Origin of the sequence: Saliphagus infecundisoli, from assembly GCF_020177375.1 — an archaeon.
Lineage (GTDB): Archaea > Halobacteriota > Halobacteria > Halobacteriales > Natrialbaceae > Saliphagus > Saliphagus infecundisoli.
Genome location: NZ_JAIWHV010000006.1, coordinates 1 through 54,598, shown reverse-complemented (window position 1 = coordinate 54,598; position 54,598 = coordinate 1). Strand labels below are relative to the sequence as shown.

General features: G+C 67.4%; 58 protein-coding genes and 3 tRNA genes (1 of these 61 cut by a window edge). 27 read left to right on the top strand and 34 right to left on the bottom strand.

What is annotated here, in order from left to right:
* The 3 genes from LCF40_RS10210 to LCF40_RS10205 form a co-directional block, all read left to right on the top strand.
* Positions 1–169 carry the end of an AAA family ATPase gene (locus LCF40_RS10210; protein WP_224828388.1) on the top strand. 890 nt of this gene lie to the left of the window's left edge, so 169 of the gene's 1,059 nt are visible here — the last part of the coding sequence; the start codon falls outside the window, past its left edge; the stop codon is at positions 167–169.
* Between the two features lie 177 nt (positions 170–346).
* Positions 347–481 (top strand): hypothetical protein, encoded by a 135-nt coding sequence (locus tag LCF40_RS23180; RefSeq protein WP_263623655.1) that lies wholly within the window; start codon positions 347–349, stop codon positions 479–481.
* A gap of 30 nt (positions 482–511) precedes the next feature.
* Positions 512–679 (top strand): hypothetical protein, encoded by a 168-nt coding sequence (locus LCF40_RS10205; protein WP_224828387.1) that lies wholly within the window; start codon positions 512–514, stop codon positions 677–679.
* Positions 680–794: 115 nt separating this feature from the next.
* On the opposite strand, the gene LCF40_RS10200 is transcribed toward LCF40_RS10205, so the two are convergent.
* From LCF40_RS10200 to LCF40_RS10185, 4 genes are all read right to left on the bottom strand, one after another.
* Positions 795–865 (bottom strand) — tRNA-Pro (locus LCF40_RS10200).
* 72 nt (positions 866–937) lie between these two features.
* Positions 938–1,840, bottom strand: coding sequence for an RNA-guided pseudouridylation complex pseudouridine synthase subunit Cbf5 (locus LCF40_RS10195; protein ID WP_224828386.1), 903 nt, complete (start codon positions 1,838–1,840; stop codon positions 938–940).
* Complete coding sequence (gene cmk, locus LCF40_RS10190) at positions 1,840–2,412, bottom strand: (d)CMP kinase (RefSeq protein ID WP_114576150.1); 573 nt, start codon at positions 2,410–2,412, stop codon at positions 1,840–1,842. The genes LCF40_RS10195 and cmk overlap by 1 nt, the downstream gene beginning before the upstream one ends.
* A gap of 48 nt (positions 2,413–2,460) precedes the next feature.
* Positions 2,461–3,411, bottom strand: a complete 951-nt coding sequence (locus tag LCF40_RS10185; protein WP_224828385.1) for a DUF106 domain-containing protein — start codon at positions 3,409–3,411, stop codon at positions 2,461–2,463.
* A 180-nt stretch (positions 3,412–3,591) separates the two neighbouring features.
* Here LCF40_RS10185 and LCF40_RS10180 point away from each other — a divergent pair, with 180 nt between their 5' ends.
* Positions 3,592–5,433: a DUF7289 family protein gene (locus LCF40_RS10180; protein WP_224828384.1), complete on the top strand. Its 1,842-nt coding sequence runs from the start codon at positions 3,592–3,594 to the stop codon at positions 5,431–5,433.
* Here the strand turns inward: LCF40_RS10180 and LCF40_RS10175 are convergent.
* Positions 5,430–6,065 carry an adenylate kinase gene (locus LCF40_RS10175; protein WP_224828383.1) on the bottom strand — a complete coding sequence of 212 codons (636 nt, stop codon included), beginning with the start codon at positions 6,063–6,065 and terminating at the stop codon, positions 5,430–5,432. The two genes, LCF40_RS10180 and LCF40_RS10175, sit on opposite strands and share 4 nt — an antisense overlap.
* 58 nt (positions 6,066–6,123) lie before the next feature.
* Between LCF40_RS10175 and LCF40_RS10170 the strand changes: the two genes are divergently transcribed.
* On the top strand, positions 6,124–6,510 hold the full coding sequence (locus tag LCF40_RS10170) for a DUF7975 family protein (protein ID WP_114576153.1): 387 nt from the start codon (positions 6,124–6,126) through the stop codon (positions 6,508–6,510).
* A gap of 1 nt (position 6,511) precedes the next feature.
* On the opposite strand, the gene LCF40_RS10165 is transcribed toward LCF40_RS10170, so the two are convergent.
* Positions 6,512–6,802: an amphi-Trp domain-containing protein gene (locus tag LCF40_RS10165; protein ID WP_224828382.1), complete on the bottom strand. Its 291-nt coding sequence runs from the start codon at positions 6,800–6,802 to the stop codon at positions 6,512–6,514.
* A gap of 274 nt (positions 6,803–7,076) precedes the next feature.
* On the opposite strand from LCF40_RS10165, the gene coxB reads away from it, so the two are divergent.
* Entirely contained in the window at positions 7,077–8,084 is a 1,008-nt protein-coding gene (gene coxB, locus LCF40_RS10160) for a cytochrome c oxidase subunit II (protein WP_224828381.1), read from the top strand.
* A complete protein-coding gene (locus LCF40_RS10155; protein WP_224828380.1) occupies positions 8,084–10,600 on the top strand; it encodes a cbb3-type cytochrome c oxidase subunit I in 2,517 nt (838 codons plus the stop codon). Before coxB ends, LCF40_RS10155 begins: the two co-directional genes overlap by 1 nt.
* A 147-nt stretch (positions 10,601–10,747) precedes the next feature.
* Here the strand turns inward: LCF40_RS10155 and LCF40_RS10150 are convergent, their stop codons facing one another.
* Positions 10,748–12,139 carry a carboxypeptidase-like regulatory domain-containing protein gene (locus tag LCF40_RS10150; protein WP_224828379.1) on the bottom strand — a complete coding sequence of 464 codons (1,392 nt, stop codon included), beginning with the start codon at positions 12,137–12,139 and terminating at the stop codon, positions 10,748–10,750.
* A gap of 358 nt (positions 12,140–12,497) precedes the next feature.
* Entirely contained in the window at positions 12,498–13,472 is a 975-nt protein-coding gene (locus LCF40_RS10145) for a transcriptional regulator (protein WP_224828378.1), read from the bottom strand.
* A 174-nt stretch (positions 13,473–13,646) separates the two neighbouring features.
* Between LCF40_RS10145 and LCF40_RS10140 the strand changes: the two genes are divergently transcribed.
* Positions 13,647–14,399, top strand: a complete 753-nt coding sequence (locus LCF40_RS10140; protein ID WP_224828377.1) for a glucose 1-dehydrogenase — start codon at positions 13,647–13,649, stop codon at positions 14,397–14,399.
* Between the two features lie 6 nt (positions 14,400–14,405).
* On the opposite strand, the gene LCF40_RS10135 is transcribed toward LCF40_RS10140, so the two are convergent.
* Entirely contained in the window at positions 14,406–15,467 is a 1,062-nt protein-coding gene (locus LCF40_RS10135) for a phosphotransacetylase family protein (protein WP_224828376.1), read from the bottom strand.
* A complete protein-coding gene (locus tag LCF40_RS10130; RefSeq protein ID WP_224828375.1) occupies positions 15,464–17,563 on the bottom strand; it encodes an acetate--CoA ligase family protein in 2,100 nt (699 codons plus the stop codon). The genes LCF40_RS10135 and LCF40_RS10130 overlap by 4 nt, the downstream gene beginning before the upstream one ends.
* Positions 17,564–17,648: 85 nt before the next feature.
* Between LCF40_RS10130 and LCF40_RS10125 the strand changes: the two genes are divergently transcribed.
* Together LCF40_RS10125 and LCF40_RS10120 are read left to right on the top strand one after the other, a co-directional pair.
* Complete coding sequence (locus LCF40_RS10125) at positions 17,649–18,902, top strand: tRNA(Ile)(2)-agmatinylcytidine synthase (protein WP_224828374.1); 1,254 nt, start codon at positions 17,649–17,651, stop codon at positions 18,900–18,902.
* Positions 18,903–18,945: 43 nt separating this feature from the next.
* Positions 18,946–19,944, top strand: coding sequence for a Gfo/Idh/MocA family protein (locus tag LCF40_RS10120; RefSeq protein WP_224828373.1), 999 nt, complete (start codon positions 18,946–18,948; stop codon positions 19,942–19,944).
* A 4-nt stretch (positions 19,945–19,948) separates the two neighbouring features.
* Here the strand turns inward: LCF40_RS10120 and LCF40_RS10115 are convergent, their stop codons facing one another.
* Entirely contained in the window at positions 19,949–20,152 is a 204-nt protein-coding gene (locus LCF40_RS10115) for a VNG_1110C family protein (protein WP_114576164.1), read from the bottom strand.
* A 138-nt stretch (positions 20,153–20,290) separates the two neighbouring features.
* Here LCF40_RS10115 and LCF40_RS10110 point away from each other — a divergent pair, with 138 nt between their 5' ends.
* The 4 genes from LCF40_RS10110 (at position 20,291) to LCF40_RS10095 (ending at position 24,910) form a co-directional block, all read left to right on the top strand.
* Complete coding sequence (locus tag LCF40_RS10110; protein ID WP_224828372.1) at positions 20,291–21,991, top strand: hypothetical protein; 1,701 nt, start codon at positions 20,291–20,293, stop codon at positions 21,989–21,991.
* 58 nt (positions 21,992–22,049) lie between these two features.
* The gene (locus tag LCF40_RS10105) at positions 22,050–23,159 is read left to right on the top strand and encodes an OBG GTPase family GTP-binding protein (protein ID WP_224828371.1); all 1,110 of its coding nucleotides are present in this window, start codon (positions 22,050–22,052) and stop codon (positions 23,157–23,159) included.
* On the top strand, positions 23,156–23,611 hold the full coding sequence (locus LCF40_RS10100) for a DUF8050 family protein (protein ID WP_224828370.1): 456 nt from the start codon (positions 23,156–23,158) through the stop codon (positions 23,609–23,611). The genes LCF40_RS10105 and LCF40_RS10100 overlap by 4 nt, the downstream gene beginning before the upstream one ends.
* Before the next feature lie 189 nt (positions 23,612–23,800).
* Entirely contained in the window at positions 23,801–24,910 is a 1,110-nt protein-coding gene (locus tag LCF40_RS10095; RefSeq protein WP_224828369.1) for a S1C family serine protease, read from the top strand.
* 25 nt (positions 24,911–24,935) lie between these two features.
* Here the strand turns inward: LCF40_RS10095 and LCF40_RS10090 are convergent, their stop codons facing one another.
* Both LCF40_RS10090 and LCF40_RS10085 read right to left on the bottom strand, forming a co-directional pair.
* A complete protein-coding gene (locus LCF40_RS10090) occupies positions 24,936–25,349 on the bottom strand; it encodes a DUF8036 family membrane protein (RefSeq protein ID WP_224828368.1) in 414 nt (137 codons plus the stop codon).
* Positions 25,339–25,638: an ArsR/SmtB family transcription factor gene (locus tag LCF40_RS10085; protein WP_114576169.1), complete on the bottom strand. Its 300-nt coding sequence runs from the start codon at positions 25,636–25,638 to the stop codon at positions 25,339–25,341. The genes LCF40_RS10090 and LCF40_RS10085 overlap by 11 nt, the downstream gene beginning before the upstream one ends.
* Before the next feature lie 170 nt (positions 25,639–25,808).
* Between LCF40_RS10085 and LCF40_RS10080 the strand changes: the two genes are divergently transcribed.
* Together LCF40_RS10080 and LCF40_RS10075 are read left to right on the top strand one after the other, a co-directional pair.
* On the top strand, positions 25,809–26,561 hold the full coding sequence (locus LCF40_RS10080; RefSeq protein WP_114576170.1) for a VOC family protein: 753 nt from the start codon (positions 25,809–25,811) through the stop codon (positions 26,559–26,561).
* A gap of 121 nt (positions 26,562–26,682) precedes the next feature.
* On the top strand, positions 26,683–27,552 hold the full coding sequence (locus LCF40_RS10075) for an aminotransferase class IV (RefSeq protein WP_114576171.1): 870 nt from the start codon (positions 26,683–26,685) through the stop codon (positions 27,550–27,552).
* On the opposite strand, the gene LCF40_RS10070 is transcribed toward LCF40_RS10075, so the two are convergent.
* The 3 genes from LCF40_RS10070 to LCF40_RS10060 are packed head-to-tail and all read right to left on the bottom strand — an operon-like array spanning position 27,546 to position 29,373.
* The gene (locus LCF40_RS10070; RefSeq protein ID WP_198667830.1) at positions 27,546–27,713 is read right to left on the bottom strand and encodes a hypothetical protein; all 168 of its coding nucleotides are present in this window, start codon (positions 27,711–27,713) and stop codon (positions 27,546–27,548) included. The two genes, LCF40_RS10075 and LCF40_RS10070, sit on opposite strands and share 7 nt — an antisense overlap.
* A complete protein-coding gene (locus LCF40_RS10065) occupies positions 27,710–28,783 on the bottom strand; it encodes a saccharopine dehydrogenase family protein (RefSeq protein WP_224828367.1) in 1,074 nt (357 codons plus the stop codon). The genes LCF40_RS10070 and LCF40_RS10065 overlap by 4 nt, the downstream gene beginning before the upstream one ends.
* Positions 28,784–28,839: 56 nt before the next feature.
* Positions 28,840–29,373 (bottom strand): helix-turn-helix domain-containing protein, encoded by a 534-nt coding sequence (locus LCF40_RS10060; protein WP_114576172.1) that lies wholly within the window; start codon positions 29,371–29,373, stop codon positions 28,840–28,842.
* A gap of 102 nt (positions 29,374–29,475) precedes the next feature.
* Here LCF40_RS10060 and LCF40_RS10055 point away from each other — a divergent pair.
* Positions 29,476–29,560, top strand: a tRNA-Leu gene (locus tag LCF40_RS10055).
* 133 nt (positions 29,561–29,693) lie between these two features.
* Here the strand turns inward: LCF40_RS10055 and LCF40_RS10050 are convergent.
* Both LCF40_RS10050 and LCF40_RS10045 read right to left on the bottom strand, forming a co-directional pair.
* Positions 29,694–30,872: an MFS transporter gene (locus tag LCF40_RS10050; RefSeq protein ID WP_224828366.1), complete on the bottom strand. Its 1,179-nt coding sequence runs from the start codon at positions 30,870–30,872 to the stop codon at positions 29,694–29,696.
* Positions 30,873–30,919: 47 nt separating this feature from the next.
* Positions 30,920–31,675 carry a glycerophosphodiester phosphodiesterase gene (locus LCF40_RS10045; protein WP_224828365.1) on the bottom strand — a complete coding sequence of 252 codons (756 nt, stop codon included), beginning with the start codon at positions 31,673–31,675 and terminating at the stop codon, positions 30,920–30,922.
* Between the two features lie 103 nt (positions 31,676–31,778).
* Between LCF40_RS10045 and LCF40_RS10040 the strand changes: the two genes are divergently transcribed.
* Both LCF40_RS10040 and LCF40_RS23410 read left to right on the top strand, forming a co-directional pair.
* Positions 31,779–32,339: a DUF420 domain-containing protein gene (locus LCF40_RS10040; RefSeq protein WP_224828364.1), complete on the top strand. Its 561-nt coding sequence runs from the start codon at positions 31,779–31,781 to the stop codon at positions 32,337–32,339.
* A 209-nt stretch (positions 32,340–32,548) separates the two neighbouring features.
* Entirely contained in the window at positions 32,549–34,123 is a 1,575-nt protein-coding gene (locus LCF40_RS23410; RefSeq protein WP_114576325.1) for an oligosaccharide flippase family protein, read from the top strand.
* 75 nt (positions 34,124–34,198) lie between these two features.
* Here LCF40_RS23410 and LCF40_RS10030 read toward each other — a convergent pair whose 3' ends face one another.
* From LCF40_RS10030 to LCF40_RS10015, 4 genes are all read right to left on the bottom strand, one after another.
* A complete protein-coding gene (locus LCF40_RS10030; protein WP_114576176.1) occupies positions 34,199–34,465 on the bottom strand; it encodes a hypothetical protein in 267 nt (88 codons plus the stop codon).
* A 75-nt stretch (positions 34,466–34,540) separates the two neighbouring features.
* A complete protein-coding gene (gene purF, locus LCF40_RS10025; RefSeq protein WP_224828475.1) occupies positions 34,541–36,010 on the bottom strand; it encodes an amidophosphoribosyltransferase in 1,470 nt (489 codons plus the stop codon).
* A gap of 167 nt (positions 36,011–36,177) precedes the next feature.
* On the bottom strand, positions 36,178–36,831 hold the full coding sequence (locus tag LCF40_RS10020) for a bifunctional 4-hydroxy-2-oxoglutarate aldolase/2-dehydro-3-deoxy-phosphogluconate aldolase (protein WP_224828363.1): 654 nt from the start codon (positions 36,829–36,831) through the stop codon (positions 36,178–36,180).
* A 108-nt stretch (positions 36,832–36,939) separates the two neighbouring features.
* A complete protein-coding gene (locus tag LCF40_RS10015; protein WP_224828362.1) occupies positions 36,940–37,275 on the bottom strand; it encodes a DUF7853 family protein in 336 nt (111 codons plus the stop codon).
* A 144-nt stretch (positions 37,276–37,419) separates the two neighbouring features.
* Between LCF40_RS10015 and LCF40_RS10010 the strand changes: the two genes are divergently transcribed.
* Complete coding sequence (locus LCF40_RS10010) at positions 37,420–38,826, top strand: signal recognition particle protein Srp54 (protein WP_224828361.1); 1,407 nt, start codon at positions 37,420–37,422, stop codon at positions 38,824–38,826.
* On the opposite strand, the gene LCF40_RS10005 is transcribed toward LCF40_RS10010, so the two are convergent.
* Together LCF40_RS10005 and LCF40_RS10000 are read right to left on the bottom strand one after the other, a co-directional pair.
* Positions 38,827–39,249, bottom strand: a complete 423-nt coding sequence (locus LCF40_RS10005; RefSeq protein ID WP_224828360.1) for an RNA-binding domain-containing protein — start codon at positions 39,247–39,249, stop codon at positions 38,827–38,829.
* Positions 39,246–39,827: an AAA family ATPase gene (locus LCF40_RS10000; protein ID WP_224828359.1), complete on the bottom strand. Its 582-nt coding sequence runs from the start codon at positions 39,825–39,827 to the stop codon at positions 39,246–39,248. The genes LCF40_RS10005 and LCF40_RS10000 overlap by 4 nt, the downstream gene beginning before the upstream one ends.
* 93 nt (positions 39,828–39,920) lie before the next feature.
* Between LCF40_RS10000 and LCF40_RS09995 the strand changes: the two genes are divergently transcribed.
* Positions 39,921–40,024, top strand: a tRNA-Arg gene (locus tag LCF40_RS09995).
* Between the two features lie 684 nt (positions 40,025–40,708).
* Here LCF40_RS09995 and LCF40_RS09990 read toward each other — a convergent pair.
* Entirely contained in the window at positions 40,709–41,047 is a 339-nt protein-coding gene (locus tag LCF40_RS09990) for a cupin domain-containing protein (RefSeq protein ID WP_114576182.1), read from the bottom strand.
* Between the two features lie 225 nt (positions 41,048–41,272).
* Entirely contained in the window at positions 41,273–43,150 is a 1,878-nt protein-coding gene (locus LCF40_RS09985) for a S9 family peptidase (RefSeq protein WP_224828358.1), read from the bottom strand.
* Positions 43,151–43,237: 87 nt separating this feature from the next.
* Between LCF40_RS09985 and LCF40_RS09980 the strand changes: the two genes are divergently transcribed.
* Together LCF40_RS09980 and LCF40_RS09975 are read left to right on the top strand one after the other, a co-directional pair.
* Positions 43,238–43,759 (top strand): DUF5817 domain-containing protein, encoded by a 522-nt coding sequence (locus LCF40_RS09980; RefSeq protein WP_224828474.1) that lies wholly within the window; start codon positions 43,238–43,240, stop codon positions 43,757–43,759.
* Between the two features lie 5 nt (positions 43,760–43,764).
* A complete protein-coding gene (locus LCF40_RS09975) occupies positions 43,765–44,133 on the top strand; it encodes a hypothetical protein (protein ID WP_224828357.1) in 369 nt (122 codons plus the stop codon).
* A 2-nt stretch (positions 44,134–44,135) separates the two neighbouring features.
* On the opposite strand, the gene hmgA is transcribed toward LCF40_RS09975, so the two are convergent.
* Positions 44,136–45,371 (bottom strand): hydroxymethylglutaryl-CoA reductase (NADPH), encoded by a 1,236-nt coding sequence (hmgA, locus tag LCF40_RS09970; protein ID WP_224828356.1) that lies wholly within the window; start codon positions 45,369–45,371, stop codon positions 44,136–44,138.
* A gap of 60 nt (positions 45,372–45,431) precedes the next feature.
* Positions 45,432–45,986 carry a GMP synthase subunit A gene (locus LCF40_RS09965; protein ID WP_224828355.1) on the bottom strand — a complete coding sequence of 185 codons (555 nt, stop codon included), beginning with the start codon at positions 45,984–45,986 and terminating at the stop codon, positions 45,432–45,434.
* Between the two features lie 112 nt (positions 45,987–46,098).
* On the opposite strand from LCF40_RS09965, the gene LCF40_RS09960 reads away from it, so the two are divergent.
* The gene (locus LCF40_RS09960) at positions 46,099–46,236 is read left to right on the top strand and encodes a hypothetical protein (protein WP_224828354.1); all 138 of its coding nucleotides are present in this window, start codon (positions 46,099–46,101) and stop codon (positions 46,234–46,236) included.
* A 2-nt stretch (positions 46,237–46,238) separates the two neighbouring features.
* Here LCF40_RS09960 and LCF40_RS09955 read toward each other — a convergent pair whose 3' ends face one another.
* Both LCF40_RS09955 and pan1 read right to left on the bottom strand, forming a co-directional pair.
* Positions 46,239–46,637 carry a hypothetical protein gene (locus tag LCF40_RS09955; RefSeq protein WP_114576187.1) on the bottom strand — a complete coding sequence of 133 codons (399 nt, stop codon included), beginning with the start codon at positions 46,635–46,637 and terminating at the stop codon, positions 46,239–46,241.
* A 117-nt stretch (positions 46,638–46,754) separates the two neighbouring features.
* A complete protein-coding gene (gene pan1, locus LCF40_RS09950) occupies positions 46,755–47,969 on the bottom strand; it encodes a proteasome-activating nucleotidase Pan1 (RefSeq protein ID WP_114576188.1) in 1,215 nt (404 codons plus the stop codon).
* Between the two features lie 122 nt (positions 47,970–48,091).
* Here pan1 and LCF40_RS09945 point away from each other — a divergent pair, with 122 nt between their 5' ends.
* Genes LCF40_RS09945 through rad50 form a run of 3 tightly spaced genes read left to right on the top strand, consistent with a single transcriptional unit; the run spans position 48,092 to position 52,353 of the window.
* Positions 48,092–48,355: a MarR family transcriptional regulator gene (locus LCF40_RS09945; RefSeq protein WP_224828353.1), complete on the top strand. Its 264-nt coding sequence runs from the start codon at positions 48,092–48,094 to the stop codon at positions 48,353–48,355.
* A 57-nt stretch (positions 48,356–48,412) separates the two neighbouring features.
* Positions 48,413–49,660 carry a DNA double-strand break repair protein Mre11 gene (mre11, locus tag LCF40_RS09940; protein WP_224828352.1) on the top strand — a complete coding sequence of 416 codons (1,248 nt, stop codon included), beginning with the start codon at positions 48,413–48,415 and terminating at the stop codon, positions 49,658–49,660.
* Positions 49,657–52,353 carry a DNA double-strand break repair ATPase Rad50 gene (rad50, locus tag LCF40_RS09935; protein ID WP_224828351.1) on the top strand — a complete coding sequence of 899 codons (2,697 nt, stop codon included), beginning with the start codon at positions 49,657–49,659 and terminating at the stop codon, positions 52,351–52,353. Before mre11 ends, rad50 begins: the two co-directional genes overlap by 4 nt.
* Before the next feature lie 384 nt (positions 52,354–52,737).
* Here rad50 and LCF40_RS09930 read toward each other — a convergent pair whose 3' ends face one another.
* From LCF40_RS09930 to LCF40_RS09915, 4 genes are all read right to left on the bottom strand, one after another.
* Positions 52,738–53,175, bottom strand: a complete 438-nt coding sequence (locus tag LCF40_RS09930) for a DUF7346 family protein (protein WP_224828350.1) — start codon at positions 53,173–53,175, stop codon at positions 52,738–52,740.
* Positions 53,172–53,576 carry a DUF7322 domain-containing protein gene (locus tag LCF40_RS09925; protein ID WP_224828349.1) on the bottom strand — a complete coding sequence of 135 codons (405 nt, stop codon included), beginning with the start codon at positions 53,574–53,576 and terminating at the stop codon, positions 53,172–53,174. Before LCF40_RS09925 ends, LCF40_RS09930 begins: the two co-directional genes overlap by 4 nt.
* A gap of 39 nt (positions 53,577–53,615) precedes the next feature.
* On the bottom strand, positions 53,616–53,789 hold the full coding sequence (locus LCF40_RS09920) for a DUF7331 family protein (protein ID WP_224828348.1): 174 nt from the start codon (positions 53,787–53,789) through the stop codon (positions 53,616–53,618).
* Between the two features lie 206 nt (positions 53,790–53,995).
* Positions 53,996–54,598, bottom strand: a 603-nt coding sequence (locus LCF40_RS09915; protein ID WP_224828347.1) for a hypothetical protein, incomplete at its 5' end; no start/stop codon positions are given.

The following is a 54,598-nucleotide window of genomic DNA, read 5'->3' as shown; positions in this document are numbered from 1 at the left end:
CAGCGAGGTCATCGACGAGGTGCTGTCGGTCGCGCGCAAGCAGTACCAGGGCGAGAAACTCGCCAGGTTACACCGGCTGGCGGCTGACGTCGAGTTCGAGATGGGCGAAGGGGCGAGCGATCGGATCCACGTTTCGCATCTACTGGCGGAGTTGGGTCGAGAGGCCTGATACGGATTGCTGTAACGATTTACCGGTGAAATCCCAGAACGGTCATGGTTTCACCGGTACTGATTCACAGAAGTCCGTATGAGGGTCGAACGGCGATAACGAATGGGGTCGGGGTACTGGCCGCACTCGACTTTCACATCGCAAACCGTTATCGGATAGCACGAGAGATGGAGAGGTGTGACCGCCGACGTCGCGTATCCCTCCGTCGAACTCGTTTGTGGTCTCCACGACCAGATCGTTCGCGAAGGCGACGACACGGAACCAGGGATTCGGTCGGAAAACGTGACCGGGTCCGCCCTACATTACGTATAAAAAGGCGCGAACGCACATATCCAGTAGACAATGGCGTCCGGTACTGAACCCTCCACGGCCGACGACGAGGTTCGCCGTCTGTACGAGCGATACCAGTCAGCAGACACCGACGAGGAGCGCCACAAAATTCTCCTCGAGATGGGAGAACTTGACGGACGCCGCCACTCGGATATCTACGCCGCACTCGAGAGCGAGTAGCCCGTTGTCCGGTAGCTATGAATCCGGTCTCAGCACCCGAATAGGACCCGTTCTGTCGTTCTCACGACGGACATCAGAGAGACGCGCCTCGTGGGTTTGTTCGTCGCAAAATCAGTGGGACCGCCGAGAGTCGAACTCGGGTCCTACGGACCCCATCCGCAGAGGATACCACTACCCCACGGTCCCGTGTTTCCGACGACGGGCGTGTTCCGTTTAAGAGTGTCGTTTCACCGTCCTCGCCGTCCTCCGTTCACCGACTCAGACCAGCACGCGCTCGAGTTCCACCACGATCCCCGACTCCGCGTCCGGGTCACCGACCAGCCGCCCGAGACAGACCGCGGCGCCGTCGGGGGTGTAACAGGCGAGCAGGTCCTCGGGGCCGGCGTCATCCGCAGAAAGAACGCCGGGGGCGTACACCTGCGCGCCATTTGCGACCTCGCGGGCCGCGCTCTCGGCGATCGTTACCGACGGAAGCCCCTCCAACACTCGCTCGGCGGGGGAGACAACCTCCCGGAGCAGCTTCTCGTCGCCGTCCTCGACCCAGAACGCCAGCGCGTCGAGCAGGTCGTACGCCGAATGGAGCGTCCGGTCGTCGAACGGGTCGGTCGCCGTCCGCCGGAGGTCGCCCATGTGGGCGCCCGTCCCAAGCGCCAGCCCGAGGTCGTGACAGAGTTTGCGGATGTAGGTCCCGCTCTCGCACCGCGTCCGGAGCAGGATCTTTCGGTCGGCCGTCTCGAGCACCTCGAGGGTGTAGATCTCCCGGACCCGCAATCGTCGCGAGACGGCGCTCTTTCGGGGCGGCTTCTGGTAGATCGGGCCCTCGAACTCCGCGACGATCTCGGAGGCGTCCTCGGGGACCGGCCCGTGGCACTCGAGGACCGCGACGTACTCCTTGCCGCCCTCCAGAAAGGCGGGTGCGAGCCGGGTCGCGGTTCCAAACATGATCGGCAGACAGCCGGTGACCTTCGGGTCGAGGGTGCCGGCGTGGGCCGCCCGGTCGATCGGCTCCTCTCCTGTCTCGGCGAGTGCGTCGGCGACGCTGTCCCGGAGCCAGCCGCTGACCTGGTGGGAGGACGGTCCCGGTGGTTTGTCGAGGTTCACCACTCCGAACCGGAGGAGGGAGGCGGGCGAGCGCTCGGCGGGCGGGCCACGCAGGGCCATCAGATCTCGACGCCGGTGATCGGGTACTTCCCCTCGTCCTTTTCGGGGTGGTACTCCTCGACTGCGGTCACGAGCATGTCGAGGACGGCGTCGGGCTCCCACCGGCCGGTGTTCACCGAAAGGTCGTATATCTTCAGGTCGGTGATGTCGATTCCATAGTAGTCCTCGTACCGGCTGGCCTCGCTGGCCTCCCGTGCGCGGGTCTCCTCCGTCGCGGGCCCCGGCTCCTTGCCCTCGCGGTCGGCGATCCGCTCGCCCCGGACGCTCGCGGGCGCGTCGAGCCAGAACCGGAAGTCGGCGTGTTCGCCCGCCAGCCAGCCCGCCAGCCGCGACTCGAGGACGAGGTCGTCGCGGTCGCGGGCGATCCGACCCAGCCGACGATCCAGGTCGCGGTCGATCTCCTCGTTTTCCTCGGCGAGCTTGTTGAACTCGAGGGGGGTGTACCCCCGCTCGTCGGCGAGTTCGCGGAAGATGTCGCCCCCGCTTACGTGTTCGAGGTCGAAGGCGTCGGCGAGCAACCCCGCGGTGGTGCTCTTCCCGCTTCCAGGCGGGCCGGAGACGGTGAGTAACATACGTTCCCTCCACCGGGCTCGTTCAAAGGAATTGTGAAAGTCCCCGCGTCAGCTGGTCGCCGGCGACATGTCGATGTTGACGGCTTTCCGGAGCAACTGGGTGAAACCCATCGAACAGAGGAAGTACCAGACGATCCAGGCTTGCATCGGGCCAACGACGCCGTCGTTCCACTCGACGACGCCGGCGATCGGCATCACGACCTGGAGCTCGTCGCTGGCGATGTGGCCGTCGCGGATCATCCACCACATCCAGAGGAAAAGCGGGATCGTAAACAGCATGATCCAGACCATCGGACGGAACTGTTCTTTGAACATCCCGAGGTTCTCGGCCATCGCCTCCATCTGCTCCTCTTGGACGCGGTCCATCTCGTTGTCGAGTCGCTCGAGTTCGGACTCGCTGGCCCCGCGTTCCTCGGCGGCTTCCTTTCGCTCCTCGACGTCCTTTCGTTTCTCCTGCATCGCCTTCATCCGTTCTTGATATTTGCCCATCCGCTCGGGGTTCATCAGGTTCGCCTGCAGCAGCGTCGAGTAGAGCCCGGTCACCATCGCAACCGTGAGGATCACCGCGTAAAATGGGAGCGCGGCGTTGAGCGGCCCGAGCGCGACGTCGATCGTTCCCCCGATGAGGTTCCGGATGGAGTCGAACCAGTAGCCGGTCATCAACAATACGGCGCTCAGCCCGGCCAGTTTGTCCCACTGGGACCACGAGGAGGCGTCGTCGTCGATCTCGGGAGTGTCGGCGTCGACCCCCTCCTCGTCGTCGTCCAGGGCGCGATCGAACGCCTCCCGGTCGGCGATCTCGAACCCGTCACGGCCGTCGACTAAGATCCCCGTCTCGATGATTCGACCCCACTGGCCGCTAGTGAGGTCGTCCCGGACGTCGGCCCACTCGACCTCGCCGCCGTTGCGGTCGGCCTCCCGGCGGATCGACTCGAGTGCCTCGGCCATCGCGGCGTCCTCGCGGACGAGGGAGTCTACCTTCTCCGCGGTACGCGTCATCTACTCGAAGCTAGGTCACGTCCAGTATACAAGTGTTTATCTTCGGGCGCCGGCGACGGGACGCCGGTTCGTGGCCCCAGTCCGATCCCGTCGGCCGCCAGTGCGGGACGCCGTCCACGTACCAACCGAATAGTATATCACGGTGTCGGATATATCTAGCAGCAATATGGAGAGAAGACGGTGCGCCGGGCGATCGGAGTGAGCGAGGAACGCGGCCAGTCGGAGGTCCTCGGGTTCGTCCTGCTGTTCGGAATCGTCGCGATCGGCAGCGTCGCGATCCTGCTCGCTTCGGGCGCGACAACCGACGGGATCGAGAGCCAGGCCGAGATCGATCGCGTCGAGAGCGCGTTCGTCGAACTCAGCACGGACATCGCGACTGCCGCCGCGACGAGCGACGCCGGAGGCACGACGGAACTCGACATCGACGCGAGCGAGGGAACGATCCGCAAGGTCGACGGCGGGAACATGACCGTCTCCATCGAAGGGAAAGGAGAAGTCGCAAACGAGAGCCTCGGTGCGATCGAGTACACCAACGACGACGGCTCGGTCGTCGCCTACGAGGGCGGCGGCGTCTGGCGGGGAACGGGCGACCGATCGATGCCCGTCTCGGGACCGCCGATTACGTACACCGACGGGACGCTGACGCTTCCGATCTTCAACGTGAGCGGCGGCTCGGCCTCAGGAAGCGGGGTCGCGGTCTCGGGGGTCAACACCACCTCGAACCACTCCGGACTCACTGGCGGTGTCGACGAGAGCCAGAACATCAAGATCTCCGTCACGACAGCCTATCACAACGGCTGGGCGGAATACTTCCGATCGATGGGGAACACGAGCGTCGAGACCAGCGGTACCGGCGAGTACCGGACCATCGAGGTGATCGTCGGCATCTCCGAGCTTCCCCAGGAGATCGAGGACGTAAACCTCAATTCCGATCGTGCGAGCGTCCTGTCGGCGACCGGGGGGTCGATCTCGACGAGTACGGCGGGAAACAGCTACACGAGCGGCGACGTCGTCTCGCCGGGGGACGTCGACGTCGGACACACGATCTACGGCGACGTCGTCTCGGGCGGGGACGTGAGCGTCAGCCACTCCGGCGAGGTCACTGGCCGAATCATCGCGGCCGGGAGCGTCGACATCGCGGGCGACGACGACGCCGGGAGCGTCCTCGCGGGCGGGGACGTCACCGTCGGCGGCCACGTCGACGGCGGCGTCGTCTCCTACGGCGACATCGAGATCCGGTGGGACAAATCGTACGCCGGTGACCTCGTCGCGGCCGGATCGATCACCGACAACGGCTACTGCGTCGGCGACTGCGAGGTGAGAGAGGGCGTCCCGCCCGGCGAGATCGGCCCCCATCCGAACGACGAACTCGACGACCTCCCCGAACACGAGCCGATCGACCGCGCCTATGACCAGATCCTCGATCAGGGAGAGGGCGACGAAGTCGGCACCCTGAGCGACGATCACCTCGAGGCTGGCCAGTACTTCGCCGGGGAAATCTCTATCGGCGGGAACAGCGACCTCGAACTCGACGTCAGCGACGGCGACATCGACATCCTGGTCCGTCCGGGCGGGGGCGTATCCATGACGGGGAACGGGGACATCACGGTGACCGGCACCAGTGGAAACGACCACGTCGTCCGGGTGATCACGAGCGGTACGGTGTCGATGTCCGGCGGCGCCGTGACGAACTCGGGAGGGGAGGCGAACCGATTCCAGATCTTCGGCACGACCGGGAGTAGTTTCAGGTTCAGCGGCGGCGGGGCCTACTACGGCTCGATCTACGCGCCCCACGACGAGGTGTCGGCCGACACCGACTTCGACGCGAGCGGGTCGCTCGACTTCTACGGAACCTTCGTCATCGGCGGACTCGACGCCAGCGGGACCGTAACCTTCCACGGCGACAGCAGCGCCGGGCCCACCTCACCGACGGGCAACTGGGACGGCCACATGGATAACATCGCGACCGACGAGCTGACGGTCTACGTCCACGTCCGCACCCACGAGATCGTTCTCGACTAGACGGCACTCTCGACGCGCTCGCGGATCTCCGTCCAGACCTCCTCGGGCGCGCGGTCGCCGTCGATCCGTTCCAGGGAACCCTTCTCGTCGTAGTACTCGACGACCGGTGCCGTGTTCTCCTCGTAGACCCGGAGGCGCTCGACGACGGTCTCCTCGGTGTCGTCGTCGCGCTGGACCAGTCGCTCTTTGACCTCCTCGTCCTCGGCGGGGTCGTACTCGACGTGGTAGACCTCGTCGGTTTCGGGGTCGATCCGCCGGCCGGTCAGGCGGTGGACGAGTTCGTCCTCGCTCACGTCGAGTTTGAGGACGACGTCGAGGTCGGTCATCCCCTCTAGGGCCTCTGCCTGGGCGATGTTGCGCGGGTAGCCGTCGAGGACGAAGCCGTCGGCGTCGGCGAGGGCTTCCTCGACGATTGCGGTGACGACTTCGTCGGGGACGAGTTCGCCCGCGGCCATGATCTCGCCGGGGGTGTCGTACTCGTCGTGGACGTCGCTGATGTCCATTCCCTTGTTCGCCCGGAGCGCGTCGCCGGTCGTGATGTGGGCGATGTCGAAGTGCTCTACGAGGCGGCCGCTTTGTGTCCCCTTGCCCGCTCCCGGGGGCCCGAGGATGAGTATTCGTGGCTGTGCCATACCCGAGCGTTGCGCCCCGTCGCATAAAGGCTTAAAGAAAGGCGATCGAACGGCCGATATGACTCGATTCGACGCCGCCGAGCCCGAGAAACGCCGTGCCCTCTACGCCGACGCGATCGCCGCCCATCGCGCCCGCGCGAGCGCGTTCGTCACGATCGAAGCCGCGGTCGACCCCGACGAGGGGGCAATCCCCTGGCTCCAGTTCGCGGAGGGGATCGTAAACGTCGACTGCACGGAAGCGGAACTCGAGTCCCTAAAGGCGCTCCTCGAGGACTACCCCGCCTTTTCGATCGACGAACTCGCGCGTCCCGAGGAGGCCGAAGGGGTCAACGTCCGGATCGCGGCGCGGGCCGACGACGACCGGGTCGCGGCGGCGCTCGACGCGATCTTCCGGTCGGTGTACGAACTCGACGAAGGGTTCACCGCCTGGGTCGTCGAGGTCTAAGCTACTCGATGGAGAGTCCGCCCTCGTCGCCTTCCTTGCCGTCCTCACGCTCGTCCCACTCGAGCTCGAACTCGACGCTCAACTCGCCTGGGCCGCCCTTACTCGAGGTCTCGCGTTCGGCTTTGACCTCGAAGGTGGGGGTCGCGGGCGGGGAGAGGCTGACGCTCTCGCCGCCGCCTTCCATGGCGAGCTCATCGCCGGCCTCGAGGCGGTCGGCGACGGTCCGGAGGTAGTCGGCGATCTCGGTGCGGCCCATCGGGCGCTCGAACTCGAAGAGGACGTCTTCGGGCATACGCCCCCTACGCGTCGCGGGTATAAGAGTCGTCGTGGTGGGAGGTCGGGTCCGGCGGCGGGGCGGCGGTCGGGCGACGGCTCCAGAACGATACACAAAAGGTCGGTCGGACAAAGGTCCGTTTAGAGACCTGGATGCCGGAGAACAACGCGCGGTCGATGCGGACGGAAGCGCCGGCGGCGAGCGGACCGTCCGTTCGGTTCGACGAGGGCTTCCACAATAGCCAAGTGGACCCAGCACTCAGCGACTACTATAAAAGTAGCCGGCAAACGAGGTGACCACGATCCTTCCCCAACTTACCACTCCGTTACAGCAGACGCGTGTCGACGTCTTCAACGAGATCTTCGTCCTCTTTCTCGGACTCGGGACGCTCGTCGGCATCGTCGTCGTCAGCTATACGCTGTACAACGCCTACAAGTACCGCGACGACGGCAACCACGGCGAGGACGAGGACCTCCCGGTCGTCGGCGAACTGCCGACCGGGGGGAAGGGAGGGCGGAAGCTCTTCCTCTCGTTCGGGCTGAGCGCCGTCATCGTGCTCGGGCTCGTCTTCTGGTCGTACCAGATGCTCCTCTACGTCGAGGCCGGTCCGGGCGACGAGGCCCAGGAGGAGGCGCTCAACGTCGACGTCGAGGGACAGGCGTTCTCCTGGACCTTCCAGTACGAAAACGGCGTCGAGTCCAACGGCGAGCTCGTCGTCCCCGCCGACAGGGAGATCCAGCTGAACGTGACGTCGATCGACGTCTGGCACGCCTTCGGCATACCGGATCAACGCGCGAAAGCCGACGCGATCCCCGGCGAGTACTCCGAGACCTGGTTCATCGCCGACGCGCCCGAGAACGGAGAGAACGTGACCCACGAGGACGCCATCGAGTGCTTCGAGCTCTGTGGTGCCGGCCACTCCAACATGAAAGCCGACCTCACCGTGATGGAAGAGGAGGCTTTCCAGGAGTGGATGGCAGAACAGGAAGCCCAGGCGAACAGCGGCGGAAACGAAAGCGGTGGGGGCAACGAGAGCGCCACGGGCACCCAAACGGGCCCCGAGGGCAACGAAAGCAGTGCGAACGGTACCGACGCTGCGAGCAACGAGAGCGGAGCGAACGAGAGCTCCGCGGCCGGCGCCGGGGGCAACGCGACCGACGCGGCCAACGAAACGAACGCCGGCAACGAAAGCGACACGAACGGTACCGACGCCAGTGGCGACGACGGAAACAATGACACTGAGGACAACGAAACCGACGGCAACGCCGACGACGAATCCGGCCAGGAGGGTGAGAGCTGATGTCTGAGCACTTCCCGCCGCGGACGTCGATCAAACGCTGGCTGGTGACGACCAACCACAAGGACGTCGGGATCCTCTATCTCGTGACCGCGTTTTTCTTCCTGATCTTCGGGGGCGTCCTCGCCTTGCTCTTCCGGGTCCAGCTCTGGAGCCCGGGCGGGACTCTCCTCTCGAACAGCGGCTTCAACCAGGCGGTCTCCATCCACGGGCTGGTGATGGTGTTCTGGTTCCTCTCGCCGGTCGCGACGGGCTTTGCGAACTACCTCGTCCCGCTCCAGATCGGCGCGAAGGACCTCGCGTTCCCCCGGCTGAACGCGCTCAGCTACTGGTTCTACCTCTTCTCGGGGGTCCTGCTCGCGATCTCCTTCTTCCAGGGCGGGTCCTTCGAGGGCGGCTGGACGATGTACGCCCCGCTCAACGTCCCGATGTACACGCCCGCCGTTCAGGCGACCACGGGCGGAACCGCAGCGATCGTCGCGTTACTCCTGTTCGTCACCTCGATCACGGTCGGGACGGTCAACTTCCTGACGACGATGCACCGCTCCCGTGCGGAGGGGCTTGGCCTCTGGAACGTCCCGCTTTTCAGCTGGTCGTGGCTGCTTACGGTCTGGATGATGCTGTTTGCGTTCGCGGCCCTCCTCGCGGCCTTGCTCTTGCTCGTAAGCGACAAGATCCTGCTGACCCAGTACTTCGTGACCGACCAGGGCTCGAGCCTGTTGTGGGCACACCTGTTCTGGTTCTTCGGCCATCCGGAGGTGTACATCGTCTTCTTCCCCGCGCTGGGGATCATGTTCGAGACGTTCCAGACCTTTACGGGTCGGCGGATCGTCGGCCGGAAGTGGGTCATCATCGCGATGGTCCTGGTGGCGGTGCAGTCCTTCCTGGTCTGGATGCACCACATGTTCCTGACGACGATCAACCTGGAGATCAAGACCCTCTTCATGGCGACGACGATCGGGATCTCGCTGCCGTTCGACCTGATGGTCTTCTCGCTGATCTACACGATGGTCAAGGGCCGCGTCCGCTTTACCACCCCGTTCCTCTTCAGCCTGGGTGCGCTCGTCCTCTTCATCCTCGGGGGCATTACGGGCGTGTTCCTCGGCGCGGTCGTCCTCGACTACGAGTTCCGGGGCACCTACTGGGTCGTCGCGCACTTCCACTACGTCATGGTCTCGGGGGTGACCGCGCTGGTCGGCGGGGTCTACTACTGGTGGCCGAAGATGACCGGGAAGATGTACGACGAGCTGCTGGGCAAGGTCAACTTCGCGGTCTACTTCGTCGGCTTCAACCTGCTTTACTTCCCGATGTTCCTCGCCTGGGAGACCCCACGCCGGGTGTTCCACTACGCCGACGGCATGCAGATCTACCACCAGATGGCGACCGTCGGCGCGTTCGTCCTGGGGAGTTCGTTCCTCATCATGTTCTACACCCTCGGGAAGAGCCTCGTCTCCGGTCCCGACGCCCCCGATAACCCCTGGGAGTTCTCCCGGACCGCCGAGTGGGCGATCCCCTCGCCGCCACCCCTCGAGAACTGGCCCGGACGCCCCTCCTATGCGAGCGGGCGCCTCGAGTTCGTCGACGACACGCCGGCGACCGACGGCGGTGCGACCACCGACGGCGGCGCGATGGCGACCGCCGACGCCGGGGCCGCCCTCGAGCGCGACCACGGCCACGACCACGCGACCGCCGAGGAACACGTCGATCACGCGAGCATCTGGCCCTTCGGCATCGGGCTGGGGCTGTTCATCACCCTGCTTGGCGCCTCGGGCATGACGGGAACGGTCGCGGCGCTGGTCGAATCGCTCGACCCCGAGTACTTCGAGAGCGCGGGGCTCACGGCCAACGTGAGCTACCTCTACTCGGGGATCACCGTCGTCGGGGTCGCCACGCTCGGCTACACGCTCTTCGAGTTCGGCCGCGAGCGCTTTACCGCGCCGACGATGGCGATCGCCGAACGGTGGCCGTTCGAGAACGTCGCCAACACGAAACTCGGCGTCTGGTTCTTCCTGGCGTCGGACGTCGTGGTCTTCGGCGCGTTCATCGGTGCGTACGTCTTCATGCGGATCTACGCGGGCTGGGGTAGCTGGGACCCCGTGCCGCCGTTCACCCAGCTCGGCCTGTTGAACACGTACATCCTGCTCACGTCGAGTTTCACGGTCATCCTCGCGCTCGTGATGGCCGAACGGAAGAACAAGACGGGGCTGCTCGCCACCCTCGGGACCACCGTCCTGCTGGGACTGACGTTCATGGGCGTGAAGGCCTACGAGTGGAGCTACGAGTTCAGCCACGGGATCTTCTGGTTCACCGACCTCCACTACTCGATGTATTTCGTCACGACCGGCCTCCACGGGCTCCACGTGCTGCTTGGCCTCTTCGTCGCCGTCTTCATGATCTATCGCGTGATCTCGATCGACGCCTATCTCGAGGACTCCCGGCCCGTGGAGTTCTTCGGGCTCTACTGGCACTTCGTCGACATCGTCTGGGTCTTCCTCTTCCCGCTTTTCTACCTGATGTAGCGGGTCGGCGGTCGGCCCGTTTTCCGTCCTCAATCCCGACCAGTGGGCAACTCGAGAACGAATCGTCGAGTCCGCGAGCGTGGCGCTCGACTTCCGTCCGAACGATACCGAGCCGGCTCGAAGGAGGCTCCGGGAGCGATTCCGGCGTTACTCGCGGGGCTCGAGTTCGACGGTGAGCGCGTCGTTGCCCGCGACGTCGAGCCGACCGGGGTCGGCGGGCCAGTAGCCCTCGGAGCCGATGGCGGGCTCCCACTCGCCACACCAGCCCTGGATTTCGGCGATCCCGTTGCCGTCGGCCTCGCCGGCCGCCAGGCCCATGTCGTCGATGTTCTCGGCGCGGACGTCGGCCTGGACCCGCGCGCCCTCGATCGGGCTCCCGGTTTCGCCGTCGACGACCTCGACGGTCAACACGCAGTCGTCGGGTTCGGTGACGGCCTCGAAGGAGGTCTGGACCGGATCGTCACCGACGGCGACGGTGTACTCGGTCTCGACGAGCGTCAGGTCGATGTCGTCGGCCACCAACACGTTGTACTCGCCGGCCTCGACCTCGAGGAGGGCCGCCCCGTCGCTTCCGGTTTCGGCGTCGGCGGTGACGCTGTCGGGTCCGCTGGTCCGGACGAGACGCACCGCCGCGCCCTCGATGGCACCCCCCGTGTCGGGGTGGATGGCCGTGATCGCCACCGGGATCCGTTCGGGACCGGACTCGAGTTCGACGGCGACGTCGGCGGGGCCGTCGTGGGTGTGTCGGACGATCTCGCCGGTGTAGTCGGGGTGGTCGGCCTGGATCCGGTAGTCGTTGTGGTAGACGACGTCGGGATGGCGGCCGTTGCTGTTGGTCTCGCCGCGGAACTGGAGGGGGATGTCGGCCTCGTGGGGCGTCCCGCGGCCGATCACCTCCGCGCCCTCGATGGGCGATCCGCTTTCGTCGACGACGGCGACGGTGATCCGCGAGGCGCCCGGGACTCCGCCCTCGATGGGTTCGAGGGAAACCGTCGGTCCGCCGTCGCCGTCGTGGCCGTACTCGACGGTCTCGGGATGGTACTCCTCGTGGTCGACGGTGATCGCGTAGGCGTTCTCGTAGACGGTGTCCCGGTAGACTCCCTCGCTATCGGTCTCGCCGGAGAACTCGAGGGGGATCCCGGCGTCGTGGGGTCGGCCTTCGGCGTCGACGCTCGCGCCGGCGATCGGTTCGCCGGCCGAATCGACGACCCGAACGGAGAGTTCGGCGACGGCGACCGGCGAGGCGAGTTCGACCGTCACCTCGCCGTCGTCGTCGTGAGTGTACTCGACCGTCGCCGCCTCGTACTCGCCGTGGTCGACCTCGATCGTGTACGTACTCGTGTCCGCTTCCTCCTCGACGTAGGTCCCGTCGGCGTCGGTCTCGCCGCCGAACTCGACGCCGTCGCCCTCGCCTCGGACGATCGCGCCCTCGATCGGCTCGCCGGCCGGCCCGACGACCCGGACGGTAAGCGCCGCGATCGCCTCGCTGTCGGTGCTCTCGCTCTCGTCGGTCGTGATCTCGTTGTCCGTGTCGTTCATATCGATGGCCTCCCGATGGGTCCTCTCGCCGTCCGCTCGGATCGCCTGACTGTCCTCGCCATCGTGGTCATTGGCTATATCGCCATCGGTCTCGGCTGGGACCTGGACGGGCGCGGCCCGCTCGACCGATGGCGTCGTATCTCGGGTGTCTCGCGCGATCCTGGAACGGCTTGGCTCCCGTACCCTGTCCCCTGGCCCAACGGTTATTAGTAGTATCGACGCACGATCCGTATCGGTTCCGGACGACCGTTGCCGATCCGGGCTGCCGCGTCGCCGGGTGGGGCGCGTTCCCCGTTTTCTTCGGGCGGGCTCCGGGGCGGACGGGAGAGACGTAGTTCGGCCGGGTTCGACGTGGCCCTCAGGCCGCTTCCTCCCGGTCGGCACGCTCGCGGATGACCTCGCGGAGGTGTTCTGCATCCCGGATCTCCGCGAGTTCCTCGCGTTCGACGAGCGCGGTGCCGTCGACGGACTCCCGATTTGCCTTCTCGACGAAGTAGACCGACCGGGTGTCGGCGACCCGGCCGATCGAACTCATGATGCGGGCGCGTTTCTCGGCGGCCTCCGTGAACGCGGAGTGGCCCGTGAGAACGACGTCCTCGCCGTCGTCTCGCTCCCCGTCCTCGCTGACGGCCTTGAACGGAGAGCGGAGCGTGGGGTGGACCCGAAACCCCGCCCGGGTGAGGACGGTGACGACCTCGGCGTCGTCGGGATCGGCGTCGGGGTCCTCTGGAGTGGGGTCGCTGTCGTGGACGTCCTCGGCGCCCTCTAGAACGTCTACGGGGCTCGTCAGGGGCGCCTCGAACAGCTCTTCTAAGGCCATCGCGATCTCGACGGAGGCGTTCATCCCGTCCTCGTACTTCGAGACGGTTCGCCGGGAGACTCCCAACTCGCTCGCGAGCTGGCCGAGACTCCACTCGCGGTCGGCGCGCTCGTCGGCGAGCAGGTCGCCGTCGATGTTGACGTAGAGACCGCCGGGTGCGGCGTAGATCAGCGGCGGGACGCCCTCGACGAAGAAGTTGTAGGCGGTGTCGGGGCTGAACGCGGGGACGCCGTGGCGGAAGTAGACGACGTCGGGTTTGAGTTCCTCGTCGCGGCTCCGTAGGCCGACCAGAAGCGGCGTCGCCCGCAGATAGGAGCCGAGCCGGCGCATCTCGTGGCCCGTCTCCTCGGTGAAGGCGTCGACGTTGCCGAGGATCTTCACGAGGACGAGACTGTCCCCGCGTCTGGCAGCAACGTCGAAGCTCTTCGGGCGGATCGCACACCGTTCGCTGACGGCAAACCCCGCGTCCTCGAGCATCGCGGTGACGTTTCCGACCAGTGCTCCCCGGGACATGGAAGGACGTAAGCGACTCTCGATACATGAGTGTTTCCCCGACCCGTCCCGGTCGCAGTCGGTCGATTTCCGGGTACGGGAGCCGGAGCGTTTATATAGAAGGGGAGCTCCGGACCGGCTGCAACAGGGCCATGGGTTGATGTACCGTCTCGTGGTCGTAGTCCTCGGTTCGATATGAACGGGATCAGTGACGGCGTCGCGGTCGTGACGGGCGCAGCGGGCGGGATCGGACGGGCGGCCGCCGAACGGTTCGCCGAGGAGGGCGCGCGGGTCGTCGCCGCCGACGTCGACGGCGACGGGATCGAAGAGACGATCGACGAAATCGAGTCGGCGGGCGGGGAGGCGACCGCCGTCGAGACCGACGTCACCGACGAGGGAAGCGTAGCGGCGCTGATCGAGGCGGCCGAGGAGAGCTACGGCGTTCCCGACATGGCGTTCAACAACGCGGGGATCGAGGGCGACCACGCGCCCCTCGCCGAGCAGTCGATCGAGGACTGGGACCGAACGATCGCGGTCAACCAGACCGGCGTCTGGCTCTGTCTCAAGGAGGAGCTGGCGGCGATGGCCGACGACGGTGGCGGTCGGATCGTCAACACGGCGTCGATCGCCGGGCTGGCCGCCGCGGGTCCCGGTCCCTACGTCGCGAGCAAACACGGCGTGATCGGGCTGACCCGGGTCGCGGCCGCCCAGTACGGTCCCGAGGGCGTCCGGGTCAACGCGGTCTGTCCGGGCGTCATCAACACCGAGATGGTCGCCCGCTCGGCCGAGGAGATGGGCGAGCAGATGCAGGCGTTCATCGACGCCAAACCGCTCGGCCGGATGGGCCAGCCCGAGGAGGTCGCGAGCGCGGTCGTCTGGCTCTGCTCGGATGACGCCTCCTTCGTTACCGGCCACCCGCTCGTGATCGACGGCGGCTACATGGCGTAGGCCGCATCAGTCCCGAAGGAGGGCGTCGGTGTCGGCGTGGTCGGCGAGCAACCGGCCCATGGTTTCGACCGTGCGTTCGTCGCGGGTCCGGCCGCTCCGGACGACGTCCTCGGCCCGCTCGACGGTCGAGCGGGTGTCGGCGCCGACGACGAGAATCGGGACGCCCGCCTCCTCGGCGGCGCCGACCACGGCCCCGGAGGGACGGATCCCCCCCGAGAGCACGAGTGCGCGGACCCCTGGAGCCTCCAAGGCGACGGTCTGGAGGTCCGCGCGGTCGCCGCCGGTGATCAGGGCGCCGTCGCGGCTCCGCCGGAGGTAGGAGAGGGCCCCCTCGGCGCTCATCGCGCCGACGAGGAAGCGCTCGACGTAGGCGTCGGTCGGGGCGTCCCGGGTGACGATCTCGGCACCCAACTCGTCGGCGAGGTCGGCGACGGTGACACCCGCGAGGTCGCGCTCTCTGGGGAGTACGCCAAGGACGGGAACGTCTCGGCCCTCGAGAAAGCCCGCGGCCGCCTCGACCTCGTCGACGGCGGCGTCCGGGACGGCGTTGAACACGGCCCCGCGAAACCGGTCGCCAAAGCGTTCGGCCGCGCCGAGCACGCCGTCTACGTCGCGGGCGGAGTCGTAGCGGCCGACGAGGACGACCTCCGCGTCCAGCAGGTCGGCGACCGCCGGTTCGGAGAGATCGACGATCGAGCCGGTGTCGATCCGATCGGCCCCTTCGACGATCAGCAGGTCCCGGCCGTCGGCGAGGTCGTCGAAACACTCCCGGACGGTCGCCCGGAGTTCCTGGGGGTCCTCCCGGCCGCGGATCGCCTCGGAGACGAACGTTGGCGAGTAGACGATCGGCTCGAGTCGGTGCATCTCTGCGTCGAGGTCGAGGAGTTCGCGCGCGAGCATCGGGTCCTCGTCTCTGGTCTTTCCCACGTGGCTCTCGAGGCGGGTCCCCTTCGGTTTCATGTAGCCGACACTTTCGCCTCTCCCGGCGGCAATCTTCGCGAGCGCGAGCGCGATGGCGGTCTTTCCGGTGCTTTCCTCGGTGCCGGCGACGAGCAGGGTTCGGGTCATGGTTCGACGGTGAGTTGGAGGTCGATCGCGCACACCCCATCGGGCGTCGCGACCAGCGGGTTGATATCCAGTTCGACGATCTCGGGGAAGTCGGTCACGAACTGTGAGAGCCGGCCGATCGCCTCGACGATCCCCGCCTCGTCCACGGGCTCGCGCCCGCGGGCGCCACGGAGGAGCGGCGCGGCGTCGATCTCGCCGACCATCTCGCGGGCCTCGCGTTCGCTCACGGGGCCGACGCGGAAGGCGGTGTCCTCCAGGACCTCGACGAAGATCCCGCCCAGCCCGAACAGCAGGAGCGGGCCGAACTGGGGATCGCGGGTCATCCCGACGATCGTTTCAACGCCTTCCTCGGTGTCGACCAGCTCCTGGACCTGCACTCCGAGGACGGTCGCGTCGGACTGGTAGTTTCGCGCGCGGGCGACGAGGTCCTCGTAGGCGTCGGCGACCTCCCCGTCCGCGACGCCGACGCGGACCCCGCCGATGTCGCTCTTGTGGAGGATATCGGGGCTGACGATCTTCATGACGACGTCGCCCTCGACTCCCCTCGCGACCCGTTCGGCCTCCCCCGGCGACTCGACGACCGCGCCCTCGGGGGTGGGGATGCCGTAGGCGTCGAGGAGGTCCGTCGCCTCGACGCCGATCCGATTGTCGCCGCGTTCGGTGGCGCGATCCAGCACCTCGCGGGCGCGCTCGCGGTTGACGTCGAAACTCATGGGGTCGTCGTACTCTCGGCTCCCGATCTCTCGGTACTCATCGAGTGCGTCCAGCCCCTCGATCGCTCGGGCGGGATCGAAGTGGGCGGGGACCCCCGCCTCGGAGAGGGCCCCACTGGCGATCCGCGCGCTCTCCCCGCCCATCAGGCAGGCGACGATCGGCACCCCCGTCTCCTCGCGGATAGCGAGGATCGTCTCCGCGAGCGCGTCGAACGAGAGGACGGCGGTCGGCGCCGCGATCACCGTTGCCATCCCCACGTTCGGGTCGGCCGTCGCGGCCGCAAGCGCATCCCGAAAGCGCGAGACGTCGGCGTCGCCGATCACGTCGATCGGGTTGTGGACGCTCGCGGCGTCGGGCATGGCCTCCCGGAGTCGGCTCGTGGTCTCCTCACTGAACGAGGAAAGCGAGAGCCGGGAGTCCCCGACTGCGTCGGTCGCCATCACGCCCGGCCCGCCGGCGTTGGTGACGACCGCGACGCCGTCGCCCTCGGGGAGGGGTTGGCCCGCCAGCGTTTCGGCGGCGTCGAACAGTTCTTGAACCGTTTGTGCGCGCAGGACGCCGGCCTGTTCGAGGCCCGCCTCGTAGGCCCGGTCGCTGCCCGCGATCGCCCCCGTATGGGAGGAGGCAGCCCGCGCGCCGGCGTCCGTTCGACCGGATTTGACGAGGACGATCGGCGTCTCGCACGCACGGGCGGCCTCGATGAACCCCCGGCCGTCGTCGATCCCCTCGAGGTAGCCGACGATGACGTCTGTCTCCGGGTCCTCGTCGAACTCCCGGACGAAGTCCACCTCGTCCAGAACGGCCTTGTTGCCCAGCGAGACGACGTTTCGAAAGCCAAGCCCCCGGTCGCGGGCCCAGTCGACCACGCTCGTGACGAACGCCCCCGACTGGCTCAGAAAGGAGATCGAGCCCTCGAGGGGCGCGTCGGGACCGAACGTGGCGTTGAAACCGGTGCCGGTTCCGATCACGCCCAGGCTATTGGGCCCGACGAGGTCGAGCTCGTACTCCGCGGCGATCTCGCGGAGGTCGCGCTCGCGGGCGACGCCCTCGCTGCCGGTCTCGCCGAAGCCCGCCGTGATGACGACGACGCTCCCGATCCCGACCTCGCCGGCCGTCCGGACGGCCTCGACCGCGGCGTCGGGCGGGACGGCGACCACCGCGACGTCGGGGTCGCCCGCCTCGGCGAGGGAATCGACGCAGTCGACGCCGAGCACCGACTCCCGCGAGGGGTTGACGCCGACGACCTCGCCGCCGAACGGAGCGAGGTTCTCGACGATCGCACGGCCGACCGACCCCTCGCGGTCGGTCGCGCCGACGACGGCGACCCGCCGGGGAGCGAAGAGATCGGTCAGCGATCCCGCCGACTCCGTCGGTACGCCCATACGCCATCCATCGGAGCGAGCGTAATAAGCGTGGCCGCGGCCCGCGCCCGAAACGCGTTACTGCCCGCGGTTCCAACTGGATCCGATGACCGTCGTCGCCGTCGACGACACCGACTCTCGCGAGGAGGGGATGTGTACGACCTACGTCGCCGCCCGGATCGCCAGCGCCCTGTCGGGCGTCGAGCGACTGCTCCTCGTCAGGTTGAACCCCGCCGTCGAACACAAGACCCGCGGGAACGCCGCCCTCGCCGTCCATGCCGACTGTGATCCCGGCGAGGCGTTTTCGGTCGCCCGCGAGACGGTCACCGACCTCGCCGCGGGGGACGGCACGGCAAACCCCGGTGTCGTCGTCGCCGATCACGCGCCCGAGGCGGTGCCCGACTCCGTGAGCGAGTTCGCTCGGGAGGCGGTCCGGGACCACCTCACGATCCCCGAGAGCGAGGCGCTGATCGAGCGGGCGGGCTATCGTGCTTGGGGAGCGGGCAACGGCCGGGGCCGGATCGGCGCGCTCGCGGCGGTCGGCGCCTGGTCGACGCTCTCGGAGTGGACCCTCGAGGAGATCTCCTACCGCGAACCGGAGCGGTGGGGCACGCCCCGCGAGGTCGATCACCAAAGCGTGTTCGCGGCCGCAAAGACGGGTTACCCGGCGGTGTGGGACACCGTCGACCGGATCGAGGGCGAGACGGTCTGTGTCCCCCACACGCCGGGACCGATTCTGTACGGCATCCGCGGCGACGACGCCGATGCGGTCAGGCGGATCGCGGCGAGGATCGAGAGCGAACCCGTTGCGGAGCGCCAACTGTTCGTCACGAACCAGGGGACCGACGTCCACCTCCGGGAGGGTGAGATCGGCGAGCTCCGGAACGGCCGGGCCTATCGCCTCTCCGGCGAGGTCGTTTCGGGTCCCGAAACCCGCGAGGGAGGCCACGTCTTTTTCGAGGTCGGTGACGGCGACCGTCGGCTGGAGTGTGTCGCCTTCGAGCCGACCAAACGCTTTCGCGAGCGGGTCCGGGGGCTGCGGGCCGGTGACTCCCTTACGGTCTGTGGGGAACTCTCGGGGGGCACCCTCAAACTCGAGAAGTTCGCCGTCCGCGACCTGCGGACGACCCGACTCGAGACCCCGACCTGTCCCGACTGCGGCCGGCGAATGGAGAGCGCCGGAGCCGACCAAGGCTATCGGTGTCGCGACTGTGCGAGGACGGCAGAGGGGAAGGTCGAACGGGCAGTAGAACGCGAGCTCGAGGAGGGTTGGTACGAGGTGCCCCCCTGTGCCCGCCGCCATATCGCGAAACCGCTGGTACGCGGCGGGTTCGACGCGCCCGTCCACCCCGAGCGCTGAGGCGGAACGAAACCGCTTACCCGCTCGCCGAGCGTGGGGGTGTATGGACGAGACGATCAGGACGGCGGTCGTCGGCACCGGCGGCTGGGGAACCCACGTCGCGACCCAGTTTCACGAGAATCCCGGAGCCGAGGTCGTCGCGCTGGCCGATGTCGCCGAGGCGAGCCGCGAGCGAGCGGGCGAGCAACTCGCGGTCGCGCCCGATCATCGCTACGAGAGCCACGAGGAGATGTTCGAAAGCGAGGACCTCGACGCGGTCCAGATCTCCTCGCCGCACACCCTCCACTACGACCACATCATGGACGCCCTCGACGCGGGCCTCCACGTCTTCTGTGAGAAGCCCTTTACCCCCGGCGTCGATCGCGCCCGCGAGATCACCGAGCGCGTCGAAGGGAGTGAGGAGGTGTTCATGGTCGGCTACCAGCGCCACCTCTGTACCGCCTACGTCGAACTCCGGGAGGCGATCGCGGCCGGCGAGATCGAACCGAAGTTCGTCACCGCCGAGATCGCCCAGGACTGGATCCAGAACGTCGCGGGCACCTGGCGAGTGAATCCGGATCTCTCGGGTGGCGGCCAGCTGTACGACAGCGGGAGCCACGTCTTAGATGCCATCGTCTGGATGCTCGACGCCCGGCCGACGAGCGTCTCCGCCGAGATGAGTTACTACGACGAGGCCGAACGGATCGACCTCCAGGCCGCGCTCTCGGCCGAGTTCGAGGACGGCACCGTCGCCTCGATCGGCGTCTCGGGGGACTCCCCGGACGTCTTGGAGCGGATCGCGATCCGGGGCGACGGCGGCCGGGGCATCATCGAAGGCGAGGGCTGGGACGACCGCCAACTGATCCGAACCGGCGCCGAGGGCGAAAGCAAGACGATCGAGGGCGTGCTCTCGACCGCGGAGAAAGTCGGGGCGTTCCTCGAGTCGGTCCGCGAGGGGACCGAGCCGCCCGCGACCGCGCGGACGGCGCTGTACGCGACGATGCTCACCGAGGCTGCCTACGAGTCGGCCCGGGCGGGCGAGCGCGTCGAGATCAAGTATTGAGGAGCTAAGGCAAGGCGACGCCGTTCCGCGCGAGGAACTCGCCGGCACGTTTGATCTCGACGGGGCTGCCGATGATCCGGTAGTGGTCCTCGCCCTCCTCGAACACCGTCACCGTACACGCGTCGTCGAGGCCCGCCTCGAGCCCTGCCAGCGCCTCCCGGGGAAGAACGATCTGGGTGCTGTCGCGCAGCGACGACGGGTCCGGCATCGTCCGGCCCGTGCGTATCCCGGATGATATGTGTGTCGAAGTCATGTCACACGGCCGGTTTCGACCTCGACTCCGTTCGCCCGCCGAAACGACAACGGTGCGAAAGGTTTAGGGTCGGCGGGGAGACAGGGACGGACGATGAACGGAGTCTCGCGTGCCGCCTCGGTCGTCGCCCGCACGGAGTTTCGCCGGACCGTCCGTGTCGTCGCCGGCGACCGGACGAAGCTGCTGGTGCTCGGGGCCGTCGCTCTGTTCATGCTCGGTCCCGTGAGCGTGTTCGGGGTGCTCGGGCTCTCGGCGGCGGGCGAGGCCGTCGCCGCGGGGGGCGTCGGCGACCTCGGGTTTGCGACGCCGACGGAGATCGTCACCGGCGGCGCTGCCGTGCTCTGGGTCGGGGTCGCGGTCATGGCCACGATCCGGACGACGACCGCGGTCGCAGATGTCGAAAAGCCCGCGTGTCTGCTGATCTCGACGCCACTCAGGAACGCCGTCGTCGGCCTCGTCGGCGCCGAGATCGCCCTCTTCGGCGCCTGGATCGCCGTCCCGACGCTCCTGCTCTCGGGGGCCTTTGCCTACGGCGCGGGGACCGCCCTGCCGGTGCCCGCCGCGGTCGCCGTCGTCGCCGTGCTCCTCGTGACGGCCGTCCCGGTCGGCTTCGTCGTCGGCGTCTGGATCCGCCACCTGCTGACGGTCTACGAACCGGTCGCGCGCTTCCGGACCGTCATCGGCGTCCTCGCCTTTGCCGTCTACATGGGTCTGATCGCGACGGGCTGGTTCAACAGGATCACCTCCGTGGTGTTCTCGGTGCTGGGGGACAGCCCGCTTGGCTGGCCCGGCCACCTCCTGCTCGTCGGCGTTCCGACCATCGACCCCTCGCCGGTGGCCGCGGTCGGCGCTCTCGTCGGCACCGTCCTGTTCGTCCCGGTCGCCCTCGCCGCCGGCGTCGCCTCCGCGCGGGTCCACTGGTACGCGGACCCCGCCCGGACCGAGGGCGGAGGCAGCGGGGACGAGACCGCCACGTCCCGCGAGCCCGTCGAGCGCGCGCCCGGTCGGCTCGAAAGCGCCCTCGTCCCCACCGTCGGGCGGCCGGCCTGGACAGTCGCGGCGACCGCTCTTCGCCGGACCAAGCGGGCGCCGGTCCGGTTGCTGTACGTCGCCTACCCGCTGTTCGGCGTGTTCCCGCTCGCGCAGACGGTGTACTCGACGGGGACGTTTCCGTCCTATCTCGCCGTCCTTCTCTCGTTGTACGTCGTCTGGGCCGCGGGCGCGTTCGCCACTCTGAACCCACTCGGCGACCTCGGACCCGCGCTGCCGGCCGCGATGACCTCGACGGTGTCGGGACGAGCCTCGACCCGGGGACTGATCCTCGCGGGCGCGGGCGTTACCGCCCCGATCGGCCTCCTCGTCGCCCTGGCGGCGGGAGTCGCGAGCCCGCTCCCGGTCGAGCGAACGCTCCTCCTGGTCGCCGGAACCGTCGTAGGGGCGGTCCTCTCGCCCGCGCTCGCGACCGGCGTCGGCACCGCCTTCCCCCGCTTTGGCAGCGTGAAGGTAACGAACAACCGGGAGGCGGTGATGCCGAGCAAGGCCGCTTTCCTTTGTTACAGCCTCGCGATCGCCCTCCCCGCGGCGGCCGCCGCGGTCATCGCCATCGACGCTGCCGCCCTCCTCGCCGATGTTCTGACGGCGCTTCTCGCCTTCCTCCCCGTGATCGGCGAGCCGACCGTCCCCGCGGGACTGATCACGGCCCTCGCCTGGCTCGTTCTCGTGGTCGGGCTGGTCGCGCCCCTCGCCGGCTACCGGTACGCCGTCGCCCGCTTCGACGGCTACCGGATCGAGTGAGGGAGTCGGGGTCGCGCATAGAAAGGGTTTTTCGGCACGACCGGCTGGCTAGGGACAAATGGGGCTCGAGGAGGAGATCGAGGAGATCGAAACCGAGATCGAGGACACCCCCTACAATAAGTCCACGGAGTCCCACATCGGCCGGCTAAAGGCGAAGCTCGCGGAGAAAAAGGAGAAGCTGGAGAACCAGTCCTCCGCGGGCGGCGGGACGGGCTACTCCGTCGAGAAGACCGGTGATGCGACGGTCGCCCTCGTTGGCTTTCCCAGCGTCGGGAAGTCCTCGCTGCTGAACTCGCTTACGAACGCCGAGAGCGAGACGGGCGACTACGAGTTCACGACCCTGGACGTCAACCCCGGCATGCTCGCCCACCGGGGCGCGAACATCCAGTTGCTCGACGTGCCGGGGCTGATCCAGGGCGCAGCAACTGGAAAGGGCGACGGGAAGCAGGTGCTCGCGGTCGTGCGCAACGCCGACCTCGTCCTGTTCGTGCTCTCGGTGTTCGAGATCGAACAGTATGATCGCCTTCAGGAGGAGCTGTATAACATCAACATCCGGGTCGATCGCGACCCCCCGCGGGTGACCGCACGCCGGAAGCACAAGGACGGCATCCGGGTGACCTCGAGCGCCGACCAGGATCTGGATGAAACGACGATCAAGGAGGTCGCCCGCGAGTACGGCTACGTCAACGCCGATCTCAACCTCGGCGAGAAGGTGGACATCGACCGGCTCGTCGACGGTCTGATGGAGAACCGCGAGTACATCCCCTCGATCACCTGCGTCAACAAGGTCGACCTGATCGATCCCGACTACAAGGAGACGGTGGACGACCAACTGCGCGAGCGCGGGCTCGACCCCGAGGAGGTCACGTTCATCAGCGCCGAAGCGGAGCGCGGTCTCGACACCCTCAAGGACCGGATCTGGGAGCACCTCGAGTTCATCCGGGTCTACATGGACAAGCCCGGTCGCGGGATCGACCGCGAGGAGCCCCTGATGCTCCGGGAGGGCGCGACCGTCGAGGACGCCATCGACAAGCTCGGCGGCGAGTTCGAGGAGCGCTTTCGGTTCGCGCGGGTTTCGGGGCCGAGCGCGACCCACGACGAACAGCAAGTGGGTGATCAGCACGTCCTGCAGGACGAGGACGTCCTGAAGCTGATCCTCCGGCGGTGACGCGCACAGGCGAGGGGAGCGCCGGTGCCGTCCGCGACCGAAAGGCGATATGGGCGTGGCGCCTCGCCGTCCTCGCGCCGCTCGTGGTGCCGCTGGTCGCCGTCCGGACGACCTCGGCGACGCTCGTCTTCCCCTGGGGGATGGTCGCGCTCGAGGGGTTCTACGTCACCACCCTCCCGGAGTACCTCTCGGCGACTGCGGGCCTCCCCCGGTACCTCCGGATGTGGCCGGTCGGAACCGCCTGTTACGTCCTCGGGGCGGTCTGGGCGGCCGGCGAGCGGCTCGGCGCCGACCCGCGGGTGGCCGCCGGCCTGTTCGCGCTCGCGGCGCTCGCCGCCGGCTGGATGGCCTGGGGGCTGGCCGCCGAACCGACACGGTCGGCGGTCCCGGTCGGCTCTGTCCTGCTGGGTGGGCTCGCGGGCTGGGCATACCTGAACGGGCGAGAGCGGTAGTTCCCGCGCAAGGTAGCCCCGCGGAGGAGCCCGCGCGCGAAGACGGGGAGGCGGCCGGCGAGCCGTTCGACGCGGGCGGGGGCACCGGATTCGTGACGAAATTGTGCCTCAGTTGTCCCCGAGTTGTCCCGGAGTTGTATCGGAGTTCGGCCAACGGTTTTCCGGTCTGCGGCGCTTCGATTAGATGCAATGACACCGAACCAACCGAGTCGCCGCGCCGTTCTCTCCGCTGCGGGCGTTACGCTCGCGTCGGCGCTCGCCGGCTGTAGCGCGGAGAACATCGGATCGGTGACCGCGAACGGAACCGACGGTGACTCCGAAAACGAAACCGACGAATCCGGCAACGACTCCGCTCCGTCGGCCGCCGGCTCGACGGGGGGATACGCGGCGGTCTACGACGACGTGATCGGGTCGGTCGTCCTCGTTCGGGTCGGGGGCGGCTCCGCGGGCAGTCAGGGCTCGGGCGGTGGCCAGGGATCGGGCTGGGTGTACCGCGACGGCTACGTCGTCACCAACGCACACGTCGTCACCGACGCGACGGACGTCCAGGTGCGCTTCGCCGAGGGCGAGTGGCGCGACGGGTCGGTCGTCGGGACCGACGCCTCGAGCGATCTCGCCGTGATCGAGGTCGACGAGAAACCCGACTACGCGGAGGCGCTTTCGCTGGTCGAGAGCCAGCCCGCAGTCGGGACGGAAGTCCTCGCGATCGGGAACCCCTATGGGCTCGAGGGCTCGGTCACCTCGGGACTCGTAAGCGGCGTCAACCGGTCTATTCCGGCGCCGAACGGCTACACGATCCCCGACGGGATCCAGACCGGCGCGCCGGTCAACCCCGGCAACTCCGGCGGGCCCCTCGTCACCACGGACGGTGAGGTCGTCGGCGTGATCAACTCCGGCGGCGGCGAGAACCTCGCGTTCGCCATCTCGGCGGCCCTCGTCGACCGGGTCGTCCCGGCGCTCGTCGAGGACGGGAGCTACGACCACCCGTACCTGGGAATCGGGTTCCGGACGGTGACCCCCGAGATCGCCTCCCAGGCCGGCCTCGACGGGCCACGCGGCGTAGCGGTCGCCCGAGTCGAACCGGACGGGCCGTCCGCGGATGCCCTCCGGCAGGGCGACGTCGTCGTCGGCGTCGCGGGCCGGACGATCGACGACGGCCAGGAGCTCTCGTCGTATCTCGCCCTCGAGGCGTCGCCCGAGGAGACCGTCGAGTTGGCGGTGCGTCGCGACGGCGAGCGACGGACGGTATCGGTTACTCTCGGGGTACGACCCGAGCGGCCGGCGACGGCCTCCCGGTAGCGAGCCCGGGTCGCTCCACTTGGGCTCACGTCTGGCTCTGGTAGAACAGGACGACGATTCCCACGCCGACGAACACGTGCGGGATGAACAGGAACGGCCCGAGGTCGACCCCCGGCGAGAAGCCGAAAAGCGCCGCGACGTAGGGGTTCGACGTCAGCGCGTAGAGCAGCAAGGCGACGCTCAACACGAGCATGCTCCGCGTGTATTTGTTCGGAAGGCCCCGGTACAGCGAGACGTACGACCGGATCAGGAGGACGAGGACGATCAGGTTGAACGTCGTGACGAACAGCTGGATCCGGACGAGCGCCACCAGCAACTCCGGGGGCCCGAACGGAAACGGCGGCGTCCGCCCGAGCGTGAGCGTGGCAGCGTATCCGGCGACCGCCGCGACGGCGGCCACGATACCCGTCTTTACGAGCGCGGAGCGTTCACGTGTCATTGGTGGTGGTCTCGATGTCGGCTTGGGCGGCTATCTCCTCTAGAACGTCGACGTTGCGTTGCATTCGATCGGTCAGGAAGTACATCCGACCGTAGTTGCCGCCCTGGGTGTCGACGACGTCGTTTTCCTCGAGCACTTCGAGATGGTGCTGGACGGTCTTGTAGTTCAGATCGAGTTCCTCCGAGAGCTGATTGGTGTTCATCGGCCGATCGCCGAGCGTTCGGACGATCCGGAGGCGGTTTTTCCCGCCGCGGGAACCGCCGATCAGCCACCAGAGCACCTGCCGCATCGAGTAATCAAGGTCGGAATGGACGGAAATAGGTTCTGATGGGCGAAACGGGGTCCGCGTACCCGGGCCCCGATCGCCCGTTGACCATCACTGCCGGCCACGGCACTGGTGGGTGTCCGGCGGTCGCCGCCTCCGCTACGCTTTTGGCTCGGGGTCGCACATGACCTTCCATGCACGCGACGCTCGACCACGTGATGATGCGCGTCGAGGACTTGGAGGAATCGCTCGACTTCTATCAAGAGAACTTCGGCTACGTCGAACACGGCCGCTGGGACGCCGACACGTTCACGAACGTCCACCTCGGCCCCAAGGACAAGCCCGACGACGGCGCGACCCTCGAGCTGACCTACAACCACGACGACCGAACGTACGAGATGGGCGACGGCTGGGGCCACATCGCGGTTCGGGTCGAGGACGTCGAGGACGCCTACTACGAGCTGATGGACAACGGCGTCGAGGACTACCGCCGGCCCGAGGACAACCCCGGCTACGCGTTCGTCAAAGACCCCGACGGCCACGAGATCGAGATCGTCGAACGCGACTACGGCGAGCGCTGGTCGCTGGACCACACGATGATCAGAGTCGAGGACGCGACCGAGGCGCTGGGCTACTGGACCCGGACCCTCGAGTACGAGGAGACCGGCCGCTGGGAGGCCGACTCCTTCGCGAACTACTTCATGGCTCCCGAGGATGCCTCCCGCGAGGAGATGGACCTCGAACTCACCTACAACTACGACGGGCGCAGCTACGACCTCGGGGACGCCTGGGGCCACGTCGCGGTCCGCGTCGACGACTTGGAGGAGGACTGGGAGACGCTGATGACCCGCGAGAGCGAGGACTACCGCGATCCCGAGTCGTGTGATTACAACTACGCCTTCACGAAGGACCAGGACGGCCACGAGATCGAAGTCATCGAGCGGTAAGGCGGTTTTTTGGTGCAGGTTTTTCAGCGAACGGTGGCGAGCGACGGCGAGCCGCCCGAGCGGAAACGGTGTCCCCGACCCGACGTCCAGTCCCTAAATACCCGCGAGCCGAAGCGACGGTATGGCCGAGCGACTCTATCACGTCGACGGCGAACTCCGGCCCCGAAGCGAGGCGACGGTCTCCGTCGAGGACCGGGGGTTTCGGTACGGCGACGGTGCGTTCGAGACGATGCGGGCCTACGGCGGCGCGGTCTTCGAGTGGGCGGCCCACGTCGACCGCCTCGAGGCCACCTGCGAGGCGATCGGGCTGGATCACGGCCTTTCCCGTGGGGACCTTCGAGAGCGGATCGACGAGACGCTCGCGGCGAACGACCTGCTCGACGCCTACGTCCGGCTCTCGATCACTCGCGGGGTCCAGCCAGGGAAGCTGACCCCCGGTCCCGCGGTCGATCCGACGGTCGTCGTCGTCGCCAAGCCGCTCCCGCGGGGCGGGCTCTCCGGGGAGGCGATCTGGGCCGATGACGGCCCCGCCGCCCTCGAGACGGTCCGAACTCGACGGGTTCCCGACGAGGCGATCCCGGCGGGCGCGAAGACCCACAACTACCTGAACGGGATCCTCGCCCGCCGGGAACTCCACGACGCCGACGAGGCCCTGGTTCGCGACGGTGAAGGGTACGTCGCCGAGGGCGCGACGAGCAACGTCTTCTTCGTCACCGGGGAGGGAGTACGGACGCCGACGACCGACGGTCCGGTGCTCCCGGGAATCACGCGGCGGGTGGTGATGGAACTCGCCGAGGAGGCCGAGATCCCGATCGAGGAGGGGTACTACGAGCCCGCGGCGATCCGGGAGGCCGAGGAGGTCTTCCTCACGAACACGACCTGGGAGGTTCGGCCGGTTCGGACCGTCGACGGCATCGACCGCGAGGTCGGCCCCGTCACCGAGTTGCTCGCCCGACTGTACGACGAGCGCGTCGAGACGGCTTGTTACTGACCGCCGCTGGCGTGCATCCGATAGCGGATCCCGAGGTAAACCATCACGAGGCCAAAGGCGAGCGCGAACAGGGGTTCGCCGTCGGCCAGCGCGAAGACGAACGCGACCGCGTTGAGCGCGACCCCGACGAGGTAGAACGCGCCGGCCCGGTCGACGTTCATGGCACCTCTCCGGGTGCCACGAGCAGTTCCCGATCGACGCCGGGGAACTCGAGGACCAGATCGGGACCCAGGGCGGTCGCCGGCGTCTGATAGCCTGGATCGACCTCGCCCGCGACGACCCGTTCGGCGATGGCCGTCGCGGCCTGTGCCGTAAATCCGTACGGTTCGGAGGTCTCGACGCGTCCCCGCGCCACGTCGTCGCCGTCGGTCGCCTCGGCCCAGACGACCGCCGAGCCGGTAGCACGTTCGCGCGCGCTCGGGCCCGAGATCGCAGCGTCGATCAGTCGGTCGCCGAGCCACCTGGCAGGCCGGCTGCCGACCAGTGGAGCGAGCCGCTCCATCCGACGCATGAGCCCGATTGCGGGCGAGGGAACGGCGGCGTAGGCCGTGACGTCCTCGGCGCCGGTCGAGCGGGGCGCCGAGACGACGTCGGCCCACGGCACGGTGACGGCGCTCCGGGTGCCGTAACCCCGCCCGAACTCGATCTCGCGGACGTCGTCGGCCGCCGGAACCCGCCGCAGCCGACCCTCCCGGCGGACGACCGCGCCCTCGCCCGCCATCCGGAGGATCGTTCTGGCGGTCCCAGCCGATATCGAGGCTCCGCCGGCGATCCCGATGGTAAGCTCCTCGACCGATCCCAACTGGTCGGCGAGGAAGGCCGCGAGACAGTCCGAGGGGACGATGTCGAAGCCGGCGCCCGGAAGGAGAGCGATCCCCGCCTCACGCGCGCGGTCGTCGTTCTCGATGAGGTCCTCGAACACCCGGAACTCGCCGGTGATGTCGAGGTAGTCGGTTCCGGCCTCGAGACAGGCCTCGACGAGCGGCCCGCAGGTATCGACGAACGGGCCGGCACAGTTGAGGACCGCGTCGAACCCCTCGAGGTACTCTACAATCCCTTCGGTCGGCCCGTCGAGCGAGAAGGCTCGACTCTCGAGACCGAGGGCGTCGGCCTGGTCCTCGAGGCGGTCGCGGTTTCGGCCCGCGAGCGTCGGCTCCCGTCCACGTCGGACGAGCCGGTGGGCGATCAGCCGGCCGGTGTAGCCGTAGGAGCCGTAGACGAGCAGGTCCATACGAGGTTCGGCGGCGCCGTCGCCGTCAACGTGTCGCTTCCGGCCGGTCCGCGGGATCACTCCGCGAGTTCGACCTCGAGGACCTCCTCTAGCTCCCGGACGAGGCCGCCGCCGACGCCGGCCTGGGTCGCCCGGCCCTGTTCGATCGCGAGCAGGTCGGATTCGGGGACCTCGAGCTCGTCGGCGAGTTCGCCGCGCTGGTAGCCCGCGTCCCGGCGGGCCTCGACGACGACCTCGCCGTAGTCCGAGACCAGGTACGGAAGCTGGTCGTCGTCGTAGTTGGTTCCCTCACGCTCCCAGTGTTCGGAGTCGCCGTCCCAGATCGGGTTCGCCTTCGCGGTGTTCCGGGCGGCGCGTTTGCGCCGCTCGGCCTCGCTGTCCTGACTGCCGCCGTGGCTCTGGCCGCCGCCCGCGCCGCCCGAGCCCGACCGCCTGCCCGAACCGCCCTCGCCGTGGGGCGCACAGTCGGGACAGACCTCGAGTTCGGCGCCGGCGACGGTCGCCGTCCGGAGCGAGCCGCTCTCGGCGCCACAGAGCTCGCAGCTGTCGCCACCGCCGCCCGACGAGGTGCCCGTCGAGTATTTCGCCATAGGGGACGTTGGGGGCTACCGCATTTGAATACACCGCTCGCGGGGGCCAAAGCGAAACCCATATCAAACAACTCCGTCTACTCGGGAATGCAGTCTTGCCGCGCGTGGGTAGCCAAGCCAGGCCAACGGCGCAGCGTTGAGGGCGCTGTCCCGTAGGGGTCCGCCGGTTCGAATCCGGTCCCACGCATTCTCTCGACGCGAGCAAATCCGCGAGCGTCGCGAATCGTACGACCGGATTCGAAGTAGAGAAGACGTGCACAGCGAAGCGACCACGTCTTCGCGTGGTTCGAATCCGGCCCTACTTTTCGTCCACCGCCGGCTCAGACCCACAGGAAGACGACGATCGCGGCGACGAGCAGTGCGATCAGCCCGAGGAACGCGGGGGTGTAGCCGACGACGCCGGCCGCGAAGCCGACGTAGGCGGGGCCGAGACTCCCGACGCCCGCGTAGATGGTCTTGAACGCGCCGAAATCCCCGCCCATGCTCTCGTCGGGAAAGCGGGTCATGAGGTGGGCCTGGATCACTGGCGGGAACGCCCAGATGCCGAGCCCGAACGAGAGGATTCCGAGGGCGATGACCGGGAGCGAGGGGCCGAGGACGAACCCGAGGAGACCGGCGATGCTCAGACAGAGCCCGCCGACGGCGACGGGGACGTGGGAGAGGCGGTCGCCGAGGTAGCCCGCCGTCGGCATCGTTATCACGGCGCCGAGAAAGAGGACGGCGAAGCCGGCGCTTGCGTACGCGGAGGGCAGGCCGCGTTCGGCCTGCAAGAAGAGCGGAAGGAAACCGATCACGGCCTGCATCGCGAAGATGCCACAGGTGTAGCCGACGACGAGCCACCGGACCTGGCGGTCGCCGAAGACGCGCCAGCCGGTTGCCAGGAGATCGAACCCGACGCGGGCGAGTTCGTAGGGTTCGTCGATCCGGCGATGGGCGAACGTCGCCGACGCCACCAGGAAGGCGACGAGCGGGGGGAACGCGAGGCGCCACCCCCCGATCGAGAGGACGGCGACGGCGCCGCCGGCGGCGACGATGGGCCCGACGAACCCCAGGGCGTCCTGGACCCCGAACGCCTGGCCGCGTCGGTCGACGAAGAGGTCGGCGAGCAGGCCACGCAGCGCGATCCAGTAGAGACCGGCGCCGAGGCCGGCCGTCGCGGCGCCCCCGAGGAGGGCGGGGTATGAGCCGGCGACCGAGAGGACCCCGAAACCGGCGGCGGCGACGAGAGCGGCGGCGACCAGGACGGTCTTGCGGGTGAGCTGGTCCGAGAGCCGTCCGCCGGGGTACATACACAGCGCGTACGCCGCCGAGAGCACGGAGATGGCGACTCCTGCCTCGAACGACGAAATCGCCAGGTCCTCGACGATCGCCGGAAGCAGCGGCGAGAGGACGTTCCGGCCGAGCTGGATCGCGAGGTAGCCCGTCGAGAGCCCGATCAGCAACCGTCCGGAGTATCCCCCGATCAGCCGCTCGCCACCCGACCGCTCGCCTGCGTGCACGAGTGGCGTTCCCGCCCCCGCTTGCATGTAGCTTCCGTTCGGCCCGATTACCGCCGGGACCGGCCCAGACAGCGCGCCGAGTCAGCGAAGACGCCGTCGACCCCGACGAGCGCGAGTGCGAGCATCTCGAGCCGGGAGTCGACCGTCCAGGCGTTGACCGCGAGCCCCCGCCGGTGGGCCCGCGGGACGATCGCCGACCGAAACGGGAGGTCGGCACGGGGGTGGACGGCGACGCAGTCGAAGCGATCGGCAACCGAACAGGTCCCCCGCGACGAGCGGGTGACGTACGCGAGTGCGACCTCATCGCCGCCGTCGGCGGCCCGGACCTCCTCGAGAACTTCGGGATCGAACGCGGAGAGCAGGACCCGCTCTCGGCCGGCGACGGCCGCGAGGGCGTCGGCCGCGAGCCCGCGTTCCTTGAGTTCGACGTTGAGGAGCACGTCGTCGGGAACGGCATCGAGGACGTCCTCGAGACGGGGGACCGTCGCCCCGTCGCCGACCTCGATCTCCCGGAGGGCGGTCCACTCCGTCTCGCCGACGGGGGTTGGGTCGCCGGTGAAGCGCTCGACGTCGGCGTCGTGGACGCAGACGAGTTCGCCGGAGGCGCACCGACGGACGTCAATCTCGACCCCGTCGGCGCGGTCGGCGGCCCCGCGAACCGCCGGGACGGTGTTCTCGGGGGCGTCGGCCGCGAACCCGCGGTGGGCGAACGTCGTCAGCGATCTCGCCCGGATTCCGGCGAGGACCGCGAGCCCGGCCGCGAGCACCCCGGCGACGAGAGCGTCGGTCGCCCGTTTCCTCATGTCGTCCGGCTTCCGTCCGGCGGGGCTTATACCGACCGGTACTCCGACGTCGGGGGGCAGGTCGAGAGAGCAATCCCTTTCTCCCGGGGCGCCAAGATCCGGTATGGCAGTCGTCCGATCCCGGGTCCCGCTCCTGACGGCGGTGTTGAGCGTCGCCTCGCTCGCGGTCGTCTTCGCTGCCGCCGGCGGACGGATCCCGCCGTCGGCGGTCCCGGGGGCACCGTCGTGGGTCCTCGAGGCGATCCCGCACGTCAACGCGGCGATCAGCCTGACGGCGATCGGGACGATCGCCGCGGGCTGGCGGGCGATCAGGGCCGGCCGGATCGACCGCCACCGGGCGGCGATGGTCGCCTCCTTTCTCCTGTTCGTGGCGTTTCTCGGGCTCTACCTCTACCGGCTGGTCGCGCTGGGGGGCCCCGCTTCCTTCCCGGGGCCGGCGGCCGTCGAGCGGTTCGTCTATCTCCCCGTGCTCGCCGTCCACATCCTGCTCGCCGTGGTCTGCATCCCGCTTCTGTACTACGTCCTTCTGCTGGCGGCGACTCGCCCGGCGGCGGAGCTTCCGGCGACCCGCCACGCCGCTGTCGGGCGGGTCGCGGCGACGCTCTGGCTCGTCTCCTTCGCTCTGGGGGTCGTCGTCTACACGATGTTGTATCACGTCTACTGATCCGAACTGCCGTACATCACTGACCTGTCCGACGGCCGAGCACGCTCCCTGCCCTCCGACCCTCTCGTGGGATCGCCGAACTATAATAGGTGGGCGACGTACCGATGATCGCTCTCGATGTACCGGACGTGCCGATCGCCCTCTCCGTTCGCTCCGTGCCCGCCTGAGGTCCCGGCGGGCGGTCCGTCTCCCGATTCGGGGTGGGCCCCGTGAAACGGAGCCTCACGAGCGGGATCCTCTCGGTCGCGAGCGGGCGGGCGATCACGACGGTGCTCGGGATCCTCTCCTCGCCGTTGCTCTACCGCTGGATGGACGAGGGCGAGTACGGCGCGTACGCGACGGTGCTGGCCGCCCACTCGCTTTTCATGATCCTCGTGAGTACGGCCATCTCCGACGGCGTCCGGAAGTTCGTCGCCGAGACCCGCGAGGAGTCCGGCTGGGAGCGGTCGGTCGTCGGCTTCTACGTCCGACTGGCGACGCTTCTGGCGATCCTCGGCGCGACGGTGCTGGCGCTGCTCACCTACGTCGGCGTCTTCGACGCGCTCTGGGGCCCCGAGTTCCGGACGTACCTCTACGTTGTCGTCGGGTTGGTGATCACCTCCCAGTACTGGGAACTCGCCCGGAAGTCGCTCATGGGGCTGGGCCTCGAGCGCTACTCCGAGCCGTTGAAGGTGCTCTACAACGTCGCGTTCGTGGTCGTCGCCGTCCCCCTGGTCTACTACGGCTACGGCGTCGTCGGCGCGCTCGCGGGCCAGATCATCGCGACCGGCGTGGCCGCCGTCCTCGGGCTCGGGCTCTTGCACTCGAGGCTGTCGCTGCGCGGGGTCTTCCGGTTCGGGAACGACGGCCTCCCCAGACGCGAGATGATGGCGTTCAACTCGCTGTCGATCGTGCTCGTCTTCCTGGTGATGTCGCTATACCACATCGACGTGATGATGCTTCAGGCGCTCGTCCCCGGGGGCCAGGTCGACCACTACAAGGCGGCGCTGGTGTTCGCCGAGTTCCTCTGGTTCGCGCCGGTGACCCTCCAGATGGTGTTCGTCCAGTCGACCTCGGAGCTGTGGTCCCAGGGGCGAGAGGCAGAGGTCTCCCGGATCGCGGCGCGGACGAGCCGGTACACCTTATTGCTGACCGCAGTGATGGCCGTCGGCATGGCGGCGCTGGCCGACGACGTCGTACCCGTCTACTGGGGCCCCGGCTCGGAGCCGGTGATCGCTCCGTTGCTCCTCTTGCTTCCCGGCGCGGTCGGGTTCGCGCTCGCGCGCCCGATCCTCGCGATCAGCCAGGGGAAAGGCGAACTCCGGTACCCGATCGCCGCGACCGGGGTCGCGGCGCTGTTGAACGCCGTGCTGAACGCCGTTCTCATCCCGCGCTACGGGATCCAGGGAGCGGCGGTCGCGACCTCGATCGGCTACGGCTCGATGGCCGTCCTCCACGTCTGGAGCGCCCGGCAGGTCGGCTTCGACCCTGCTGCCGACGCCCGGTACGTCCGCATCGCCGCCACCACCGTCGTCGCGGCGGTCCCCATCTTCTCGCTCGCCGACGCGATCTCGGCGTCGATCGCCGTCCCCCTCGTCGGCCCGGTCCCGGTCTCGGCGGCCGTCGTCCCGCCCGTCGGGCTCGCGATCTTCTTCGTCACCGCCATCGTCTTCCGGGCGCTCGAGCTGACCGAGATGCTCCGGATCCTCGCGGGGTTTCCCGACCCGATCGGATCGGCGGCACGCCCGCTGTGTCGTCGGGTCCGGGAGTTCGACGGCGAGGGCGGGCTGTCTCGGTACTTCTGACTCCAAAACTTCGGCTCACGGAGTAGCGAACCAAACCCGCGAAGCCGTAGATTCGAACCGCCTGCCCGGCGGTTGCTATATCGTCTCGAGGAGAGTGCCGGCGACGGCGAGTACGGCCCCGAGAAGCGCCAAGCGGACCACTCGTGCGTCCGGAGCTGATTCGGACGAGTCGCCAGTGGAGATCCGGTCGTAGATCACGCCCAGAACGATCCCGAAACCGCCGATCGCCATCAGTAGCGAGGCGAGGGATGTTTCCCCGCCGAGAATCTCCGAGAGCCCGTTTAGTCCCAAGAGGCCCCCGACGACGGATAGGGACACGTGATAGATTAACGCCCTGTCCATGGATGGCTGTTTCCACTTCGACTATTAAACGTTTTCACCGCCCGACAGGTTACTGGAGGTCGGACGCCGGGAGAGTCAGTCGTCGGCGCTCATCGCGGCCTCGATCGTCGGTCGGCTGACGGGCCGGTCGGTCTCCTCGCCGGCGATGTCGTATGGGTACTCGCCGGTGACACAGCCCATACAGAGGTCGGTCCGATCGGTCGCCAGGACGTCGGCGACGGCCTCGGTGGAGAGGTACGCGAGGCTGTCGGCGTCGATCTCCTCGCGGATCTCCTCGACCGTTTTGTCGGCGGCGATCAGCTCCTCGCGGGTCGCCATGTCGATCCCCATGTAGCAGGGGGCGACGATCGGGGGCGCGCCGATGCGCATGTGGACCTCCGCGGCGCCGCTGTCGCGAAGGAGGGAGACGAGCTGGTTCGAGGTCGTCCCGCGGACGATCGAGTCGTCGATGAGGGTGATCGATTTCCCCTCGACGGTGGACTTGATTGGGTTCAGTTTCAGGCGGACCGCGCGCTCGCGTTCGTCCTGGGTCGGCATGATGAACGTCCGGCCGACGTAGCGGTTTTTCATCAGCCCCTCGGCGAACTCGACGCCGTCGTCGTCCTCCGGGCGGTCGGCCCCGCCGGGAGTCGTCTCGCTTGCGGCGTCGGCGTAGCCCGACGCGAACGCCCGTCCCGAGTCGGGGACGGGCATCACGACGTCGCTCTCGACACCGCTTTCGGCCCACAGTTTGCGACCGAGGTTCCGCCGTACCTCGTAGACCAGGCTGTCGTCGATCACGGAGTCCGGGCGCGCGAAGTAGACGTGTTCGAAGAAGCAGTGGGCGGTGTCGTCGAGGTCGACGAGCTGGTAGGAGTCGAAGCCGGAACCGTCCTCGGCGAGGACGACGAGCTCGCCCGGGCGGACGTCACGGACCAGTTCCCCATCGAGGGTGTCGATTGCGGCGGACTCGGAGGCGAGGATGTAGCCGTCCTCCAGCTCGCCGATACAGAGCGGGCGATTCCCCTGGGGGTCTCGGACGCCCATGATCGTGTCGTCGTGGCTGATCGTGAGCGCGTACGAGCCGTGGATCCGGTCCATCGTCCGCTTGACCGCCCGGACGAGGTCGGCATCGAGCAGGTTCCGCGCGAGGTCGTGGGCGATGACCTCGGTGTCGCCGTCGCTGGTGAAGGCGTGGCCGATCCCCGCGAGTTCCTCGCGGACCTCCGCGGCGTTGACGAGGTTGCCGTTGTGGCTCAGGCCGAGCGAGCCGCTCTTGAACGACACCGAGAAGGGCTGGGCACAGCTCGAATCGACGCTGCCCGCGGTGGGGTAGCGGACGTGGCCGATCCCCGCCGACCCGTTCAAGTCCTCGAGGTCGCCCTCGGTGAAGGCGTCGCCGACCAGCCCCATCGAGACGTGGCTGTGTTGCTGGAAGCCGTCGTGGGTGACGATCCCCGCGGACTCCTGGCCGCGGTGCTGGAGCGCGTAGAGTCCGTAATAGAGGGGGCGCGACGCCGGTCGGCCGTCGAGGGAGATGCCGACGACGCCGCACTTCTCGGTCATCCCGGTCCGCTGGGGGATCTCGCCCCGCGGGTTGCTCATGGGACGGGAGTCGAACCGAGCGACCAAAAAGCTCCTTGTTCGTGCCTCGATCGCCCGACCCGGGCGGGGAAGTATGCACGAACCTGGATACTTCCGCGAAGGCCGCCCCGGTGGGTGGCCGTCGGACGCTACTCCGAACGGGCGTCGGCGACGGCCTCGACGAACCGGGCGGCGTGTTCGCGGACGCCGTCCATATCGCCCCGATCGATCGCGTCGTAGTCGATCATCGCCGATCCCGCGCCGACCGCGGTCGCGCCCGCCGCGAAGAACTCGTCGACGTTGTCGGGACTGACGCCGCCGGTGGCGACGATCGGCAACTGGCCGAGCGGGCCCTGGATCGCGCTGATGTAGCCGGGACCGAGATCCGAGGCGGGAAACACCTTCAGCATGTCTGCGCCTGCCTCGGCCGCCTCGACGGCCTCGGTCGGCGTCGCGACCCCCGGAATCGCGACCTTGCCGTAGCGGTTGCAGGCGGTGACCATCCCGCGATCGAAGTGCGGCGCCAGGATGTAGTCGGCGCCGGCCTCGATGACGTTTACCGCCATTGCTTCGTCGAGGACCGTCCCCGCGCCGACGACGGCGTCCGTCTCGGCGAGCGCCCGGTCGACGTCGGCGATCAGTTCGCTGGCGCGCGTCGCGTCGGCGGTCACTTCCAGCGCCTCAACGCCGCCCTCGTGGAGGGCACGGGCGACGGGGACGACGTCGTCCTCGCCGATCCCGCGCATGACGGCGACGACGCCCGCGTCGACGATCCGCTCGTAGGTTTCGAGTTTGTCGGCCATACCGGCGGATCGAGGGGCACCACAATAAGCGCTGTCACGTCCCGACTGCGGGCCGTCGCCTCTCTCAGTCTCGACCCCTCGAACGGTTGCGGTCGATGCCGTCCGCGATCAGGGACCCGCGTGACTGATCGAACCGCGAGGCGTCCCCTCCCCGTCGAGTCGGTCGAGAAGCCGCCTCGCGGTCGGCCTGTCCCGGTCGGGGGTGTCCCGTGCGTCGACGTACCGGTCGAGTTCGTCCCGGAGCCGTCGACACTCCTGGCGGGTGAACCAGTGGGTGCCGGCCTCGAGCTTGTCGAAGATTCGGTAGACGTCCATCGAGGGTGGATCGGTCTCGGGCGAGCGGGCCTCGAGTTCCATGCGGTCGAGCATCAGGTGGTGGAGGAGCCACTGTTCCTCGTGGGACAGCGACAGGGTCACCCCTCGGCGTTCGGTGGATGCGGTCATGGGAGGGCGTCTTCGAGAAGGGTCCCGACGCGCGAAGGAGACGTGCTTACGATAGCCGGGGGTTCGAGAGGGGGTGCGGGCGGTGCGGATCGGGGCGGGGGCGACGGACAAGGCTTTAACCGCCCGGCGACCTACCGGGAGCAAATGGTACTCGACGATCTCGGAAGCTCGCTCCGGGGCACGTTGGACAAACTCCGCGGGCAGTCGCGGATCTCCGAGGAGGACGTCGAGGAGGTCGTAAAGGAGATCCAGCGATCGCTGCTGTCGGCCGACGTCGACGTCTCGCTCGTGATGGAGCTGTCGGACAACATCGAGGAACGGGCCCTAGAGGAGGAGCCCCCGGCGGGCACCCCCGCGCGGGACTTCGTTCTCCGGATCGTCTACGAGGAGTTGGTCGATCTCATCGGCGAGTCGACAGATCTCCCCTTAGAGGGGCAGACGATCCTGCTCGCGGGCCTCCAGGGCTCGGGGAAGACGACGTCGGCCGCGAAGATGGCCTGGTGGTTCTCGACGAAGGGGCTCCGGCCGGCGGTGATCCAGACCGACACCTTCCGGCCGGGCGCCTACGAACAGGGCAAACAGATGGCCGAGCGCGCCGAGGTCGACTTCTACGGCGATCCCGACGCCGACGACCCCGTCGCGGTCGCCCGCGAGGGACTGGAGGCGACGAGCGAGGCTGACGTCCACATCGTCGACACCGCGGGTCGCCACGCCCTGGAGGACGACCTCATCGCCGAGATCGAGGAGATCGAGGGTGTCGTCGAGCCCGACACCTCCCTGCTCGTGCTCGACGCCGCGATCGGACAGGGAGCGAAAGACCAGGCCGCTCAGTTCGACGAGTCGATCGGGATCGACGGCGTCGTCATCACGAAACTCGACGGGACCGCGAAAGGTGGGGGCGCGCTCGCCGCGGTCGATCAGACCGACTCCTCGATTGCCTTCCTGGGGACTGGGGAGGAGGTCGAGGACGTCGAGCGCTTCGAGCCCGAGGGCTTCATCTCTCGGTTGTTGGGGATGGGCGATCTGGGCCAGCTCGCCGAACGCGTCGAGCGCGCGATGGCCGAGACGGGCATCGAGGAGGAAGACGACTGGGACCCCGAGGACCTCCTCTCGGGGCAGTTCACGCTGAACGACATGCAAAAACAGATGGAGGCGATGAACAACATGGGACCGCTCGATCAGGTCCTCGATATGATCCCCGGGTTCGGCGGCGGGATCAAAGATCAGTTGCCCGACGACGCGATGGACGTGACCCAGGACCGGATGCGTTCGTTTTCGGTGATCATGGACTCGATGACCGACGCCGAAAAGGAGTATCCCAGGGCGATCGGCGCGAGCCAGATCGAGCGCATCGCGCGCGGGTCGGGCACCAGCGAGGAGGAGGTCCGCGAACTCCTCCAGCAGTTCAAGATGATGGAGAAGACGCTCAAGCAGTTCCAGGGGATGGGCTCGGACAAGGAGATGCAGCGGATGATGAAACAGATGCAGGGCGGCGGCGGTGGCGGGATGGGCGGACTGGGCGGCGGCGGTGGCGGCGGTCCCTTCGGCTGATCAGACCTCGGGGTCGATCGGCCGGCCGCCCTCGGTGGGAGGTGCGACGTGATCGACGTACTCCTCGATACCTGGCTCGTGGACACGGACCCGGACCGTGATCTCGCCGAGTTCGTCGGGTTCGCCCACCGAGAAGTTGACTCGGCTCTGGAAGGCGGCCCCTTTCTTGAGCGCGAAGGTGAACGTATCCTCGCCCTCGCGGTTGCCGAAGAACTCGCCGCGGGCGGTATCGAGGATCTCCTGGCGGTGGAGCAGCTCCGAGAGGTGATCGAGGGAGTGGGCCTCGCCGCGGATCTCGCCGTGGCTCTCCTCGATATCGGCGTTGGGAAAGATGTTCTCGACTGCGTCCACGACCCGGGCGGTGACCTCGGTGGGGAACACGGGGGCCGCGAGTTCGACATCGATGCGGTAGACGTCGGTCATGGTTCGTGAGTGGGGGAGTGGTTCCGGTCGATCCCGCCCTCGCGGATGACCGTCCGGATGCGTTCGTGGAAGGCCTCGAGGGAGTCGGTGTTCTCGATGGTGACCTCGGCGCGCTCCATCGCCTCGCCCATCCCGAAGCCGCGTTCGCGTTCGTCGCGCTCGGCGAGGGGTTCGCCGCCGTCGTCCTCGCTCGTGTCCCGTCCCCGGTCCTCGACGCGTTCCCGGCGGAGGTCGAAGGGGGCCTCGATGCTGACGAGGGTGAAGGCGTCGCCGAAGCGGTCCTCGAAGCGATCGACCTCGCGGTCCGAGCGGAGGCCGTCGACGAGGACGGTGTCGTGGTCCTCCAGGCGGTCCTCGATCATCGGGAGCGAGCGTTCGGCGATCGCAGCGGGGCCGTTCTCTTTTCGGAGGGCCTGGGCGACCTGGCCGTGGTCGCTTGCTGGATCGAGGCCGCGATCGGCGGTCTCCTGGCGGACGACGTCGCCCATCGTCACGACCGGGATGCCGGCCTCCCGTGCGACCGTGGCCGCCTCTCCCTTGCCGCTGCCCGCGAGGCCCACGGTTCCGATGACGTGCATTGGGGGCGGATACAGCGGTGGTGAGCATAAGGGCTGTGTCTCGGGGGCGAAATCCCTACCGCTTATGCCGATCGGTCCTCCATGATGGGCCGAGGGCACGTAGCTCAGTCCGGATAGAGCGTCGGACTTCTATCCCCGTGACGTGTGTTGTGGGGGAAGACATCCGACGGTCGTGGGTTCGAATCCCATCGTGCCCGTAGGAAATTCTGGTTTAATGACAACAATGAATTATCCTTGATCCATATACTAAGTGAGGTCACTATAGCAGATGTTGGCTTATCTATTGAGCAATGGACCCTTATTCTCATTACACTAACCTTGGTATTATCTTTGGTTGACTTCGCTATAACTCATTTTAGAAAGCCCAAGTCAGATGTTGTATTTAATAAGAAGGTTGCATCCCGGTCTAATACGAACTCAACCCGTGCGGGTGAAATCCAAATGGAGCTTTATTTTTTGGCTCAAAATCGGGGAGATGACACAGGTCATATTACTGGATCAGAATTGGACTGGCTGGAATTTTATAATAAATCACCTTCTGACTCTGGGAAGAATATACTCCACAGAGAAGAATTAGGGGATTTGTTTATGATTCAGAGCCAATTGTTGTAACTAACAAGATAGTAGATACTGAGAAGGGTTACGAGAGGGGGCCGTTCACTCTCAAAAAGGAGAAACTGTCGAATTACAGGTTGTACCGCGAATATTTGCCCTTTCTACTATTGCAGATGTTCGGGATGACTACGAAAAGATCAGGGCGAAAATAAATTTCATTATTGTAGATGGAGAGCGAGAATACGAAGTTCAAACCTATAGTGAGGAACTTGAAGCAGAGGATCTAGAACCACCTTGAACAATGCCCTCTCTATAGGCTCTGCAAACTACTCCTGCCAACTAGGATTTTCTCTTGGCGGATCGAAGATATCGAACCCCCGAACCGTCTCCTCGCCGCGGTTCTCGGCGGCGTGGGGCTCGTCGCCGGGGATCCCGTAGGAGTCGCCGGGACCACAGACGACCTCCTCGCCCTCCGAGAGGAAGACCAGTTCCCCCTCGTAGATCATCCCCGTCTGCTCGTTGGGGTGGCTGTGTTTGTCCACCCGCGCTCCGGGCTCGATCTCGAAATGCTGGACGGTCATCGAGTCCGTGCCGGCTAATAGTGCCAACTCGACGCCCTCTGCGACTTCTGTGGTTTCGGTGTCGTGGATCGAAACTCGTTCCATACTCTACTCATGGTAGTTCGACGTGAAAGTCGTTGTCGAGATTGGCGCCGTTGTCGAGGTCAACACCACCTCGAAAGCCCTCGGCTGTTTCGCGTCCCGCGGCTCGCTGCGCTCCTCGCGTTGCTGCGGTGCTTGCGTCGCCGGGGTTCCCCGAAACAGCCTCGCCCTTTCAGTCCACCAGGGCAGCGGTTGGCCGATCGGGAGAAACTCGAGCCAAACCGAGTCTCAGGTCCCAGGTGTCCCGATCCGGCGCTCGAGGAACCCGTCCAGCGTCTCGAACAGCCGCACCTTCTGGTCGATGTCCGAGGAGGCGTGCCCCTCCTCCCCGAGTTCGACGTACTCGACGTCGCCCTCCTCGCCGAACTCGTAGCCCAGTTCCTCGAGACGCTCGCGGAAGGCTCGAGCCTGTTCGACGGGGACGCGCCGGTCGGTGACGCCGTGGACCATCAGCAGGGGTGCGGCGAGGTTCTTGGCGTGGGTGATCGGGCTGCGCTCCTTGTAGAGGTCGGCGTGCTCGTCGGGACTGCCGAGTTGTTTCTCCATCAGCTCGGTCCGGAAGTGGGGCATCGTGGTGTCGTACATCCGGTTCAGGTCCGTGACCCCGATCCAGGCGATGCCGGCGGCGTAGAGCGCGGGGTACTGGACCATCTGCCAGTAGGCCGAGTACCCTCCATACGAGCCCCCGAAGACGACCACGCGCTCGGCGTCGATCCAGTCCCGCTCTGCGAGGACGTGTTCGACCCCGCGGGCGACGTCGCCCTGTTCGGCCCCGCCCCAGTCCCCATAGAGTTCCTCGACGAACGACCGCCCGCGTCCGGTCGAGCCCCGATAGTTGACCTGGAGGACGCTGTAGCCCCGGGAGACGAGAAACTGGGTGTAGAGGCCGAACGCGCGCTGGTCGGCCGCCCGCGGCCCGCCGTGGGGGTTGACGACCAGCGGCGAGGGGCGTTCGCCCGAGTCGTAGAGGAGGGCACCGATCTCGAGGTCGGTTCCCGGTTCCAGCTCGATCGCTTCGGCCTCGACCTCGGGAACGCCGTCGGAGTCGAACTCGAAGTATTCCGCGTCGGCGAACATGTCGGGATCGAGGTCGCCGTAGGTCGGCTCGATCAGCGTCTCGGTCCCATCGGTGTGGAGATCGTAGGCGAGCAGTGCCGGCCGTTCGCTCGGCGTGGTCTGAGAGAGGACCACCCGATCATCCGAGAGGGCGGCCTCGCCGCCCGCGAAGGAGGCGACGCCCTCGGGAAGCTCGAGCTCCCGCGAGGTCCCGCTCTCGACGTCGTAGACCACCGGAGCCACCGCGGCCTCGCGGGTTCGGGCCGCGAGGAACCGTCCTCCATCGATGAACTGGACCGGGCTCTCCTCGGCCTCGCCTTCGCCGAACCAGGTCACCTCCCCCGCTTCGAGATCATAGATCCCGGCTCGACCGAGGTCCGCGCTGTTGTCCGCGATCAGCAGCCGGTCGCCGTCGAGACTCCAATCGACGGGCGCGGATTCGGCGCCGACCTCGCCGATCTCTACGTTTCGTGGGTCCGAGCCGTCGGCCTCGGCGACGTAGACGTCCATGTTCTCGTACTCGTCGCTCTCGTTGGTCGCGTAGGCGATCCGGTCGCCGTCGGGCGAGATCGTTCCGGCCGCAGCGGCCCGGTCGTAGTCGGTCAGCTTCTCCTGGTTTCGGCCGTCGGGATCCGACCGATAGAGGTTGAGTTGGCCCTCCGCGGTCGAGCCGAAGAGGAGGAACGCCTCGCTCACGTCGGCGAGGACGGTCTGGCCCTCGCGCTCGAGGATCGGTTCGACCTCGCCCTCGCGGGAGATCGCGTGGACGTCGTTCTGTTCGTCGCCCGCGTCGTCGATGTGGAAGTAGACCCGCTCACCCGCGGCGTCCCACCGGACGGGCCAGCGGGCGTTCCGGGGGACCTCGCCGTCGCTGACCTGGCGGGACTCCCCAGTAGCGACGTCGATCAGGTGGAGTTCGTTCCGGCCCGAGACGTCGTGGTAGACCGCGACCGTCTCCCCGTCGGGAGAGGCGGTCGGATGGTGGAAGGTCGGGAGCGAGGCGAGTTCGTCGAGGACGTCCTTCGGATCGCCGTCGGCGGCGTCGGTCATGTTTCAGTGGAGTGAAACCAGCCATATAGTTCCTCGAGAACCGGAGAGGGAGAAGGTTGAATTACGGTGACGCCGCAGGTTCCGACGATGTACGCCGTCGTCGGCTGTGGCGAGTGCTCGAACCTCTGGATCGTCGAGGGTCGCTCCGAGACCTCCGAGTGCCCCCGCTGTGGCACCCGGCGGGCCTTCGAGAAGCGAAAGCAGTTCGTCGAGACCGACGACGCCGACCACGCCCGCGAGGTCCGCGCCTCGATGCTCGCCGCCCGCCAGGGCCAGAGCGACGCGTTCGTCGACGTCGATTCGGTCTCGGAGCTCGAGGACCAGGTCGAAGACGGCGTGATCGACGACGAGGCCTACCTCGAGGGATCGGGACTCGATGCCGACGAGATCGCGGCCGCGGGCGACCGGGATCCTCGTTCTCCCTCGGGCTCGAGCCGGAAGGATGTCGTCGAACGTGCTCTCTCCGAACTCGACGAACCCACCGAAAGCGAGATCGTCGAGTACGCCGACGACCACGGCGTTCCCGCCGACTACGTCGAAACGGCCCTCGAAAAGCTGCGCCGTCGGGGCGAGGTGAGCGAGAGCGGCGGCCGGTACCGCCGGCTCTAACCGCCGTGGCCGACGAACACGGCGCGGTGGACGTCCAGGGGACGGCGATCGGCGTCGGCACCGTCGCCGCGCTCGTCCTCTTCGCGTACGGCCGGTACATCGGCGGCTCGGTCCTCGGGCTCGATCCCGCGGCGCTCGCCCTCGTCGCGTTCGCGCTTACGGCTGCGTCCCTCGCGGTCCTCCACGCCTCCTACGGCCGGCGGGATTTCGCCGGCGCGTACGCCCTCGCCGCCGCCGGTCTCTTCCTCGTGGCGCCCGCGGCGGCTCCCCTCTTTACGATCGCGGGCTACCTCCTGCTCGTCGCCGGCGGCGCCTACGTCGCGGTCGCGACCGTCCGCGCCCGCCGAGAACCGACCGAGGGCGATCGGGCGTAACCCTACCGACCCAGGTCCTCGTGGGCGCTCGCGAGGTGCCGGGAGGCGAGTGCCGCCAGCAGGGAGAGTTCGCCCGCGAGCGCGCCGACGGCGATCACTTCCGCGAGCGCGTCGGCGTTCGACCCAGCGGGGTCGCCGCCGCCGGCGAGCCCGAGCACGTCGAGGGCTTCGGCCTGGGTCGGCAGCTTCGTCCCGCCGCCGACGGTGCCGACCTCGAGAGAGGCGAGGCTGATGCTGGCGTAGAGGTCCGTCTCCCCTTCCTCGCCCTCTCGAGTCTCCATCGTCGTGATCGCGTTCGCGCCCTCGACGACCTGGGCGGCGTCCTGGCCGGTCGCGAGGAAGGCGGCGGCCACGGTGTTCGCCGCGTGGGCGTTGAATCCCAGACTCCCGGCTTTCGCGCTCCCCACGAGGTTCTTTCTGGTGTTGGCCTCGGCGATCGCCTTGGGGGTCGTTCCCAGGCGCTCCTCGATCAGCTCTCCGGGGAGGACGACGTCGGCGGTCACGGAGCGGCCCCGGCCCTCGACGGCGTTGATCGCGGCCGGTTTCTTGTCCGAACAGAGGTTCCCCGAGAGCGCGACCAGCGAGGCCGGCGTCTCGTTCTCGACGACCTCGCAGGCCTTCCTGGTCGCGATGGTGGCCATGTTCATCCCCATCGCGTCCTTGGTGTCGTAGGCGAAACGGAGGTAGATCGAGTCGCCGACGACGTAGGGTTCGATTCCCAGTAACTCCCCGTGGCTCGTCGTCGCCTCCGCGGCTTCCCTGACCGACTCGAGGTGTTCCTGCTCGCCGAGCCACTCGACGACCTCGGCGGCCTCGGCGACGCCCGAAACCCGGAAAACGGGCGCGCGGGTCATCCCCGATTTCGTCACGCGCGCGTCGGCGCCGCCCGCCGCTCGAATCGCGGACAGCCCGCGATTGACGCTCGCGAGGAGCGCCCCTTCGGTGGTCGCAAGCGGGAGGTAGTACTCGCCCGAGGCTGCCCCGCCGTCTACCGCCAGGGGGCCGGCGACGCCCATCGGGATCTGGGCCCCGCCGATCAGGTTCTCGACGGCCGACTCCGTCGCCTCCCCCGCGTCGAAGGCGTACTCCCCCACGGTATCGAGGTCGGCGCCCGTCTCGCTCTCTACGAGCCGCCGGCGAGCCGTGGCGGCCGTCTCGCTATCTGCGTGCTCCTCGAGTTCGTGCAGGCGGAGGTCGCCCTCCCGGACCCGTTCCGCCAGGTCGTCGGGGTCGGTCATGGGGCGAGAATCGGACTCCCGCGGTGTAACTGTACCTATCCGGGCTCGTTTGGGGGTGGGTCAGGCGGACTCGCAGATCGCGACGAAGTTCTCGAAGACAGCCTCGCCCTCCTCAGTGTGGGCGACCTCGGGGTGCCACTGGACGCCGTAGAGCGCCCTCTCGGGATCGCTCATCGCCTCGACGCCACAGACGTCGCTTCTGGCGGTTCGCGAAAAGCCCTCCGGCACCTCCCGGACCTCGTCGGCGTGGCTCGCCCAGACGCGGGTCTCGGGGGCAAGCGACCCGACGAGGGGGTCATCGGGATCGGTGATCTCGACGGTGACGTCGGCGTAGCCGCCGTAGTCCCCGCCCTCGACGCGGCCGCCGAGTTCGGCGGCGATCAGTTGCATCCCCAGACAGATCCCGAGGACGGGCCGGCCGTCGCGGAGGTAGTCGGCACTGTGGCCGATGCGGTCCATGTCGGGCCCTCCCGAGAGGACGATCCCGTCGGCTTCGACCTCTTCGGGTGGCGTCTCGTTGTCGACGAGTTCGGTCTCGACGCCGAGGTCCCGGAGCGCCCGCCGTTCGAGATGGGTGAACTGCCCGTGGTTGTCGACCACGACGATCGTCGTCATTGCCGGTGATAGCGCCCGTGGCGACAAAAGGGGTCCGGACCACGCGGCCGCCTGTCGGAGAGGCGCCGGCGACCGCCGCCAGGCTTTTGCTCTCTCCCGGCGACCGATGTCCATGAACGATCCGCGAACGGCGGAGCTCTCACCCGCCTGGCTCGCCGCGGGCGCGACAGCCGGGGGCTATCTGCTGATCCTCCTCGCGCTCGCGGCGGCGCTGTTCGTCCTGCCGTGGGCGGCGTTCGGAGTGGTGTAGCCTTACCGATCGCGCTCTGAGCCGTCATCCGGTCGGCTCTCGCGCGTTAACTCCTCGACGCGTTCGTCGACCTCCTCGGTTCGGGGACGGCGGTCGACCCGGTCGTTGATCTCCTCTAATCTGTCGATCACTTCGTCGACCTCCTGGCTCACGGTTTGTTCGACCTCCTCGGTGACTTCCTCGGTCACCGTCTCCTCGACTTCGTCGGCGACCTCCCGGGTCATCCAGTCGGGATCGAACCTGGCCATCTTCCAGACGACGTGGACGACGTAGGACGCGAGCACGCCGAGGCCGAACGCGACCCCGACACGGGTACCGAGGACGGCGATGAGGGCGATCGAGGCGAAGATCAACAGTCCGTAGATGAGGTCGACGACGAAGTCGACCCGTGCCGGGTTCATCGGCCTCCCGCCGGCCGACCGGGCCGGTCACGGTTCGCTCGCTCGTGGGATGAACTGTGTCCGTACATTGGCTCTCTGAGCCGAGGCACTCGCCGTGGTTGGTTCTACCGGTCTGGCTCAGGCGAACGTCTTCGAGACCTCTTCGTCGTCGTTTTCGGCCTGGACTTTCTCCCAGGCCGCCCGGAAGTCCTCCATCCGGATCTCGGTGCGGTCGTCCCTGATCGCGAACATCCCGGCTTCCGTACAGATCGCCTTCACGTCGGCGCCGGAGGCCTCCTCGACCTCCGCGGCGAGAACGGCGAACTCGACGTCGTCGGCGACGTTCATGTCGCGGGTGTGGATCTCGAAGATGAGTTCCCGGCCCTCCTCGTCGGGTTTCGGGACCTCGATCAGGCGGTCGAACCGACCCGGCCGGAGGATCGCGCGATCGAGCATGTCGAAGCGGTTGGTCGCGGCGATGATCCGGATCTCGCCGCGGTCCTCGAAACCGTCCATCTCGGAGAGCAGTTGCATCATCGTCCGCTGGACCTCGGCGTCGCCCGACGTCTTGGACTCGGTCCGGGTCGCGGCGATGGCGTCGATCTCGTCGATGAAGATGACGGCGGGTTCGTGTTCGCGGGCGACCTCGAAGAGGTCCCGGACGAGCTTTGCCCCCTCGCCGATGAACTTGTGGACCAGCTCGGAGCCGGCCATCTTGATGAACGTCGCGTCGGTCTGGTTCGCAACCGCCTTCGCGAGCATCGTCTTGCCCGTGCCCGGCGGGCCATAGAGGAGCACGCCGCTGGGCGGGTCGATGCCGACGTCCCGGAACATGTCGGGTTTCTCGAGGGGCATCTCGACGGTCTCTCTGACCTCCTGCATCTGTTCTTCGAGGCCGCCGATGTCGTCGTAGCTGACGTCGGGGCTCTCAGTTACTTCCATTACGCGAGCGCGAACGTCCGTCTCGTCGGAGAGCGTCTTGACGATCGAGAGGGAGTTGTTGACGGCGACCCGGGCGTCGTGGTCGAGTTCCTCGCGGAGCTCGTCGGTGACCTCCGTCAGGGCCTCCTGGTTGTTGCCGTGTTGTTTGATGATGACGCCGTCGTCGGTCATCTCCTGGACGGTGGCGACGAACAGGGGCGACTGCTTGAGTTTCTTGTTCTCGTGGGTCAGCCGTTCGAGTTTCTGCTGGTACTTGTTGTTCTCGGCGTTTGCGTCCAGTAGCTTGTCGCGCATCTCCTCGTTTCGGGATTCGAGCCCGTCGAGGCGTTCCTCGAGGACCTGGATCTTCTCCTGTTGGGACGTTTCCTCCTCGTCGTAGGGGAGGTCGATCTCGTCCGCAGTGTCGCTCATTGCCCCTCCGTAAGTCGCTGTTTCATAAGAGGCTTCGGGTGGATCGGGCGTCCGATGGAATAACTAGAAGTTATTCGACAGAAGGGAAAATATTATCACTCTGTATCCTGTAGGGGGACTCGATGAGCGTCTCAGAGCCGATCGGCACGGAAGGAGGGGGGAGCTGGGAGGACGTCCGGGAGCTGCCGCCGAGTGCGAAACTCGTGGCCAAAGTGTTGGAGTACAACGAGACGATGACTCAGGGGGAGATCGCCGAGGAAACCCTGCTTCCCGCACGAACCGTCCGCTACGCGTTGAGCCGTCTCGACGAGCAGAACGTCATCGACTCCCGGTTTTCGTTCTCGGACGCCCGGAAACGGCTCTACTCGCTTTCGATCGCGGACTGACTAGTTTCACCGGACTCTCCGAACCCCTATAGGGTTCGCCCGGCAAGGGAGAGGTAGATGACGCGGGTGATACACACCGGCGACACCCACATCGGCTATCGCCAGTACAACGCTCCCGAGCGCCGCCGGGACTTCCTGCGAGCGTTCCGTCGGGTCGCCGACGACGCGATGGATCTCGACGTCGACGCGGTCGTCCACGCTGGCGACCTCTTTCACGACCGACGGCCGGGGCTGGTCGACCTCCAGGGCACCCTTTCGGTCCTGCGAGACCTCGACGACGCGGGGATCCCCTTTCTCGCCGTCGTCGGCAACCACGAGGGCAAACGCGACGCCCAGTGGCTCGACCTCTTCGCCGATCTCGGGCTGGCGACCCGCCTCGGGCGCGAGCCCTATCGACTGGGCGAGGTCGCTCTCTACGGCCTCGACTTCGTTCCCCGCTCCCGGCGCGAGGACCTCGAGTACGAGTTCGCGGACCACGACGGCGACCACGCCGCGCTCGTCACCCACGGCCTGTTCTCCCCGTTCGCCCACGCCGACTGGGAGACCGAGACCCTCCTGGCGGAGGCGGACGTCGAGTTCGACGCCCTCCTGCTCGGGGACAACCACGAACCGGGAACCGCCGAAGTGGAGGACACGTGGGTCACCTACTGTGGCTCGACCGAGCGCGCGAGCGCGAGCGAGCGCGAGAGCCGGGGGTACAACGTCGTCGAGTTCGACGACGCCGTGGAGATCCGCCGACGCGGGATCGAGAGCCGCGAGTTCGTCTTCGTCGACGTCACCCTCCACGAGGGCGAGGGCGGCGATGTCGTCCGCGAGCGCGTCGGCGAGTACGACGTCGAGGACGCGGTCGTCGTCGTCACGGTAGAGGGCGAGGGCGAGCCGATCACCCCCGCGACGATCGAGACCGCCGCCAGCGAGCGCGGGGCCCTGGTCGCCCGGGTGACCGACCGCCGCGAGATCGACGAGGAGACCGAGGTCTCGGTGAACTTCGCCGACCCCGACGAGGCCGTCCGAAAACGGGTACGCGACCTCGGCCTGAGCGACGCCGCCCGCGACATCGATCGGGTGGTCAGGGACGACGATCTCGCGGACGCGAACGTCCGGGACGCCATCGAGCGCCGGGTCCGGGAGGGCCTCGAGGAGTCCGCGGCGTTCGAGCCCGCTTCCGGCGAGGGCGGCGACGGGACCGATGCCGAGAGCGACGAAGCCGCCAAAGCGCCCGAATCCGAAGCCTCCGACGACTCCGAAGCGGGGAAACCGACGGACGAGAGCGACGATCAGATCTCGATCGGTGAGTTCTCGTGAGGGTCGAACGCGTCCGCCTGCGGAACTTCAAGTGCTACGGCGACGCCGACCTCCGCCTGCGCCGGGGGGTGACGGTCGTCCACGGCATCAACGGCAGCGGGAAGTCGACGCTGCTCGAGGCGGTCTTCTTCGCGCTCTACGGCTCAAGCGCGCTCGACGACCGAACCCTCGACGACGTGATCTCCACCGGCGAGGAGGAGTGTACGGTCGAACTCGACTTCCACCACGACGGCGGGGACTACCGGATCGAGCGCGAGCTTCGCCTCCGGGGGGATCGCGCGACGACGACGACCTGCATCCTCGAGGGCGCGGGCGAGCCGATCGAGGGCGCCCGCGACGTCGAGCGCGCGGTCTCGGAACTCCTGCGGATGGACGCCGACGCGTTCGTCAACTGCGCGTACGTCCGCCAGGGCGAGGTCAACAAGCTGATCCACGCCTCGCCGGGCGAGCGCCAGGACATGATCGACGACCTCCTCCAGCTGGGTGCTCTAGAGGAGTACCGCGAACGTGCCAGCGACGCCCGGCTGGGCGTCAAGTCGGTGCTGGACGGCCAGCGGGAGGTCCTCGAGGATCTGCAGACGCAAGTCGAGCGCAAGGAAGACCAGGACCTCCACGAGAGACTGAACGCCCTCGAAAGCCGCCGCGGCGAGGTCGTCTCCGAGATCGAGCGCTACGAGAGCCAGCGCGAGGAGGCCAGAGAGGCCAGGGAGAGCGCGGCGGACGTTCTCGAGCGCCACGAGGAGACCCGCGAGGAGATCGAAGAGCTCGAGGAGGAGATCGAGAAGCTCCGGTCGAAGATCGCCGAGACCGAGCGCAAACGCGAGGAGGCGGGCGAGGCGCTCCGCGAGCTGAAGGGCGAGGACGAGGGGCTCGCCGACGAACGCGAGGGCCTGCTCGCGGAGGCCGACGTCTCTGAGATCGATCTCGCGGACGGCGATCGAGACGAGGAAACCATCGAGGACCGGGTCGAGGAGCTGGAGGCCAGAGACGAGGCGCTCCGGGACGACCTAGAGGAGGTCCGAGTGACGATCACCGAGCGGACCGGCGAGATCGAGCGCCTCCGCGAGGAGGCCACGGAGTACGACGAGGAGGCGGCGGCGGCCCGCGAGGCGGCCGACGACCTCGAATCGCGTATCGCCGAGGACGTCGAGGCGATCGAGGAACGCGAGGGGAGAGTCGAGGAGCTCGACGGCGAGATCGAGTCCGCCCGCGAGGCGTTCGCGGACGCGCCGATCGCGTTCGGGGAGAGCGAGTCCCGTCTCGAGGCCCTGGAAGACGACCGCGAGGGCCTCACGGCGGAGCTCACCGAACTGACCGCCGAGATCCGGTCGGTTGAGGACGCGATCGAGGAGGGCGAGCAGTTGCGCGAGGCGGGCAAGTGCCCAGAGTGCGGCCAGGACGTCGAGGACTCGCCCCACGTCGATGCCCTTGAGAGGAAACGCGAGCGGCTGGCGGAGCTCGAGGCCGAGCTGTCCGAACTGGAAGCGGACCGCGCGGAGATCGACGAGCGCATCGAGCGCGTCGAGGACCTGGTCGAGACCGAACGCCGGGTCGACCGACTGGAAGAACAGCGCGAGAGCGCCGCCCGGTTGCTCGCCGAAAAAGGCGAAACCCTCGCGGATCGCCGCGACCAGCGCGACCGGCTTCGCGAGGAGGCCGAGAAGTACGACGAGGAGGCGGCAGACGCCCGCGAGGAGGCAACCGACATAGAGAGCGAGGTCGCGGACGCCCGCTCGGAACTCGGGGGAATCAACGCCGAGCGCGGCGAGGTCAGGGACTCCCTCGAGACGCTCCGGCGCGTGGCCGAGATCGATAGCGAACGTGGCGAGCTCGAAGGCGAGATCGAACGGCTCCGGGAGCGCCGGGACGACTGGGCGACGATGAACGAGGAACGCCGCGAGGGGCTCTCGGAGAAACGCGAGCGAAAGCGCGACCTCGAAAGCGGGTTCGACGACGACCGGATCGAGCAGGCCCGCGAGCGGAAGGCCGAGGCGGAGGACTACCTCGAGCGGGTCGGCGAGAAACTATCGGACCTCGAGGACGATCGCGATGAACTCCAGGGGGCGATCGGAGGCATCGAGGAGAAGATCGAGGAACTCGAGCGCCTCCGGGAGCGCCTGGAGAGCGTCGAGGTCCGGTGTGAGCGCCTCGACTCGCTCTACGAGGAGGCCGAGACCCTCCAGGCGACCTACGGCGACCTCCGGGCGGAGCTTCGCCAGCGAAACGTCTCGACCCTGGAGCGACTGGTCAACGAGACGTTCGACCTGGTCTACAGAAACGACTCCTACGCGGCGATCGATCTCGACGGCGACTACAGGCTCACGATCTACCAGAAGGACGGCGAGCCCCTCGAACCCGAACAGCTCTCGGGCGGGGAACGGGCGCTGTTCAACCTCAGCCTGCGGTGTGCGATCTACCGACTGCTCGCCGAGGGCGTCGAGGGGTCGGCTCCGATGCCGCCGCTGATCTTAGACGAGCCCACCGTCTTTCTGGACTCGGGCCACGTCACCCAGCTCGTCTCGCTGATCGAGTCGATGCGCGAGATCGGCGTCGAGCAGATCGTCGTCGTCAGCCACGACGACGAACTCGTCGGGGCCGCCGACGACCTCGTCGCCGTCGAGAAGTCGGCGACCTCGAATCGCTCGCGGCTCGAGCGCAGCGCGCCTTCGGAGGCGCTGTTGACCTCGGATTGACTCGTACTATGAACTGGATCCTATGACTCCCGCGTGCCGAACTACGGCTATGCGAGATCGACTACGTTGTGCACAAGCTAACGACCAATATGGCAACTGGATGGAATTTTAAGTGTTCTCCGCCGTAGACAGCTTATGATGAAACATACCCATTTTCCCTGGCTGGACTTTGTCAATGGTGTTGGGTTGATCGCTATCGCGATCATGGCCGTGTTTTACCTGGCATTTTTCGCGTCGATCGAGCCATTAGGGCCTTTTGCAGCGTTCTTCCTCCTGGCCGTAGGGGGCGTCCTCGCGTACGGATCTTATAGGGTTTTCAGTCGAACGTAGCCACGGTTCTCTTACCTCGGACTACCTTTCGGCAGGAAGTCACAGCCGGCAGTGTCAGCTTCCGGCGTCGGGACGAACGATCTCGAGCGCCACTCGGCAGTCCTCGGTCGCCCGGTAGCCCCGTTCGCCCGCGACCGTCGCCTCCTCTACGAGGCCGGCGGCGACGAGTTCGGCCAGCCGGCCGTGGAGGTCGCTCTCGCAGAGGCCGTAGCCGTCGAGGAGTTGGCGGACGGCGATGGGTCCCCGGTCGGCGAGCGCGATCACCAGGCCCAGCGTCTCGTCGTCGTGGACGGCCGAAAGCAGCGTTCGGACCGCCGGATCGACGCCCGCTGCGGCCGTCTCGAGGGGCGATCCGCTTCCCTCCTCTTCCTCGAGGCGGTCGTTGGGGAGGTAGCGTTCCTCCCCCGTTTCTGGGTCGTAGACGAGACTCGACTCCGTCGAGCGTTTCCGGAGGAGGTAGCGGGTCCCCTCGGCGTCGCGGACGGTTTTCATTGTGCTTCCTCCCTTTCGGTGTCGGAATCGCTCTCGGCGTCGTCGCTTCCGCCTCCGGCCAGCGCCTTGGAGTTACGGTACCGACGGGCGGCGAGCGCGAACAGGGCAACGCCACAGGCGAGGGCGGCGAGCCCGGGGCGGGTCCCGTGGCCGAAGACGAGCACGAGGGCGCCGACCGCGGTCGCGAGGATGGCCGCGTTCAGGGTCAACACGACGAGCCAGAACGCGGAGTGGATCTCCGAGGGGACGTCCTCGTCGCCCCCCGGCGAGGGCACTTCTGGCGCCTCGGGAGAGGGTGGCGAGGGGGCCGAGGGGATCGTCAATCCCTCGGAGTCGGGGTCGTGAAACCGCTCCTCGGGGTCGTCCTCCTCGGGCTCGTGGTCGCTCGGCTCGAGGTCCACGGTCGGAAAAGGGTGGGTCGGGGGAAAAGCGTTGTCTCCCTACGCGAACTCCTCTAGGGCGAGCGTTCGGGCGGTCTCCATCCAGGCGAGCGGGTTCTCCGCGTCGAAGAAGACGGTCCTGCCGTCGGTTTCGTAGCACTCGACCGTCGCGACTGCGGGGTCGTCGTGGCGACTGTGCTCCTCGCGCCTCTCGTCTCTCGCTCGGACTGACACGGCGTTCACCGTGTCGTGGTATGTGTTACCACATTAAAGCTCTTGTCCCGGGAGGGGGCGGCGGTCGATGAGACGAAATGATAGCGGAACCCCACGCTTCACAGTAGTTGCTGAAGTGACCAAGCGACGATTGTCGTTGTCCTCGTTGTCTCGATATGGTCGAGACAACTGAGGCAACGCAGGTGACTCGCGCAGCGTTGTCACTGTTATTTCCTGAACTTGAGTTTGGAATCGCTGCTAACGCCACATATCCAAGCGAGGACTTCCAGCGAGTCCTCGCTCGGATTGCCTTCGACAACGAGTTCGCCAATACTGGCGCGAAAGCCTATCAACTTGCCCGCGGTGATGACGTTGCTATTGATGCAACCACACGAAATCCGCTCGCGCGAGCAGTACTCTACCATTTGCGTGGGCTCAACGCGGACGCGGTCGAACTGGTCGTCGACCGCGTCCGCGAGGCGACCCTTGACAGAGTTGCTCGCAATCGTGTGTTCACTCGCCCAGTCGACGTCGCTATTGACGTTCACGACTGGCTCTATTACGGCGACAAAGAGACCCCTCGCGTCTGTACAACGAATCCAGCCCAGGGCTCCGATCGTGCATACAAGTTCGCTACCGTCTGTATTGTCGATCCAAGCGTTCGATTTACGCTTGGATCGGTAGCCTTGGAGGGAAGCGATACTCAGTCGATCACATCGGGTTAGAGTAAGTGTCTGCTTGGAGAGTGCGTGCAACAAACCCAAGCAGACAACGAGGTAGAGGAAGAGCACCTGCTTAATTTTGTCGTCAACAGTCTCGGAGATGAGCTC

Bases quoted from the DNA above. Each gene is read 5' to 3' on its own strand.
- LCF40_RS10205 (WP_224828387.1), top strand. From the start codon at position 512: ATGGCGTCCGGTACTGAACCCTCCACGGCCGACGACGAGGTTCGCCGT.
- LCF40_RS10195 (WP_224828386.1), bottom strand. From the start codon at position 1,840: ATGGCCCTGCGTGGCCCGCCCGCCGAGCGCTCGCCCGCCTCCCTCCTC.
- cmk (WP_114576150.1), bottom strand. From the start codon at position 2,412: ATGTTACTCACCGTCTCCGGCCCGCCTGGAAGCGGGAAGAGCACCACC.
- LCF40_RS10185 (WP_224828385.1), bottom strand. From the start codon at position 3,411: ATGACGCGTACCGCGGAGAAGGTAGACTCCCTCGTCCGCGAGGACGCC.
- LCF40_RS10175 (WP_224828383.1), bottom strand. From the start codon at position 6,065: ATGGCACAGCCACGAATACTCATCCTCGGGCCCCCGGGAGCGGGCAAG.
- LCF40_RS10170 (WP_114576153.1), top strand. From the start codon at position 6,124: ATGACTCGATTCGACGCCGCCGAGCCCGAGAAACGCCGTGCCCTCTAC.
- LCF40_RS10165 (WP_224828382.1), bottom strand. From the start codon at position 6,802: ATGCCCGAAGACGTCCTCTTCGAGTTCGAGCGCCCGATGGGCCGCACC.
- LCF40_RS10155 (WP_224828380.1), top strand. From the start codon at position 8,084: ATGTCTGAGCACTTCCCGCCGCGGACGTCGATCAAACGCTGGCTGGTG.
- LCF40_RS10150 (WP_224828379.1), bottom strand. From the start codon at position 12,139: ATGAACGACACGGACAACGAGATCACGACCGACGAGAGCGAGAGCACC.
- LCF40_RS10145 (WP_224828378.1), bottom strand. From the start codon at position 13,472: ATGTCCCGGGGAGCACTGGTCGGAAACGTCACCGCGATGCTCGAGGAC.
- LCF40_RS10140 (WP_224828377.1), top strand. From the start codon at position 13,647: ATGAACGGGATCAGTGACGGCGTCGCGGTCGTGACGGGCGCAGCGGGC.
- LCF40_RS10135 (WP_224828376.1), bottom strand. From the start codon at position 15,467: ATGACCCGAACCCTGCTCGTCGCCGGCACCGAGGAAAGCACCGGAAAG.
- LCF40_RS10130 (WP_224828375.1), bottom strand. From the start codon at position 17,563: ATGGGCGTACCGACGGAGTCGGCGGGATCGCTGACCGATCTCTTCGCT.
- LCF40_RS10125 (WP_224828374.1), top strand. From the start codon at position 17,649: ATGACCGTCGTCGCCGTCGACGACACCGACTCTCGCGAGGAGGGGATG.
- LCF40_RS10120 (WP_224828373.1), top strand. From the start codon at position 18,946: ATGGACGAGACGATCAGGACGGCGGTCGTCGGCACCGGCGGCTGGGGA.
- LCF40_RS10115 (WP_114576164.1), bottom strand. From the start codon at position 20,152: ATGCCGGACCCGTCGTCGCTGCGCGACAGCACCCAGATCGTTCTTCCC.
- LCF40_RS10110 (WP_224828372.1), top strand. From the start codon at position 20,291: ATGAACGGAGTCTCGCGTGCCGCCTCGGTCGTCGCCCGCACGGAGTTT.
- LCF40_RS10105 (WP_224828371.1), top strand. From the start codon at position 22,050: ATGGGGCTCGAGGAGGAGATCGAGGAGATCGAAACCGAGATCGAGGAC.
- LCF40_RS10095 (WP_224828369.1), top strand. From the start codon at position 23,801: ATGACACCGAACCAACCGAGTCGCCGCGCCGTTCTCTCCGCTGCGGGC.
- LCF40_RS10090 (WP_224828368.1), bottom strand. From the start codon at position 25,349: ATGACACGTGAACGCTCCGCGCTCGTAAAGACGGGTATCGTGGCCGCC.
- LCF40_RS10085 (WP_114576169.1), bottom strand. From the start codon at position 25,638: ATGCGGCAGGTGCTCTGGTGGCTGATCGGCGGTTCCCGCGGCGGGAAA.
- LCF40_RS10080 (WP_114576170.1), top strand. From the start codon at position 25,809: ATGCACGCGACGCTCGACCACGTGATGATGCGCGTCGAGGACTTGGAG.
- LCF40_RS10075 (WP_114576171.1), top strand. From the start codon at position 26,683: ATGGCCGAGCGACTCTATCACGTCGACGGCGAACTCCGGCCCCGAAGC.
- LCF40_RS10070 (WP_198667830.1), bottom strand. From the start codon at position 27,713: ATGAACGTCGACCGGGCCGGCGCGTTCTACCTCGTCGGGGTCGCGCTC.
- LCF40_RS10065 (WP_224828367.1), bottom strand. From the start codon at position 28,783: ATGGACCTGCTCGTCTACGGCTCCTACGGCTACACCGGCCGGCTGATC.
- LCF40_RS10060 (WP_114576172.1), bottom strand. From the start codon at position 29,373: ATGGCGAAATACTCGACGGGCACCTCGTCGGGCGGCGGTGGCGACAGC.
- LCF40_RS10045 (WP_224828365.1), bottom strand. From the start codon at position 31,675: ATGAGGAAACGGGCGACCGACGCTCTCGTCGCCGGGGTGCTCGCGGCC.
- LCF40_RS10040 (WP_224828364.1), top strand. From the start codon at position 31,779: ATGGCAGTCGTCCGATCCCGGGTCCCGCTCCTGACGGCGGTGTTGAGC.
- LCF40_RS10030 (WP_114576176.1), bottom strand. From the start codon at position 34,465: ATGGACAGGGCGTTAATCTATCACGTGTCCCTATCCGTCGTCGGGGGC.
- purF (WP_224828475.1), bottom strand. From the start codon at position 36,010: ATGACCGAGAAGTGCGGCGTCGTCGGCATCTCCCTCGACGGCCGACCG.
- LCF40_RS10020 (WP_224828363.1), bottom strand. From the start codon at position 36,831: ATGGCCGACAAACTCGAAACCTACGAGCGGATCGTCGACGCGGGCGTC.
- LCF40_RS10015 (WP_224828362.1), bottom strand. From the start codon at position 37,275: ATGACCGCATCCACCGAACGCCGAGGGGTGACCCTGTCGCTGTCCCAC.
- LCF40_RS10010 (WP_224828361.1), top strand. From the start codon at position 37,420: ATGGTACTCGACGATCTCGGAAGCTCGCTCCGGGGCACGTTGGACAAA.
- LCF40_RS10005 (WP_224828360.1), bottom strand. From the start codon at position 39,249: ATGACCGACGTCTACCGCATCGATGTCGAACTCGCGGCCCCCGTGTTC.
- LCF40_RS10000 (WP_224828359.1), bottom strand. From the start codon at position 39,827: ATGCACGTCATCGGAACCGTGGGCCTCGCGGGCAGCGGCAAGGGAGAG.
- LCF40_RS09990 (WP_114576182.1), bottom strand. From the start codon at position 41,047: ATGGAACGAGTTTCGATCCACGACACCGAAACCACAGAAGTCGCAGAG.
- LCF40_RS09985 (WP_224828358.1), bottom strand. From the start codon at position 43,150: ATGACCGACGCCGCCGACGGCGATCCGAAGGACGTCCTCGACGAACTC.
- LCF40_RS09980 (WP_224828474.1), top strand. From the start codon at position 43,238: ATGTACGCCGTCGTCGGCTGTGGCGAGTGCTCGAACCTCTGGATCGTC.
- hmgA (WP_224828356.1), bottom strand. From the start codon at position 45,371: ATGACCGACCCCGACGACCTGGCGGAACGGGTCCGGGAGGGCGACCTC.
- LCF40_RS09965 (WP_224828355.1), bottom strand. From the start codon at position 45,986: ATGACGACGATCGTCGTGGTCGACAACCACGGGCAGTTCACCCATCTC.
- LCF40_RS09960 (WP_224828354.1), top strand. From the start codon at position 46,099: ATGAACGATCCGCGAACGGCGGAGCTCTCACCCGCCTGGCTCGCCGCG.
- LCF40_RS09955 (WP_114576187.1), bottom strand. From the start codon at position 46,637: ATGAACCCGGCACGGGTCGACTTCGTCGTCGACCTCATCTACGGACTG.
- pan1 (WP_114576188.1), bottom strand. From the start codon at position 47,969: ATGAGCGACACTGCGGACGAGATCGACCTCCCCTACGACGAGGAGGAA.
- LCF40_RS09945 (WP_224828353.1), top strand. From the start codon at position 48,092: ATGAGCGTCTCAGAGCCGATCGGCACGGAAGGAGGGGGGAGCTGGGAG.
- mre11 (WP_224828352.1), top strand. From the start codon at position 48,413: ATGACGCGGGTGATACACACCGGCGACACCCACATCGGCTATCGCCAG.
- LCF40_RS09930 (WP_224828350.1), bottom strand. From the start codon at position 53,175: ATGAAAACCGTCCGCGACGCCGAGGGGACCCGCTACCTCCTCCGGAAA.